The sequence below is a fragment of the Ruegeria denitrificans genome (assembly GCF_001458295.1).
Lineage (GTDB): Bacteria > Pseudomonadota > Alphaproteobacteria > Rhodobacterales > Rhodobacteraceae > Ruegeria > Ruegeria denitrificans.
In genome coordinates, this window is sequence record NZ_CYUD01000011.1 from 1 (window position 1) to 56,813 (window position 56,813).

General features: G+C 57.7%; 54 protein-coding genes, 1 other RNA gene and 1 riboswitch (1 of these 56 running past the window's edge). Of the genes, 20 read left to right on the plus strand and 35 right to left on the minus strand.

Going from position 1 to position 56,813, the window contains the following annotated elements; genetic code table 11:
- Positions 1 to 115: 115 nt before the first annotated feature.
- The 3 genes from fusA to rpsL are packed head-to-tail and all read right to left on the minus strand — an operon-like array spanning position 116 to position 3,109.
- Positions 116 to 2,233, minus strand: coding sequence for an elongation factor G (gene fusA, locus RUE5091_RS16335; protein ID WP_058283016.1), 2,118 nt, complete (start codon positions 2,231 to 2,233; stop codon positions 116 to 118).
- An 18-nt stretch (positions 2,234 to 2,251) separates the two neighbouring features.
- Positions 2,252 to 2,722 carry a 30S ribosomal protein S7 gene (gene rpsG / locus RUE5091_RS16340; RefSeq protein ID WP_058283017.1) on the minus strand — a complete coding sequence of 157 codons (471 nt, stop codon included), beginning with the start codon at positions 2,720 to 2,722 and terminating at the stop codon, positions 2,252 to 2,254.
- Positions 2,723 to 2,737: 15 nt separating this feature from the next.
- Positions 2,738 to 3,109, minus strand: coding sequence for a 30S ribosomal protein S12 (gene rpsL / locus RUE5091_RS16345; RefSeq protein ID WP_005621086.1), 372 nt, complete (start codon positions 3,107 to 3,109; stop codon positions 2,738 to 2,740).
- Positions 3,110 to 3,503: 394 nt separating this feature from the next.
- Between rpsL and RUE5091_RS16350 the strand changes: the two genes are divergently transcribed.
- The gene (locus RUE5091_RS16350) at positions 3,504 to 4,325 is read left to right on the plus strand and encodes a putative rhamnosyl transferase (protein WP_058283018.1); all 822 of its coding nucleotides are present in this window, start codon (positions 3,504 to 3,506) and stop codon (positions 4,323 to 4,325) included.
- Here the strand turns inward: RUE5091_RS16350 and RUE5091_RS16355 are convergent.
- From RUE5091_RS16355 to rplJ, 6 genes are all read right to left on the minus strand, one after another.
- Positions 4,304 to 5,173 carry a DMT family transporter gene (locus RUE5091_RS16355; protein ID WP_058283019.1) on the minus strand — a complete coding sequence of 290 codons (870 nt, stop codon included), beginning with the start codon at positions 5,171 to 5,173 and terminating at the stop codon, positions 4,304 to 4,306. The genes RUE5091_RS16350 and RUE5091_RS16355 overlap by 22 nt on opposite strands.
- 112 nt (positions 5,174 to 5,285) lie before the next feature.
- On the minus strand, positions 5,286 to 6,065 hold the full coding sequence (locus tag RUE5091_RS16360; protein ID WP_058283020.1) for a YncE family protein: 780 nt from the start codon (positions 6,063 to 6,065) through the stop codon (positions 5,286 to 5,288).
- A 242-nt stretch (positions 6,066 to 6,307) separates the two neighbouring features.
- Positions 6,308 to 10,549 carry a DNA-directed RNA polymerase subunit beta' gene (gene rpoC / locus RUE5091_RS16365; protein ID WP_058283021.1) on the minus strand — a complete coding sequence of 1,414 codons (4,242 nt, stop codon included), beginning with the start codon at positions 10,547 to 10,549 and terminating at the stop codon, positions 6,308 to 6,310.
- Between the two features lie 49 nt (positions 10,550 to 10,598).
- Positions 10,599 to 14,732, minus strand: coding sequence for a DNA-directed RNA polymerase subunit beta (gene rpoB, locus RUE5091_RS16370; RefSeq protein ID WP_058283022.1), 4,134 nt, complete (start codon positions 14,730 to 14,732; stop codon positions 10,599 to 10,601).
- A 250-nt stretch (positions 14,733 to 14,982) separates the two neighbouring features.
- A complete protein-coding gene (gene rplL, locus RUE5091_RS16375) occupies positions 14,983 to 15,357 on the minus strand; it encodes a 50S ribosomal protein L7/L12 (RefSeq protein WP_058283023.1) in 375 nt (124 codons plus the stop codon).
- A gap of 79 nt (positions 15,358 to 15,436) precedes the next feature.
- Positions 15,437 to 15,955, minus strand: coding sequence for a 50S ribosomal protein L10 (rplJ, locus tag RUE5091_RS16380; RefSeq protein ID WP_058283024.1), 519 nt, complete (start codon positions 15,953 to 15,955; stop codon positions 15,437 to 15,439).
- A 477-nt stretch (positions 15,956 to 16,432) separates the two neighbouring features.
- Between rplJ and RUE5091_RS16385 the strand changes: the two genes are divergently transcribed.
- The 3 genes from RUE5091_RS16385 to RUE5091_RS16395 all read left to right on the plus strand — a co-directional run bounded on the left by RUE5091_RS16385 (position 16,433) and on the right by RUE5091_RS16395 (position 18,544).
- Entirely contained in the window at positions 16,433 to 17,341 is a 909-nt protein-coding gene (locus tag RUE5091_RS16385; protein WP_207383743.1) for an aminoglycoside phosphotransferase family protein, read from the plus strand.
- Between the two features lie 162 nt (positions 17,342 to 17,503).
- Entirely contained in the window at positions 17,504 to 17,887 is a 384-nt protein-coding gene (locus RUE5091_RS16390) for a hypothetical protein (protein ID WP_131726330.1), read from the plus strand.
- Positions 17,888 to 17,911: 24 nt separating this feature from the next.
- Complete coding sequence (locus tag RUE5091_RS16395; RefSeq protein ID WP_058283027.1) at positions 17,912 to 18,544, plus strand: Hint domain-containing protein; 633 nt, start codon at positions 17,912 to 17,914, stop codon at positions 18,542 to 18,544.
- Between the two features lie 76 nt (positions 18,545 to 18,620).
- Here the strand turns inward: RUE5091_RS16395 and rplA are convergent, their stop codons facing one another.
- Together rplA and rplK are read right to left on the minus strand one after the other, a co-directional pair.
- On the minus strand, positions 18,621 to 19,319 hold the full coding sequence (gene rplA / locus RUE5091_RS16400; protein WP_058283028.1) for a 50S ribosomal protein L1: 699 nt from the start codon (positions 19,317 to 19,319) through the stop codon (positions 18,621 to 18,623).
- 1 nt (position 19,320) lies between these two features.
- Entirely contained in the window at positions 19,321 to 19,770 is a 450-nt protein-coding gene (gene rplK, locus RUE5091_RS16405) for a 50S ribosomal protein L11 (RefSeq protein ID WP_037314971.1), read from the minus strand.
- 312 nt (positions 19,771 to 20,082) lie between these two features.
- On the opposite strand from rplK, the gene RUE5091_RS16410 reads away from it, so the two are divergent.
- Positions 20,083 to 20,928: a hypothetical protein gene (locus tag RUE5091_RS16410; protein WP_058283029.1), complete on the plus strand. Its 846-nt coding sequence runs from the start codon at positions 20,083 to 20,085 to the stop codon at positions 20,926 to 20,928.
- Positions 20,925 to 21,689: a hypothetical protein gene (locus tag RUE5091_RS16415; protein WP_058283030.1), complete on the plus strand. Its 765-nt coding sequence runs from the start codon at positions 20,925 to 20,927 to the stop codon at positions 21,687 to 21,689. Before RUE5091_RS16410 ends, RUE5091_RS16415 begins: the two co-directional genes overlap by 4 nt.
- A gap of 132 nt (positions 21,690 to 21,821) precedes the next feature.
- Here RUE5091_RS16415 and nusG read toward each other — a convergent pair whose 3' ends face one another.
- From nusG to RUE5091_RS16450, 7 genes are all read right to left on the minus strand, one after another.
- Positions 21,822 to 22,355, minus strand: coding sequence for a transcription termination/antitermination protein NusG (gene nusG / locus RUE5091_RS16420; RefSeq protein ID WP_058283031.1), 534 nt, complete (start codon positions 22,353 to 22,355; stop codon positions 21,822 to 21,824).
- Positions 22,356 to 22,555: 200 nt separating this feature from the next.
- Positions 22,556 to 22,753 (minus strand): preprotein translocase subunit SecE, encoded by a 198-nt coding sequence (gene secE / locus RUE5091_RS16425; protein WP_058283032.1) that lies wholly within the window; start codon positions 22,751 to 22,753, stop codon positions 22,556 to 22,558.
- A gap of 82 nt (positions 22,754 to 22,835) precedes the next feature.
- Positions 22,836 to 22,994, minus strand: coding sequence for a cbb3-type cytochrome oxidase assembly protein CcoS (ccoS, locus tag RUE5091_RS16430; protein ID WP_058283033.1), 159 nt, complete (start codon positions 22,992 to 22,994; stop codon positions 22,836 to 22,838).
- A gap of 5 nt (positions 22,995 to 22,999) precedes the next feature.
- Positions 23,000 to 25,177 carry a heavy metal translocating P-type ATPase gene (locus RUE5091_RS16435; protein ID WP_058283034.1) on the minus strand — a complete coding sequence of 726 codons (2,178 nt, stop codon included), beginning with the start codon at positions 25,175 to 25,177 and terminating at the stop codon, positions 23,000 to 23,002.
- Between the two features lie 4 nt (positions 25,178 to 25,181).
- On the minus strand, positions 25,182 to 25,640 hold the full coding sequence (locus RUE5091_RS16440; protein ID WP_058283035.1) for a FixH family protein: 459 nt from the start codon (positions 25,638 to 25,640) through the stop codon (positions 25,182 to 25,184).
- Position 25,641: 1 nt separating this feature from the next.
- Entirely contained in the window at positions 25,642 to 27,069 is a 1,428-nt protein-coding gene (gene ccoG / locus RUE5091_RS16445; protein WP_058283036.1) for a cytochrome c oxidase accessory protein CcoG, read from the minus strand.
- Positions 27,070 to 27,170: 101 nt separating this feature from the next.
- Positions 27,171 to 28,046 carry a LysR family transcriptional regulator gene (locus RUE5091_RS16450; protein WP_058283037.1) on the minus strand — a complete coding sequence of 292 codons (876 nt, stop codon included), beginning with the start codon at positions 28,044 to 28,046 and terminating at the stop codon, positions 27,171 to 27,173.
- A 100-nt stretch (positions 28,047 to 28,146) separates the two neighbouring features.
- Here RUE5091_RS16450 and RUE5091_RS23310 point away from each other — a divergent pair, with 100 nt between their 5' ends.
- The gene (locus tag RUE5091_RS23310; RefSeq protein WP_165590793.1) at positions 28,147 to 28,284 is read left to right on the plus strand and encodes a hypothetical protein; all 138 of its coding nucleotides are present in this window, start codon (positions 28,147 to 28,149) and stop codon (positions 28,282 to 28,284) included.
- A 137-nt stretch (positions 28,285 to 28,421) separates the two neighbouring features.
- Here the strand turns inward: RUE5091_RS23310 and ccoP are convergent, their stop codons facing one another.
- From ccoP to ccoN, 4 genes are read right to left on the minus strand one after another with little or no spacing between them, the layout of a single operon-like run.
- Positions 28,422 to 29,285, minus strand: a complete 864-nt coding sequence (gene ccoP / locus RUE5091_RS16455) for a cytochrome-c oxidase, cbb3-type subunit III (protein ID WP_058283038.1) — start codon at positions 29,283 to 29,285, stop codon at positions 28,422 to 28,424.
- On the minus strand, positions 29,282 to 29,467 hold the full coding sequence (locus tag RUE5091_RS16460) for a CcoQ/FixQ family Cbb3-type cytochrome c oxidase assembly chaperone (RefSeq protein ID WP_058283039.1): 186 nt from the start codon (positions 29,465 to 29,467) through the stop codon (positions 29,282 to 29,284). The genes ccoP and RUE5091_RS16460 overlap by 4 nt, the downstream gene beginning before the upstream one ends.
- Before the next feature lie 12 nt (positions 29,468 to 29,479).
- Entirely contained in the window at positions 29,480 to 30,208 is a 729-nt protein-coding gene (ccoO, locus tag RUE5091_RS16465) for a cytochrome-c oxidase, cbb3-type subunit II (RefSeq protein WP_058283040.1), read from the minus strand.
- 14 nt (positions 30,209 to 30,222) lie between these two features.
- The gene (gene ccoN / locus RUE5091_RS16470; protein ID WP_058283145.1) at positions 30,223 to 31,830 is read right to left on the minus strand and encodes a cytochrome-c oxidase, cbb3-type subunit I; all 1,608 of its coding nucleotides are present in this window, start codon (positions 31,828 to 31,830) and stop codon (positions 30,223 to 30,225) included.
- Between the two features lie 197 nt (positions 31,831 to 32,027).
- Here ccoN and RUE5091_RS16475 point away from each other — a divergent pair, with 197 nt between their 5' ends.
- Positions 32,028 to 32,867 (plus strand): universal stress protein, encoded by an 840-nt coding sequence (locus RUE5091_RS16475; RefSeq protein ID WP_058283146.1) that lies wholly within the window; start codon positions 32,028 to 32,030, stop codon positions 32,865 to 32,867.
- 39 nt (positions 32,868 to 32,906) lie between these two features.
- Here the strand turns inward: RUE5091_RS16475 and RUE5091_RS16480 are convergent, their stop codons facing one another.
- Together RUE5091_RS16480 and fnrL are read right to left on the minus strand one after the other, a co-directional pair.
- Positions 32,907 to 33,158 carry a GlsB/YeaQ/YmgE family stress response membrane protein gene (locus tag RUE5091_RS16480; RefSeq protein ID WP_058283041.1) on the minus strand — a complete coding sequence of 84 codons (252 nt, stop codon included), beginning with the start codon at positions 33,156 to 33,158 and terminating at the stop codon, positions 32,907 to 32,909.
- A gap of 74 nt (positions 33,159 to 33,232) precedes the next feature.
- The gene (gene fnrL, locus RUE5091_RS16485; protein WP_058283042.1) at positions 33,233 to 33,976 is read right to left on the minus strand and encodes a transcriptional regulator FnrL; all 744 of its coding nucleotides are present in this window, start codon (positions 33,974 to 33,976) and stop codon (positions 33,233 to 33,235) included.
- A gap of 61 nt (positions 33,977 to 34,037) precedes the next feature.
- Here fnrL and hemN point away from each other — a divergent pair, with 61 nt between their 5' ends.
- The 3 genes from hemN (at position 34,038) to RUE5091_RS16500 (ending at position 38,076) form a co-directional block, all read left to right on the plus strand.
- Entirely contained in the window at positions 34,038 to 35,393 is a 1,356-nt protein-coding gene (gene hemN / locus RUE5091_RS16490) for an oxygen-independent coproporphyrinogen III oxidase (protein WP_058283043.1), read from the plus strand.
- Positions 35,394 to 35,568: 175 nt separating this feature from the next.
- Positions 35,569 to 37,500, plus strand: a complete 1,932-nt coding sequence (locus RUE5091_RS16495; RefSeq protein WP_058283044.1) for an elongation factor G — start codon at positions 35,569 to 35,571, stop codon at positions 37,498 to 37,500.
- A 96-nt stretch (positions 37,501 to 37,596) separates the two neighbouring features.
- On the plus strand, positions 37,597 to 38,076 hold the full coding sequence (locus RUE5091_RS16500) for a DUF995 domain-containing protein (RefSeq protein ID WP_058283045.1): 480 nt from the start codon (positions 37,597 to 37,599) through the stop codon (positions 38,074 to 38,076).
- Positions 38,077 to 38,104: 28 nt separating this feature from the next.
- On the opposite strand, the gene RUE5091_RS16505 is transcribed toward RUE5091_RS16500, so the two are convergent.
- The 5 genes from RUE5091_RS16505 to RUE5091_RS16525 form a co-directional block, all read right to left on the minus strand.
- The gene (locus tag RUE5091_RS16505) at positions 38,105 to 39,682 is read right to left on the minus strand and encodes an ABC transporter ATP-binding protein (protein ID WP_058283046.1); all 1,578 of its coding nucleotides are present in this window, start codon (positions 39,680 to 39,682) and stop codon (positions 38,105 to 38,107) included.
- The gene (locus tag RUE5091_RS16510; protein ID WP_058283047.1) at positions 39,679 to 40,785 is read right to left on the minus strand and encodes an ABC transporter permease; all 1,107 of its coding nucleotides are present in this window, start codon (positions 40,783 to 40,785) and stop codon (positions 39,679 to 39,681) included. Before RUE5091_RS16510 ends, RUE5091_RS16505 begins: the two co-directional genes overlap by 4 nt.
- On the minus strand, positions 40,786 to 41,871 hold the full coding sequence (locus RUE5091_RS16515; RefSeq protein ID WP_058283048.1) for a microcin C ABC transporter permease YejB: 1,086 nt from the start codon (positions 41,869 to 41,871) through the stop codon (positions 40,786 to 40,788).
- 9 nt (positions 41,872 to 41,880) lie between these two features.
- Positions 41,881 to 43,785 carry an extracellular solute-binding protein gene (locus RUE5091_RS16520; protein ID WP_243470806.1) on the minus strand — a complete coding sequence of 635 codons (1,905 nt, stop codon included), beginning with the start codon at positions 43,783 to 43,785 and terminating at the stop codon, positions 41,881 to 41,883.
- 172 nt (positions 43,786 to 43,957) lie between these two features.
- Entirely contained in the window at positions 43,958 to 44,467 is a 510-nt protein-coding gene (locus RUE5091_RS16525) for a c-type cytochrome (protein WP_058283147.1), read from the minus strand.
- A 119-nt stretch (positions 44,468 to 44,586) separates the two neighbouring features.
- On the opposite strand from RUE5091_RS16525, the gene RUE5091_RS16530 reads away from it, so the two are divergent.
- On the plus strand, positions 44,587 to 45,420 hold the full coding sequence (locus tag RUE5091_RS16530) for a prephenate dehydratase (protein ID WP_058283050.1): 834 nt from the start codon (positions 44,587 to 44,589) through the stop codon (positions 45,418 to 45,420).
- Between the two features lie 10 nt (positions 45,421 to 45,430).
- On the opposite strand, the gene RUE5091_RS16535 is transcribed toward RUE5091_RS16530, so the two are convergent.
- From RUE5091_RS16535 to nudC, 3 genes are read right to left on the minus strand one after another with little or no spacing between them, the layout of a single operon-like run.
- Entirely contained in the window at positions 45,431 to 45,898 is a 468-nt protein-coding gene (locus RUE5091_RS16535) for a GNAT family N-acetyltransferase (RefSeq protein ID WP_058283051.1), read from the minus strand.
- A gap of 12 nt (positions 45,899 to 45,910) precedes the next feature.
- Complete coding sequence (locus RUE5091_RS16540; RefSeq protein ID WP_058283052.1) at positions 45,911 to 46,378, minus strand: SRPBCC family protein; 468 nt, start codon at positions 46,376 to 46,378, stop codon at positions 45,911 to 45,913.
- Positions 46,379 to 46,419: 41 nt separating this feature from the next.
- Positions 46,420 to 47,400: an NAD(+) diphosphatase gene (nudC, locus tag RUE5091_RS16545; RefSeq protein WP_058283053.1), complete on the minus strand. Its 981-nt coding sequence runs from the start codon at positions 47,398 to 47,400 to the stop codon at positions 46,420 to 46,422.
- A gap of 175 nt (positions 47,401 to 47,575) precedes the next feature.
- Here nudC and RUE5091_RS16550 point away from each other — a divergent pair, with 175 nt between their 5' ends.
- A complete protein-coding gene (locus RUE5091_RS16550; RefSeq protein WP_243470807.1) occupies positions 47,576 to 49,456 on the plus strand; it encodes a bifunctional 2',3'-cyclic-nucleotide 2'-phosphodiesterase/3'-nucleotidase in 1,881 nt (626 codons plus the stop codon).
- Between the two features lie 39 nt (positions 49,457 to 49,495).
- Positions 49,496 to 49,594: signal recognition particle sRNA small type (ffs, locus tag RUE5091_RS22710), an RNA gene on the plus strand.
- A 41-nt stretch (positions 49,595 to 49,635) separates the two neighbouring features.
- On the opposite strand, the gene RUE5091_RS16555 is transcribed toward ffs, so the two are convergent.
- Positions 49,636 to 50,493, minus strand: a complete 858-nt coding sequence (locus RUE5091_RS16555) for an alpha/beta hydrolase family protein (protein ID WP_058283055.1) — start codon at positions 50,491 to 50,493, stop codon at positions 49,636 to 49,638.
- 133 nt (positions 50,494 to 50,626) lie between these two features.
- Positions 50,627 to 50,846, plus strand: a riboswitch (cobalamin riboswitch).
- A gap of 83 nt (positions 50,847 to 50,929) precedes the next feature.
- On the opposite strand from RUE5091_RS16555, the gene RUE5091_RS16560 reads away from it, so the two are divergent.
- Positions 50,930 to 51,337, plus strand: a complete 408-nt coding sequence (locus tag RUE5091_RS16560; protein WP_058283148.1) for a hypothetical protein — start codon at positions 50,930 to 50,932, stop codon at positions 51,335 to 51,337.
- 1 nt (position 51,338) lies between these two features.
- Here RUE5091_RS16560 and RUE5091_RS16565 read toward each other — a convergent pair whose 3' ends face one another.
- Positions 51,339 to 51,833 (minus strand): protein-tyrosine phosphatase family protein, encoded by a 495-nt coding sequence (locus RUE5091_RS16565; RefSeq protein WP_058283056.1) that lies wholly within the window; start codon positions 51,831 to 51,833, stop codon positions 51,339 to 51,341.
- Positions 51,834 to 51,966: 133 nt separating this feature from the next.
- On the opposite strand from RUE5091_RS16565, the gene RUE5091_RS16570 reads away from it, so the two are divergent.
- The 5 genes from RUE5091_RS16570 (at position 51,967) to RUE5091_RS16590 (ending at position 56,321) form a co-directional block, all read left to right on the plus strand.
- Positions 51,967 to 53,727: a DNA polymerase III subunit gamma/tau gene (locus RUE5091_RS16570; RefSeq protein WP_058283149.1), complete on the plus strand. Its 1,761-nt coding sequence runs from the start codon at positions 51,967 to 51,969 to the stop codon at positions 53,725 to 53,727.
- Positions 53,728 to 53,929: 202 nt separating this feature from the next.
- Positions 53,930 to 54,274, plus strand: coding sequence for a YbaB/EbfC family nucleoid-associated protein (locus tag RUE5091_RS16575; protein ID WP_058283057.1), 345 nt, complete (start codon positions 53,930 to 53,932; stop codon positions 54,272 to 54,274).
- A gap of 64 nt (positions 54,275 to 54,338) precedes the next feature.
- Complete coding sequence (gene recR, locus RUE5091_RS16580) at positions 54,339 to 54,932, plus strand: recombination mediator RecR (RefSeq protein ID WP_058283058.1); 594 nt, start codon at positions 54,339 to 54,341, stop codon at positions 54,930 to 54,932.
- Positions 54,933 to 55,003: 71 nt separating this feature from the next.
- On the plus strand, positions 55,004 to 55,741 hold the full coding sequence (locus RUE5091_RS16585; RefSeq protein WP_131726331.1) for a hypothetical protein: 738 nt from the start codon (positions 55,004 to 55,006) through the stop codon (positions 55,739 to 55,741).
- Between the two features lie 91 nt (positions 55,742 to 55,832).
- Positions 55,833 to 56,321, plus strand: a complete 489-nt coding sequence (locus RUE5091_RS16590) for a hypothetical protein (RefSeq protein ID WP_058283150.1) — start codon at positions 55,833 to 55,835, stop codon at positions 56,319 to 56,321.
- Here RUE5091_RS16590 and RUE5091_RS16595 read toward each other — a convergent pair.
- Positions 56,318 to 56,813: the 3' portion of a ribonuclease T2 family protein gene (locus tag RUE5091_RS16595; protein WP_058283060.1), read on the minus strand. The gene runs 134 nt beyond the window's last position; only the last 496 of its 630 coding nucleotides appear in the window; its start codon lies off the right edge, out of view; the stop codon is at positions 56,318 to 56,320. The genes RUE5091_RS16590 and RUE5091_RS16595 overlap by 4 nt on opposite strands.

Below are 56,813 nucleotides of genomic sequence, written 5' to 3' on the forward strand. Positions count from 1 at the left end.
CAATCGTGCCGATGTTGACGTGCGGCTTATTACGCTCAAACTTTTCCTTTGCCATGATGGCCTCCTTTTTCGGTAATGAAGGGAGCCCCTGGCCGGAGCTCCCTCAAATCTTCGCTTATGCGTATTTCGCCTGGATCTCGTCCGAGATGTTCTGCGGAACCGGATCGTAGTGGTCGAACTGCATGGTGAACTGGGCACGGCCCGACGACATCGAACGCAGAGTGTTGATGTAGCCGAACATGTTGGCCAGCGGAACGAACGCGTCGATCGCGATTGCGTTGCCGCGCGGCTCTTGTCCAGACACCTGGCCCCGACGCGAGGTCAGGTCGCCGATGATACCGCCGGTGTATTCTTCCGGGGTGATCACTTCGACCTTCATGATCGGTTCCAGCAGTTTCGCACCGGCTTTGCGCATGCCTTCACGCATACACATACGACCCGCGATTTCGAACGCCAGAACGCTCGAGTCAACGTCGTGGAACTTACCGTCCAGCAGGGCAACCTTGAAGTCGATCACGGGGAAGCCAGCCAGCGGGCCGCTATCCATGACCGAGTTGATGCCTTTTTCAACACCCGGGATGTATTCCTTCGGAACAGCACCACCAACGATGCGGCTTTCGAACGAATAGCCTTCGCCTGCTTCGGTCGGCTGGATCTCCAGCTTGACTTCCGCGAACTGACCCGAACCACCCGACTGTTTCTTGTGGGTGTAGGTGTGCTCAACCGGCATCGAGATAGTTTCACGGTATGCCACCTGCGGTGCACCGATGTTCGCCTCGACTTTGAATTCGCGCTTCAGACGGTCCACCAGGATGTCCAGGTGAAGTTCGCCCATGCCCTTCATGATGGTCTGACCCGATTCCAGGTCGGTTTCCACACGGAAGGACGGGTCTTCGGCGGCCAGACGGGCCAGACCCTGGGACATCTTCTCTTGGTCACCCTTGGTTTTGGGCTCAACCGCGATTTCGATCACCGGATCGGGGAAGGTCATGGTTTCCAGAACCACCGGATCCTTGGCGTCGCACAGAGTGTCACCGGTGGTGGTGTCTTTCAGACCCGCCAGCGCGATGATGTCTCCTGCAAACGCTTCTTCGATCTCTTCCCGGTTGTTCGAGTGCATCATCATCATACGACCGATGCGCTCTTTCTTACCTTTGGTCGAGTTCAGGATCGAGTCACCCTTGTTCATGGTGCCCGAGTAGATCCGGGTAAAGGTCAGCGAGCCAACGAAGGGGTCGTTCATGATTTTGAACGCCAGGCCCGAGAAGGCCATGTTGTCGTCTGCACGACGAGCGATGTCACGAACTTCTTCTTCGTCGCCGGGTTTGAAGCCCATGTAATCAACAACGTCCAGCGGGCTGGGCAGATAGTCGATCACAGCGTTGAGCAGCGGCTGAACGCCTTTGTTCTTGAACGCCGAACCACCCAGAACCGGAACGAACGCGATTTCCAGCGTACCTTTACGCAGCAGGGCGCGCAGGGTCGGAACGTCGGGCTCATTGCCTTCCAGATACTCCATCATTGCGTCGTCGTCCATTTCGACGGCCGCTTCGATCATCTTACCGCGCCATTCGTCGGCCATGTCTTTCAGGCTGTCACGGATCGGTGCTTTGACCCAGCTTGCGCCCAGGTCTTCGCCCTGCCACAGCCATTCTTCCATGGTGACCAGGTCAACAAGACCTTCCAGCTCGGTTTCTGCACCAATCGGAATACCAACCGGAACAGCACGTGCGCCGGTGCGATCTTCGATCATGCGAACGCAGTTGAAGAAGTCTGCGCCGATCTTGTCCATCTTGTTGACAAAAACCATACGCGGAACCTTGTAGCGGTCAGCCTGACGCCACACGGTTTCGGTCTGGGGCTCAACGCCGGCGTTTGCGTCTAGAACGCAGACGGCACCGTCGAGAACCGCCAGCGAACGTTCAACTTCGATGGTGAAGTCAACGTGGCCGGGGGTGTCGATGATGTTCAGGCGGTGCTTGGGCGAGTCAGCAGTTTCACCGTCTTCGGTGCGCTCCCAGAAGGTGGTGGTCGCAGCCGAAGTGATGGTGATGCCGCGTTCCTGCTCCTGCTCCATCCAGTCCATCGTGGCTGCACCATCGTGCACCTCACCGATGTTGTGGGATTTGCCGGTGTAATACAGGATACGTTCCGAGCAGGTGGTCTTACCTGCATCGATATGCGCCATGATACCGAAGTTACGGTAGTGGTTGAGTGTATATTCGCGTGCCATTTTGATAAGCCTCTGGAATTACCAACGGTAGTGGCTGAAGGCTTTGTTCGCCTCGGCCATCTTGTGGGTGTCTTCGCGCTTTTTAACGGCAGTACCGCGGGACTGTACGGCGTCCAGCAGTTCACCGGCAAGGCGTTCTTCCATGGTGTTTTCGTTGCGGGCGCGCGCAGCCGAAATCAGCCAGCGAATGGCCAGGGCTTCGCGGCGCTCGGGGCGCACTTCGACCGGAACCTGGTAGGTTGCACCACCAACCCGGCGCGAGCGAACCTCGACCGACGGTTTGATGTTGTCGAGCGCTTCGTGGAACACTTCGACAGGAGCGCGCTTGATCTTGCCTTCAACGCGGTCAAAGGCGTTGTAGACGATGCGCTCTGCGACCGACTTCTTACCGTCGATCATCAGGTTGTTCATGAATTTGGTCAGTACCTTGTCGCCAAATTTGGCGTCAGGCAGGACTTCGCGTTTTTCGGCGGCGTGACGACGTGACATATCAGCCTCTCCTTCTTACTTGGGACGCTTCGCGCCGTATTTCGAACGACGCTGCTTACGGTCTTTGACGCCCTGAGTATCCAGAACACCGCGCAGGATGTGGTAACGCACACCGGGAAGGTCTTTCACACGGCCGCCACGGATCAGAACAACCGAGTGTTCCTGCAGGTTGTGGCTTTCACCGGGGATGTACGAGATGACCTCGAACCCGTTGGTCAGGCGCACTTTGGCAACCTTACGCATAGCCGAGTTCGGCTTCTTCGGCGTGGTGGTATACACACGGGTGCAGACGCCGCGTTTCTGCGGGCACTGCTCCAGGTGCATGGACTTCGAGCGTTTTACTTTGGGCTGCCGCGGCTTGCGGATCAGCTGTTGAATAGTTGGCATTCCGGTTTCTTCCCCGTTTTGCAACACACATGACATGCACGCGCATTGCGTGCGGTTAAATTTGCTGCACTTATGCGTCCACAAGCGCAAAACCCGCGAGCGTTCCCATTCCGAGGTGAACGTCGCGGTTGATTATCAGAGGGCGCGAACTGCAAAATTGTCCGGGCCTTGACCAGTTCATTACTGGAATCGGATATGGGGCGGCCCCCGCACCGAGATGACGCGCGTATATGAGGAGTCGGCCCGAGTGTCAACAGTGCAAGCTCAGGTGTGCCAGACTGGCCTGTTCGCCTAGGATTATCAGGTGCTTTGCAAGACCGCCAGAACCGTCTGGCGTTGCGGGCGGCAGCAGACACCGGCATAGTGAATTCGGTATTCTGACAATGGACGCACCATGCAAGTGATTGGCCTTTGCCGCTTTTCTTTCCCGGCCCTTGGCAGTTTTCAGATCGAACATGAAACACTCGAAGAACGGCGCCGTTATCTGTACGACCCAAAACGATTGGAAGAGAGGTTTCGCCTCTTTGAATCTTCTACCCTGCCCTGTTTTCGAGAGCATACAGATGAGGACTTCGTGCTGTTAGTGGCGGTAGGAGAATGCCTGCCTAAATCCGCATTCGATCGGCTGCATGATCTGACGGCTGATATCAAACAGATTCAGATCGTACAGAAATCGGCAGAGACCGACAAAAAGCACCGCCACATTATGAAGGATATTCTGCACACGGCCCGCACCGATCCGGACCAGCCCTGTCTACAATTCCGACATGACGATGACGATGCTGTTTCCGTTGATTTTGTAGAGCGCCTCCGCGACGCAGCCGAGGACTGTAAGACGCTTATGAGCCGGAACCACACGGTCGGCATAGATTTCAACAAGGGATTTATCGCCCGCTTGAATTCGGAAGGGGTACATGTGGCCGAGACCTTCAAATCGCTGATAGGCGTGGGTCTGGGCATGTATGTTTCTGGCGGTTGCAAACATACGATTTTCAGTTTCGCCCACCACCGTATCGGTCGTTTCATGCCTGTCGTCAGTTATCCGGATGCGCCCATGTGGGTGCGCTCCATGCATACGTCCAACGATTCATGGGGTGCCCGCAACAGCAACGAAGAATTACAGCCCCTGACACCCAAACAAGAAGGCGAATTCATCGCTCGTTTTGCGATTGATCAAAATCGTGTCCGTCAGGTTCACTCGGCAGGTTGGACCTGACGTTCGCGGAACAATGTGAACAGACCCGCCCCAACGACCAGGGTCGCGCCTAACATTGTGATAGTGTCCGGCCAGTCTCCGAATACCAACCAACCCAGCGCCAGCGCCCAGATCAGGCTGGAATACCGGAAGGGTGCGACAAAGCCGACCTCGCCCACGCGCATGACCATGACGCTGAACAGATAGCCCCCCAGTACGAACACCGCTGCCGAAGCCATCATCAGGCCAGCCCCGACCGATACCGGTTCCCAGCCTGTCGCAATGGTGGCAACCCCAGCCGACACTGTAATCGTCACTGACGTGGCCAGAGTGACCGCCAGCGAGGGCACATGCACCGACATACGCCGCGTGATCAGATCCCGCGCTGTGACCGAGGCCATCGCAACCAAGGCATAGATCGCGTATATGCTGAACCCTTCGGGACCCGGCCGCACGATCAACAGCATTCCGGCAAAGCCCAGCACAATCGCCAGCACCCGCCGCCACCCGATATGTTCACCAAAAAACAGTACGGCCCCCAACGTGACCGTTAACGGCAAGGCCTGTAACACCGCAGTCACGTTGGCAAGCGGCATGTGCAGCAACGCGGTCAGGAAGAAGTACGTGGCCGACAGCTCGGCCAGACACCGGAAGGCCACCAGCCATTTGTCATGACGTGGAAAATTCAGATGCAACGCCCCTAAATGACGGGCCAGCAGGAAGACCAGAACCGTCGCCAGAAGCCCGCGCATTGCAACCATCTGAAACAGCGGTATCTCGGCACCTGCGGCCTTGATCAGAGCATCATTGATGGTAAAGGCCGCCATGCTGCCCATCATCAGCAGCGCGCCTTTCACGTTTGGGGTCATTTTGGCAGGTCCGGTTGCAAGTCAATAATCGCATTGGCCCAACCGACTGTCGCAATGTCAACGCATCCGAGCAAATTTAGACGGAAATCACAATTGTTTTGGTCTCGCGCTTTTAGAGACCGAAGACACGACCGCCTCCGATACCTTCCACAGCCACTCCTGCACTCAGGTTATGGGTCGCAATCAACCCTCCGGACATGTTCAGCACCCCAAGCCGGTTACCATTTTGAAGCGCGACATAAAGCTCTCGTCGATCTGAGTTGATACCGAGGCCAAACCGTTCAATCTGCAGCGCCGCACCGACAGCAGGGTTGGTGGCTCGGATAATCCTCTTGGTATTACCGTTCAGGTCTATCTCGGCGATCAGCCGATTTCGTATGAACAAGATGTACAAAGTTTTCGTATTTTCGTCGAAAGCTACTCCTCCGATGGGGCCTTGGGGTTGTCCAATTCTGATGTTGCGGACGAATTGCCCGTCACGCGTCAATTCCGAGATCATCAATCCATTCGGATGATCAAGGAATAGATGACCATCTGACTCACGGACAGCTAAACCACACTCTTTGATCGGGAATTCGTCGGGTGTGAAACCACCGCACCCGGCCGGAACCCGCTGGGCTGAAAAAGTGCGCAGGACCCGCCCATCGCGATCAAGTTCCTGTAGCTGAGTGCCGGGAAGATTGCGCAGGAATATCCGCTCGCGCGCGTCATCATATGCAAGACCGACGATGGAGGAGGAAATCGGGATCAAACGGGTGGACCCGTCTGGAATCTTAATTTCCCGAGAAGGCTGACCTGGCGGCATACCAACATAGGCATAATCAGTACAGCCAAGCAGAAGCCCAAACCCTGCAATGGTAAACGCACGACACAGATTCAACACGGACAGCATGATCCGATCTCCAGCCAAATATTGGTTAAAATAAGAATAAGCGTATCACAAAAAGTGTATTCACTGAATAAGATCGCACTTTATCACTTCTGAAATGCAATCTTCCTGCAGCCCTTGTCACGCGAGGTGAGTTCGAAATGCCGCTCTCCAAGCATTCTGTTCTAAGGGGGACCTATTCAGGTTAACCAACAAAAAAGGCCCCGCGAACTCGCGGGGCCTGATCTTTGGACTATCGTAGTCGCTTACTCGCGGCTTTCCGGGGTTTCGACCAGAACGTCCAGCTCGTCGCCAACCATATCGTCGTCGACCATCGGCGCCGCCAGTGCAGCGGCCGCTTCGGCCTCTTCCCGGCGGGCTTCGATCACGACGTTGTCGCGGCCCTGAGCAACCTGACGCACGGCCTGAGTCGCTCCACCGGTACCGGCAGGGATCAGACGACCAACGATGACGTTCTCTTTCAGGCCAACCAGTTTGTCCTTCTTGCCCTGAACCGAAGCTTCGGTCAGCACGCGGGTGGTTTCCTGGAACGACGCCGCCGAGATGAACGAACGTGTCTGCAGCGAGGCTTTGGTGATCCCCAAAAGGATCGGTTCGCCCTGAGCCGGACGGCCGCCACGCGAGAGTGTCTTCTCGTTGGCTGCGTCGAACTCCTGCTTGTCGACATGTTCGCCTTTCAGCAGGGTGGTGTCGCCTGAATCCAGGATCTCCCACTTCTGCAGCATCTGGCGCACGATGACCTCGATGTGCTTGTCGTTGATCTTCACGCCCTGCAGACGATAGACGTCCTGCACCTCGTCGATCATGTAATCCGCCAGCGCTTCGACCCCCATGATGGACAGGATGTCATGCGGAGCCGGGTTACCGTCCATCAGGTATTCACCCTTCTGGATGAAGTCCCCTTCGGCGACCGGGATGTGCTTGCCCTTGGGCACCATGTATTCGATGGTCTCCATGGACTCGTCAGCCGGTTCGATGCTGATGCGGCGCTTGTTCTTGTAGTCGCGGCCAAAGCGCACGTAACCATCGGCTTCTGCGATGATCGCGTGATCTTTCGGACGGCGGGCTTCGAACAGTTCGGCCACACGCGGCAGACCACCGGTGATGTCCTTGGTCTTGGCGCCTTCACGCGGGATACGCGCGACAACGTCACCGGCTTCGATCTGCTGGCCGTCTTCGACCGACAGGATCGCATCCACCGACATCGGATAGTGAACCGGGTTGCCCGCGTCGTTGCGGACCGGCTCGCCATCTTCACCAACCAGAATGATCTCGGGCTTCAGGTCGCTGCCTTTGGGGGCGGCGCGCCAGTCGATCACGATCTTCTGGGTCATACCGGTCGCTTCATCGGTCTCATCCCGGACAGCAAGGCCCGAAACCAGATCAACGTATTTCGCGGTACCGGCTTTCTCGGCGATGATTGGCAGGGTGTAGGGATCCCATTCGTACAGCTTGTCACCGCGAGCAACCTTGGAACCGTCCTTGACGAACAGCTTGGAACCATAGCCCAGCTTGTGGCTGGCACGTTCCTCGCCGTGTTCGTCTTTGATCACCAGCTTCATGTTCCGGCCCATGACCAGGATTTCACCTGCGGAATTGGCCAGAACCTGCGGGTTCTCGAACGAAACCACACCGTCTTGACTGGCTTCCTGGAACGACTGCTGTCCGCCCTGGGCAACACCACCGATGTGGAAAGTCCGCATCGTCAGCTGTGTACCGGGTTCACCGATGGACTGGGCGGCGATGATGCCAACCGCTTCGCCTGTATTGACCCGCGTACCACGTGCAAGGTCACGACCGTAGCAGGTGGCGCAAACGCCCTCTTCCGACTCACAAGTCAGAGGCGAACGGATGCGCATCGACGCAACAGCGGCCTCGTCGATCATGTCAGCCATACGTTCGTCGATCAGCTGGCCTGCAGCGACCAGAACCTCGTCCGTGCCCGGACGCAGAACGTCATCGGCAGAGACACGGCCCAGCACACGTTCGGCCAGAGACGCAACAACCTCACCGTCGTTGACAGCGGCTTCGGCAGTGATCGCACGCTCGGTGCCGCAGTCGATCTCACGAACGATACAATCCTGCGCCACGTCCACCAGACGACGGGTCAGGTAACCCGAGTTCGCCGTCTTCAGAGCGGTATCCGACAGACCCTTACGGGCACCGTGGGTCGAGTTGAAGTACTCGAGAACAGTCAGACCTTCTTTAAAGTTCGAGATGATCGGCGTCTCGATGATGTCACCGTTCGGCTTGGCCATCAGACCGCGCATACCGCCCAGCTGTTTCATCTGAGTAACCGAGCCACGCGCACCCGAGTGGGCCATCATGTAGACCGAATTCGGCTCTTGCTCAGAACCGTCTGCAGCCCGATCCGACGATGAGATTGTGCTCATCATTGCATCGGTGACGCGATCGTTACACTTCGACCAGGCATCAACAACTTTGTTGTACTTTTCACCCTGAGTGATCAGGCCGTCCATGTACTGCTGTTCAAAATCCTTCACCTGACCGCGGGTGTCATCAACGATGCCCCACTTGTCGTCCGGAATGACCATGTCGTCCTTACCGAACGAGATGCCCGCCTTGAACGCTTCTTTGAAGCCCATCGACATGATCTGGTCACAGAAGATAACCGACTCTTTCTGACCGCAATAACGGTAGACGGTGTCGATCACCTGCTGCACTTCTTTCTTCCGCAGCAGGCGGTTGACCAGCTCGAAAGGCGCCTTGTTGTTCATTGGCAGCAAGGCACCCAGACGCAGACGGCCCGGAGTTGTCTCGAAACGCTTCTGAACTTCGTTGCCTTCGTCGTCGATCTGCGTGATCCGCGCGGTGATCTTGGTGTGCAGGTGCACTTCGCCGGAATCCAGCGCATGCTGAACTTCGTCGATCGAACCAAACACTTTGCCTTCACCGGGCATGCCTTCACGTTCCAAGGTCACGTAGTACAGACCCAGGATCATATCCTGCGACGGAACGATGATCGGTGCGCCGTTTGCGGGCGACAGAACGTTGTTCGTCGACATCATCAGAACACGGGCTTCCAGCTGGGCCTCAAGGCTCAGCGGGACGTGCACGGCCATCTGGTCACCGTCGAAGTCGGCGTTAAAGGCCGAACAGACCAGCGGGTGCAGCTGGATGGCTTTACCTTCGATCAGAACCGGCTCGAACGCCTGAATGCCAAGACGGTGCAGCGTCGGCGCACGGTTCAGCATGACAGGGTGTTCGCGGATCACCTCGTCGAGGATATCCCACACTTCGGGACGCTCTTTTTCGACCAGCTTCTTCGCCTGTTTCACGGTCGAAGACAGACCCTTGGCTTCAAGGCGCGAGTAGATGAACGGCTTGAACAGCTCCAACGCCATCTTCTTGGGCAGACCACACTGGTGCAGCTTGAGTTCCGGCCCGGTCACGATGACCGAACGGCCCGAGAAGTCGACGCGCTTACCCAGAAGGTTCTGACGGAAGCGGCCCTGCTTACCTTTCAGCATGTCCGACAGCGATTTCAGCGGGCGCTTGTTGGCGCCGGTGATCACGCGGCCACGACGACCGTTGTCGAACAGAGCATCAACGGATTCCTGCAGCATCCGCTTTTCGTTGCGGACGATGATGTCAGGCGCGCGCAGTTCGATCAGACGCTTCAGGCGGTTGTTCCGGTTGATGACACGGCGATACAGATCGTTCAGATCCGAAGTCGCAAAACGGCCGCCATCCAGCGGAACCAGCGGACGCAGTTCCGGCGGAATGACCGGAATCACGGTCATCACCATCCATTCAGGCCGGTTGCCCGACTCAAGGAAGGATTCGACAACCTTCAGACGCTTGATGATCTTCTTTGGCTTCAGCTCACCGGTTGCTTCGGCCAGATCAGCACGCAGCTGCTCGGCTTCGGCTTCCAGATCGATCTGGGCCAGCATCTCACGGATGGCTTCAGCACCGATATTGGCGGTGAACGCGTCCATGCCATAGGCATCCTGCGCGTCCATATACTCTTCTTCGGTCAGCATCTGGCCATAGGACAGGTCGGTCAGACCGGGCTCGATGACGACATAGTTTTCAAAGTACAGAACGCGTTCCAGATCGCGCAGCGTCATGTCCAGCATCAGACCGATGCGGGACGGCAGCGACTTCAGGAACCAGATGTGCGCAACGGGTGCTGCCAGTTCGATGTGGCCCATACGCTCGCGGCGGACTTTCTGCAGGGTGACTTCCACACCGCATTTCTCGCAGACAACGCCGCGATACTTCATCCGCTTATATTTGCCGCACAGACATTCGTAATCTTTGATCGGGCCAAAGATACGCGCGCAGAACAGACCGTCACGCTCGGGCTTGAACGTCCGGTAGTTGATGGTTTCGGGTTTCTTGATCTCGCCATAGGACCAAGACAGAATCCGCTCGGGCGACGCCAATGAGACTTTGATTTCGTCAAAGACTTTCGGCGGCGTCAGCGGGTTGAACGGGTTATTGGTGATTTCCTGGTTCATTTTGCGTCCTTACAAATTGGGATGGGATGAGTGTGGGGCGTTGCCGCCCCTACTCTTCCTCCGCATCCAGGAGTTCCATATTCAGGCCGAGGCCACGGACTTCTTTAACCAGAACGTTGAACGATTCCGGTACGCCCGCTTCAAAGTTATCCTCGCCCTTGACGATCGACTCATAGACCTTGGTCCGGCCGGCGACGTCATCCGATTTCACGGTGAGCATCTCCTGCAGGGTGTAGGCGGCGCCATAAGCTTCCAGGGCCCAGACCTCCATCTCACCAAAGCGCTGACCACCGAATTGCGCCTTACCACCCAGCGGCTGCTGGGTAACCAGGCTGTAAGGCCCGGTCGAACGCGCGTGGATTTTGTCATCCACAAGGTGGTGCAGTTTCAGCAGATACTTGATGCCAACGGTCACAGGACGCGCAAATTGCTCACCCGTACGACCGTCGAACAGAACCGACTGACCGCTTTCCGAAAAGCCCGCACGCACCAGCGCGTCGTTGACGTCAGCCTCTTTGGCACCGTCAAAGACCGGGGTCGCGATCGGAACACCGCGGGTCACGTTGCCCGCAGCCTCGATTAGGTGATCCTCGTCCATGCCAACAATGCCTTCTTCATAGACATTCTCGCCGTAAGCCAGCTTCATCGCTTCGCGAACCGGGGTCAGGTCGCCGGAACGGCGGTATTCACCCAGTGCTTCGTCGATGTTCAGACCCAGACCGCGTGCGGCCCAACCCATGTGGGTTTCAAGGATCTGACCAACGTTCATACGCGAAGGCACGCCCAGCGGGTTCAGACAGAAGTCAACCGGCGTACCATCGGCCAGGAACGGCATGTCTTCCATCGGAACAACCTTAGAGATCACACCTTTGTTCCCGTGACGACCGGCCATCTTGTCGCCCGGCTGCAGCTTGCGCTTCACGGCGATGAAGACTTTGACCATCTTCATCACACCCGGCGGCAGATCGTCACCACGACGGACTTTTTCGACCTTGTCTTCGAAACGGGCGTCCAGAGCACGCTTGAGCACTTCGTATTGCTCGTTCAGAGCCTCTACGATCTGGGCGTCCTTCTCGTCTTCCAGCGCCAGCTGCCACCACTGACCACGGGTCAGAGTTTCCAGCAGGTCCTCGGTGATTGCCGAGCCCGGCTTGACGCCTTTCGGGCCTTTGACGGCGGTTTTACCCAGGATCAGGCCCTGCAGACGCGCATAGATGTTGCGGTCCAGGATCGCCAACTCGTCATCCCGGTCACGGGCCAGACGTTCGACTTCCTCACGCTCGATCTGCAGCGCACGCTCGTCTTTTTCCACACCGTGGCGGTTGAAGACGCGCACTTCGACCACAGTACCGTAATCACCCGGCTTCACGCGCAGCGAGGTGTCACGCACGTCAGATGCTTTTTCACCAAAGATGGCGCGCAGCAGCTTTTCTTCCGGAGTCATCGGGCTTTCGCCCTTCGGAGTGATCTTGCCGACCAGAATATCGCCCGGCTCAACATCCGCACCGATGTAAACGATGCCAGCCTCGTCGAGGTTGCGCAGCGCTTCTTCACCGACGTTCGGAATGTCGCGGGTGATCTCTTCCGGGCCCAGTTTAGTGTCACGAGCGGCGACTTCGAATTCCTCGATATGGACCGAGGTAAAGACGTCATCACGCGCAATACGTTCGCTGATCAGGATCGAGTCTTCGTAGTTGTAACCGTTCCACGGCATGAACGCGACAACCACGTTCTTACCCAGTGCCAGTTCACCGATATCGGTGGACGGACCATCGGCGACAACCTCGCCTTTCGTGACAGTGTCACCCACTTTCACCAGCGGACGCTGGTTGATGCAGGTGTTCTGGTTCGAACGCTGGAATTTGCGCAGACGGTAGATGTCCACACCCGCGTCGCCCAGTTCCAGATCCTCGGTGGCGCGGATAACGATACGCTGGGCATCGACCTGGTCGATGATACCGGCGCGTTTCGCCTGAATCGCAGCGCCCGAGTCGATCGCAACCTTTTCCTCGATACCGGTACCGACCAGCGGCGCCTCGGCCCGCAGCAGCGGAACCGCCTGACGTTGCATGTTCGAGCCCATCAGAGCGCGGTTGGCGTCGTCATTTTCAAGGAACGGGATCAGCGATGCAGCTACTGATACCAGCTGTTTCGGCGACACGTCGATCAGGTCCACATTCTCGCGCGGGGCAAGGGTGTAGTCACCAGCCTGACGGGTGGAAACCAGATCGTTGATGAACTTGCCGTTCTGATCCAGCGTCGCGTTCGCCTGCGCCACGGTGTGACGCATTTCCTCGGTCGCGGACATGTAGTGAACTTCATCGGTCACCTCGGCATCCTTGACGACGCGATACGGTGTTTCGATAAAGCCATACTTGTTCACGCGGGCAAAGGTAGCCAGCGAGTTGATCAGACCGATGTTCGGACCTTCCGGCGTTTCAATCGGGCACATCCGGCCATAGTGGGTCGGGTGTACGTCGCGCACCTCAAAGCCAGCACGTTCGCGCGTCAGACCACCGGGGCCAAGCGCCGAGAGACGGCGTTTGTGGGTAACTTCCGACAGCGGGTTGGTCTGGTCCATGAACTGCGACAGCTGCGATGAGCCGAAGAATTCGCGAACAGCGGCCGCAGCCGGTTTCGCGTTGATCAGATCCTGCGGCATGACGGTGTCAATCTCGACCGAGGACATACGCTCTTTGATCGCACGCTCCATGCGCAGCAAGCCAACGCGGTATTGGTTTTCCATCAGTTCGCCGACCGAACGCACACGGCGGTTGCCGAGATGGTCGATATCGTCCACGTCGCCTTTACCGTCGCGCAGTTCAACCAGCGCCTTGATACAGGCCACGATGTCTTCGCGGCGCAGTGTGCGCAGGGTATCCGGCGCGTCCAGAGCCAGACGCATGTTCATCTTCACGCGGCCAACGGCGGACAGGTCGTAGCGTTCGCTGTCGAAGAACAGCGTGTCGAACAGAGCCGATGCAGCCTCGACGGTGGGCGGCTCGCCCGGGCGCATGACGCGGTAAATGTCCATCAGCGCGGTGTCCCGGCCCATGTTCTTGTCCGCAGCCATGGTATTGCGCATGTAGGGGCCGACATTGACATTGTCGATGTCGAGAACCGGAATGTCGGTGATGCCCGCGTCGATCAGTTCCTTGACGGAACCGCCGATCAGGTCGCCATCCTTGTCGTATTCCAGGGTCAGCTCATCACCGGCTTCGACGTAGATCGCGCCGTTTTCTTCGTTGATGATATCCTTGGCGACAAACTTGCCGACGATATGATCGAACGGAACAAGCAGGTCGGTGACGACGCCTTCTTCGATCAGTTTCTTGACGGCGCGCGGGGTGACTTTTTTGCCTGCTTCGGCAATCACTTCACCAGATTTCGCATCAACCAGATCATAAGTCGGACGGGTGCCGCGTACACGCTCGGGGAAGAACGGCGCGATCCAGCCCTTCTTTTTGTCCAACTTATAGGACACGGTGTTGTAATAGGCGTCCATGATCGCTTCCTGATCCAGACCCAGCGCATACAGCAGGGTTGTCACAGGCAGTTTGCGGCGACGGTCGATACGGGCGAACACGATGTCCTTGGCGTCGAACTCAAAGTCCAGCCAGCTGCCGCGATACGGGATGATGCGGCAGGCAAACAACAGCTTGCCCGAGGAATGCGTTTTGCCCTTGTCGTGATCAAAGAACACACCGGGTGAGCGGTGCATCTGGGACACAATCACACGCTCGGTGCCGTTCACGATGAAAGTCCCGTTCGGTGTCATCAGGGGCATATCGCCCATGAACACGTCCTGTTCCTTAATGTCTTTGACCGACTTGGCGCCGGTGTCTTCATCGACATCAAACACGATCAGACGCAGAGTAACCTTCAGCGGAGCGCTGTAGGTCATGTCGCGCTGCATGCACTCTTCGACGTCGTATTTGGGCTTTTCCAAATCGTATTTCACGAACTCCAGAACGGAGGTTTCGTTGAAATCCTTGATCGGAAAAACCGACTGGAACACACCTTTGATGCCTTCGCCGTCAGCGGGCTGTTCTGCATCGCCGGAGCGCAGGAAAAGATCATAAGAAGATTTCTGGACCTCAATGAGGTTCGGCATTTCCAGCACTTCGCGGATTTTGCCGTAATATTTACGAAGACGTTTCTGGCCAAGGAACGTTTGAGCCATGTCAGATGTCACCTTTCGATGTTCTCATCGGGCAAAGACACCGTCGGGCCCCGGCGCCTTGCACATTCGAGACGACACGTTCGGATCAATTCATGGCCACCGTCCCGAAGGCAGCCTCCCGATCCAAGAACCGCGTCTTAGAAAACGCCCCACCCGATGAGGCACTTTCTAAGACAGGTTCGGCTGGACCCGGATTTCTCCGGGCCCAGCCAAAATTTGCGGCACATCAGCGATGCACCTGTCGATTGGCTTAGGCCAGCTCGACCTCGGCGCCAGCTGCTTCCAGCTTGCCTTTGACTTCTTCGGCTTCTTCTTTCGAAACGCCTTCTTTGATCTTGCCGCCGGCTTCGACCAGTTCCTTGGCTTCTTTCAGGCCCAGACCAGTGATGCCGCGAACTTCTTTGATCACGTTGATTTTCGAAGCGCCGGCGTTCTTCAGAACGACGTCGAATTCGGTTTTTTCTTCCTCGGCTGCGCCACCGGCGTCGCCACCAGCTGCGACCATTACGGCGCCGCCAGCTGCGGGCTCGATGCCGTATTCGTCTTTGAGGATGGTTTTCAGTTCTTGTGCTTCCAGCAGGGTCAGACCCACGATGCTTTCTGCGAGTGCTTTCAGATCAGCCATTTTATCAGCTCTTTCCGTTTACAGTGTGTGTTCCAACGTCAGGGTGTTTACCCTACGCAGATCATTCAGTGCCAACCGCTTACGCAGCTTCCGCCTTCTCTTCGATGGTGGAAAGGATGCTTGCGATGTTGCTTGCAGGTGCGCCAATCGCGCCAGCGATGTTCGAAGCAGGTGCGCCAATGCAGCCCACGATCGAAGCAATAAGCTCCTCGCGAGACGGCATTTTCGAAACTGTTTCGACGCCTTTGCGGTCCAGAGCGTTCTCACCCATTGCGCCACCAAGAATCTCAAAATTCTTGTTATCCTTGGCGAAGTCCTCGGCCACCTTGGCTGCTGCCACGGGGTCCTCGGAATAGGTCAGAACGGTCATCCCTGTCAGCAGGTCGGCCATGCTTGCACACGGCTTACCCTCAAGGGCGATTTTGGCGAGCCTGTTCTTGGCAACACGCACGGCGCCACCCGCGTCACGAGCACGTGCGCGAAGGTCCTGCATCTCGGCAACTGTCAGACCGGCGTAGTGCGAAACCACTACGACGCCAGAGCTTTCGAAGATTTGGCCGAGTTCCTCGACCACTTTCTCTTTCTGGGCTCTATCCACAGTTCTCTCCAAGTTTGGGGCGATCCCTCACCCCGGCTCATATTTGCCGAGGGGTAAACCCCGGCGTTCAGGTCCGTTATTACGGGATGGGCCAAAATTCGCCCGAGGATCGTGACCCTCAGAATTCTTTGGTCTTACCCGTCTCAGGCAGGGAATTAAGGGCCCGAATGGACCCACCCACCGTCTTGGACGAAACGAAATAAAGCGCACGACGAATCGCACGCTTTATTCCGCAGCTCTATTTAGGCCAGATGGCAGGGGTTTCCAAGGGGTAAATTGACCGTTCCCACCAGTCTACTCCGACACTGCCGCACCGGCCAGGTCAGCTGAGTAAAACCGAATGCTTGGAACCCTGGCATTGACATGGCACCGGCACTGCGATCCCTTCAAGCCGTATAACAAATAGAACGTCGCGCCTGCATGCTGAATCTTACCGAAACCGAGAAGAACATCACATCAGCGTGTGTGGCGGAGTTTATGCGCCACCAACCCGTTGGGCCCGTGGAAAACGTCGAATGCGTCTACCGTTCACACGGGTTTCCCGACACGCGCCTTGTTCTGAAAGTCACAACCAAGACCACGAGCTTTGCGCTAAAGATCGACAGGGATTCTCCCACAACCGGAAGGCTGCGTGACGAGTTCGGTCTGCTGGCTGATCTGCACCGCCATTTCGATAACAACCCGTCATCGCAGGTCATCCGCCCGATTTATCTGTCGCCGACCGAAGCCTTTTTCGTCACTGAATATATCGACCGCCCAACCGCGGTGGACCTGATCTATAACAGCCAGAACGAAGATCAGGTCGCTCAAGTCTTTCGCAGGGCCGGTTCATGGCTGCACGATCTGCATTCCAGTCAACCACCGCTGAGCTACGCGTTTCGGCCAAAATGGATGACAGACAGCATTCGCGAACTTATCGGAGCCGTGCCAAGGGACGTCGCGGATCAGAGCCGTAAAATGGTAAACGTCATGTTTGCCGAAGCGGCCCGTCTGAAAGGCACCGAGGATCTCCGTGTCTTTTCGCATGGCGACTTTCACGGGCAGAACCTGATCGTCGGACAGGGAAAGACGATCGGTTTGGATTTCACTGAATCCCGTGAAAAGCTGGCCGTGTATGATATTGTCGATTTTCTGAAAGCAGATATTTTTCGCCCCGGAACCGTATCCGACGTGGATCGCAGCGGCATTCTCAAAAGAAACAAAGATATGTTCTTTCGCCTTTATCGCCATCCAATCAACCACGACATTCTGGACTACTGCATCCGAGGCCGGTTGCTGAAAGATTGGCTGGCCTTGTGGCGGGTCGACCATGAATGCAGCCCGTTTGAGGAAGACAAACGTCAACGGTTAGGCAAGCGCCTGAAAATCGTCTTTCAGGGGCGGTAAAACTGTGGCGATTATCACCGCAGATGCCAATAAATTATGCGGCCTGTTTCGAAACCCGGTTGACGGAAACCTTGCAACCAACTTCTTATTCTGGGGAATAATTATCGTGACCTTTGGCAACTGAGGTCAATGTAACCGGCAGAGAGAAAGGTGATCGCGCAGATGGTTCTCCGCAGTTTTTTCGCTCAGGACAGCGCCAGCCTCATCGCGACATTCGTTCCCGCTGGAGGCGACGCCAACGATATTGTCGTCGGCGGCTCGATCATTAACAATTCGGATACGCCAAACGGCACGATTTTTGAATTTTCGGGTGGGTTTGGCACTACTGTCACGCTGGATGACACCAGCGGCAGCCCGGACGTGTTCAACGACGATCAGGAAACGGGCCACGTCATCACCGATGGCGGTGGAATCGTTGCAAACGGAACGCAGGTTGAGTCCGAGTCCATCATCACCGTGCAGGCTCTGGACATTAATGGAAACCCGACCGGGCCCGAGATTGAAATTTACGTGTTTTCTCAGAACGGGGTCACGCAAGACGTTTGAGGGTATGCCACCTCGGCCCCCCTGGTGCCGGGAACCTCCTATGTCAAAATTAGCGGCTCAAACGCGGGGTCATCGCCCTATACGGATTACATTACCTGCTTTGGACCCGGAACTCGGATCGACACCGATGATGGCGATGTCGATGTACAGAACCTCGCAAAAGGCCAGCGCGTCTGGACCCGGGATGGCGGGTTGCAACCGATCCTGTGGATCGGAACGACTGAGGTCCACGGCTTTGGCCCGTTTGCCCCGGTCGTGATCGAAGCCAGCGCTATCGGGAACACGCACGAGCTTGTAGTTTCGCAACAGCACCGGATTCTGATTCAATCTCCAGCAACCGACATGCTGTTTGGTTCCTCCGAAGTGTTCGTGGCTGCCAAGCACCTGTGCGGCCTGCCCGGTGTTTCGATCCGCGAGACAGACCGCATCACCTATACGCATTTCATGTTTGACCGGCACCACATTGTGCGATCAAACGGCGCGCTGACAGAAAGCTATTATTACGGTGATATTGCGAAAAACGCTCTGTCATCGCCGCAAAGGGCGGAAATCCTAGCGCTGTTCCCGTCGGTCGAGGACATCAACACTGCTTTCCAGCACACAGCAGTCGCAACGATTGGCGCACAGGAAGCCAGCGTGCTACGCGCGTACCTCTGACAAAACATGCCGCTAAAAATAAAAACCCGGGTCGTTAGCGCGACCCGGGTTCTTTTTCTAAGCGTTTAGCCGGGGCTTATTCGCCCGCAGCAGCTGCAACGTCCAGAGTCACACCTGGGCCCATGGTCGAGCTCAGAGCGATTTTCTTCATGTAGGTGCCTTTGGCACCCGACGGTTTGGCCTTGGCCACGGCCGAGATGAAGGCACGGACGTTTTCGACCAGCTTGGCTTCGTCGAACGACGCTTTGCCAACACCGGCGTGCACAACGCCGCCTTTTTCCGCCTTGAACTGAACTTCACCGCCCTTGGCTGCTTCCACGGCCGCTTTCACGTCCATGGTCACGGTGCCGACCTTGGGGTTCGGCATCAGGTTGCGGGGGCCCAGAACCTTACCCAGACGACCGACGATCGGCATCATGTCCGGGGTGGCAATGCAGCGATCGAATTCAATGGTGCCGCCCTGAATGGTTTCCATCAGGTCCTCTGCGCCAATGATATCCGCGCCTGCTTCTTTCGCTTCGTCAGCCTTGGGGCCACGTGCGAACACAGCAACACGCATGGTTTTACCGGTGCCGTTCGGCAGGCCGACAACGCCGCGTACCATCTGGTCTGCGTGACGGGTGTCTACGCCCAGGTTCAGAGCGATCTCGATGGTCTCGTCGAATTTCGAAGTTGCGTTGGCTTTGACCAGGGCAACTGCTTCGTCCACCGACAGGTTTTCCTTGCCAGCGACAGCTTCGCGCGCAGCGCGGGTACGTTTACCGAGTTTTGCCATCTTACTTCACCTCGATGCCCATAGAGCGGGCCGAGCCCAGGATGATCTGCATTGCGCCTTCGACGTCGTTGGCGTTCAGATCTTTCATTTTGGCTTCGGCGATTTCGCGAACCTGCTTCGAGGTCACGGTTGCCACGGTCTCACGACCGGGGTTTTCCGCGCCACGAGGGCGGTTACGCTTGCCAACCGGCTTCAGACCAGCCGCTTTTTTCAGGTAATAAGACGCGGGCGGCGTCTTGATGTCCATGGTGAAGGACTTGTCCTGATAATAGGTGATCACGGTTGGGCAAGGTGCGCCTTGCTCCATGTCTGCGGTCTTGGCGTTGAACGCCTTGCAGAATTCCATGATGTTGATGCCGCGCTGACCCAGCGCCGGACCAACTGGCGGCGACGGGTTCGCCTGACCTGCAGGAACCTGCAGCTTCATTGTACCAGCAAGCTTCTTGGCCATTTGGTTTTCCTTTCAACTAAGGTGAAACGCGTCTCACCCAGATTATGTTGCGTGGTCCGATCCGGGATCGCGATCCCAGCAACCTCCCACGAGAGAATCTCGCCAGAAGACGATAGAGCGGGCATTTATAGAGGATTGGTGGGGTTGGCAAGTGGGGCTCGCCTTATTCCAAAATGATCTTCTTGAAACAAATTCGAGCACCATTTTCAGCTCGAGTTGAACAGGGCGGAAAGATTTTTCAATAAGATAAGTTGCTTAAGAGACGCAGGCGGGTATCTTGGGGCAGCTTAGTCACAAAGGGGGTGGTCTAGGATGGCATCATCTCGACTTAACAAGGGACTGCTGATCTGCGTTCTTATTGCCATGTTGCCGGGATGCGGTAGCAAGGCCCAGGATCAGGGTGTTCTGGATGCCAACGTGACGAAACAGGCCTCTTCGCCCGCGTCGGCAGGGATTGATCCAGCTACCTATGCCGGCCGGTTCCAGATCAAACTGACTAAGGAAGTCCCGCTACGCGATATTCCTGTTCCTTTCACTGTTTACGGTGGTCTAGAAGAATCCAGCCCTACCCGTTTGCGGCTGAGGGCGTTCATGGATTTGCGTGGATTACAGGAAAAGGCGCCTCAGATTCTGACTGGCCCCTTGGAAGAAAACTGTAAACGCCAGATCTATCTCGAGATCCGAGACGTTACCGCCATAGGTGAAACCGTAAAGGTTGAGGGTTCAGCCCGTGCCCAATTTACGCGGTGCAAACGGAATGAAGAGCCCGGCTTTCAGTATTTTGGGGCTACCGTCGATGCGATTGCCGTCGCCAAGGCAGAGGTTAGGGGCCAATGCCTTACATTCAGCATCGAAAGCGCCGACCTCAGCCCGCGCGGGTTCATTGGGGCTGTCTCCAACCTCTTCGGCCTGACCAACCGCATTAACGAAGCAGTCCTGGAAAAGGGTGGCGAGTTTTTGGCAGCCCATCCGGTATGCCCACCGCTGCCAGAAGAATTCACTGTTCTCGATCCGATCTACGAGTCCGGCGGCACACGCGAAATCGCTCCAGGCGGGATGGGGGCCGCTGTTGTCGGATCGGCCGATGTCAGCGCCGAGACAATTGTCAAAGTCCTCGGAGGGCTTAAAGAACAGGGCGTATTGGAGTTTGCGGAATGAGGCTTTGGTTCTTGATTTTGGTCTTAGTGACGGTTTCGGTCGGTGCCCGTTCACCCAGCGCACAGCAAGTAGACTTTGTCATCGACGCGACATTACCGGTGCGAGATACGGAATTGCCATATACGCTTGATCTGAACCTCACCGCAGTTGCCCCTACTCGGATCGGAGTGGGTGCGCTGCTCGATCTGCGTGAAATACAAAAAGCTGTGCCTCAGCGACTGGCTGACAATGCGATAGTCGATAACTGCGGTCTGCAAGTCCGACTTGATGATCTGAGCTTTAAAGCCGAAGGCGATGCGATTGATCTGGATGGGGATGTAACCATTACGATCTTCGAATGCAGCCGAACCAGTGAGCGCGACTTTCAGCGGGGTGAACAAAAAAGGGCTATCTTGGCGAACATGTCGACCGAAGCGACAGTCGAGTTGCGTGACAATTGTGCCTATTTCAAACTCATTGATCTTACACTTTCGGCCCCCGAAGCACAGCGCGAGCAGCTCCTTGAGGACGATACTCTCGAGTCCGTTAAGGAGCTGATGTTAGCCGCAGTAGACCTTGTATTAAACGACACTCCATTGTGCCCTGAACTGCCTGCGGAACTTGCGTCGCTTGACCCGGTTTACGAGAACGGCGGCCCAAGAGAGATCGGAGAAGGTGGGCTGGGCGTGTTACTGAACGGCTCTGTGGATGTCAGCCCTTCGACAATCCTCGACATTCTGACGGTCCTTCAACGGCAAGAATTGATTCCCGGACCGCCATAGCTGCAAAGCGCGCTTGATCCTGATGGCATAGCCCGCCCTTCGACCGAGAACCCGTAAGATTGATTGCCGTAAATGCAAAAACGCCGCGTTGCTCGAAGCATCGCGGCGCTGCAAAATTCGCTGAAGTGGCTATTAACCCTGCTTCGTCACCTGCGTAAAGTCCAATTCGACCGGAGTTTCCCGGCCAAAGATCGACACAGAAACCTTCAGCTTCTGCGCGTCGTCGTCCACGCCTTCGACCATGCCGTCGAAATCCTCGAACGGGCCGTCGTTGACTTTGACCTTCTCGCCCACCTCGAAGCTGATCATCAGTTTCGGCGCATCTTCGCCTTCCTGAACGCGGTTCAGGATCTGGTTCACCTCGGCATCGCGCATCGGCATCGGGCGGCCTTGCGGACCCAAAAAGCCGGTGACGCGGTTGATCGAGTTTACCAGGTGATAGCCCTGATCGGACATCTCCATATGCACCAGCACATAGCCGGGCATGAAGCGGCGTTCGGTCGTGACCTTTTTGCCCCGGCGCACTTCGATCACCTCTTCGGTGGGCACCAGAACCTCGTCGATATCGTCTTCAAGGCCCTGTTCAGCCACCGACGTGCGGATCTGCTCTGCGATCTTCTTTTCGAAATTCGAAAGAACGCTGACCGAGTACCACCGTTTCGCCATGAACCTGTCGTCCTTGTTTGCCTTCGGCAGAATCCTGAGTACCGGACACGCCGTTATTGAAATCTATCACGTCACCCGGAATGAAAAGCGGCGCGCAGCCCGAATCGCCGCACGCCCATTCCGAATAGTACCGCGTCACCTACTAGGACATTGCACGCTGTGCAAGGGGGCAGTAGCGTTTCAACCCTGCCAGAACCGGTTTAACCGAACGCGCCCAGGATCAATTGCAACCCGCCGCGAATGCCCAGATCGACCAGCGCAAAGAACACAGCTGTCAGCGCCGCCATGATGAACACCATAACCGTGGTCAGCAGCACCTCACGCCGGGTCGGCCAGACGACCTTTGCAACTTCGGCACGGACTTGCTGAATGAACTGGATCGGATTCAAAGTTGCCATTTGGCTTGGTTCTCTCTGCTAGCGGATAGGCCGGACATAGCTGGGCATTGAGGTAATTTCAAGAGCGCTTGGGCGCAACATGTCAGGGCTTGGGCCTGTCGTCCCATTCGTCGCTCAGGATGCGCCGCGCGTCGCCCTCGGGGTCGTCATATTGGTTCGAGCGGACCGTATACACAAAGGCCACAAGACCAACCCCGCCCAGAAACAGGGAAATCGGTATCAGATAGGCCAGAACTTCCATAGCAGTTACCTCAGACGCAGGGCGTTCAGGGACACGGTGATCGACGAGGTCGACATCGCCAGCGCCGCAATCAGGGGCGTAGCCAGACCGGCCACGGCCAGCGGCACCGCGATGATATTGTATACGGTCGCGATACGGAAGTTCTCACGAATCCGTTTGGTCGCCTTCACTGCGGTATCGCAGGCATCGGCAATCGGGGCCAGATCATTGCCCAGCAGCACTATGTCTGATGCGACCCGCGCCGCGTCCAGCGCCGAGGCGGGCGAGATCGACACATGTGCCGCGGCCAGCGCGGCGGTATCGTTTAAACCATCGCCAACCATCAATACATGGCGGCCTTGATCGCTCAACTCCTGCACGCGGGCGGCCTTGTCTTGTGGCAATGCCCGCGCAACCCACTGTTCGATCCCCAGCTTCTCAGCCAGCGCCTGGACGGCACCCTGCGTGTCGCCTGAAATCAGCATGACCTCTTTGCCCGCATCTCGGAAAGCCTGAACCGCCTCGGCCGCGCCGGGGCGAAGGCTGTCCGTGTACTGAAAGCACACCGGCGCCTGCCCTGCGACAGACAGCCAAGCCCCGGTCTGGTCGCCCTCTTGCGCGCCGGTCCATGCTGCCCGGCCCAGACGCACGCGCTGGCCGCGCCAACTGCCCTCAGTGCCATAGCCGGGAACTTCGGTGACATCCTTGAGGGTTACCGGCTTGATCCCGGCCTCCCGCGCTGCCTTGGTCAGGGCAACGGATAGCGGATGCGAGGACGCCTCAGCCAGTGCTAGCGCCACTTCAAGGTCAGCGCGGGAATGGTCGCTCAAATTAGTCAGTTCGGGCGTGCCTGAGGTCAGCGTCCCAGTTTTGTCGAACACAACCGTATCGACTTCGGCCAGACGCTCCAGCGCGGTGGCGTGTTTGATCAGCATCCCCTTGCGGAACAACCGCCCCGAGGCTGCTGTTGTCACGGCTGGTACCGCCAGCCCCAACGCACAGGGGCAGGTGATGATCAGGACCGCTGCTGCGATGTTCAGCGCCGTGCGGATATCGCCGGAATAGATGTACCAGCCCAGAAAGCTGAGCGCCGACAGGATATGCACGCCCGGAGCATAAAGCTTGGCCGCCTTGTCCGCCAACGAGGTATATCGCGACCGACCCGATTCAGCGATGGCCACCAGATCGGCCATGCGGTGTAGCGAGGTATCCTCGCCCACTGCGGTCGCCCGAATGGTCAGGGGGCCGGTCAGGTTGACCTCACCGGCGCTGACGGCCAGCCCCGCCTGTGCGAAAACGGGTAGAGTTTCACCCGTCAACAGAGAGCGGTCAATCTCGGACCGCCCCAATACGATTTCACCATCCACCGGCATACGCCCACCGGGGCGGACAAGGATCAGATCGCCCACTGCAAGGGTGGCCACAGCCACCTCTTCCTCGGTGTCATCGACCAGTCGGATGGCGCGCGGCACTTCCAACGCCGTCAACTCCTCGGCCGCGGATCGGGCTGCGTCGCGGGTACGGTAATCCAGATACCGGCCAGCCAGAAGAAAGAAGGTCAGCGTCAGCGCGGCGTCGAAATAGGCATGCGCGCCGCTGAGCGCGGTTTCCCACAACGATGTCACCAGCGCCAGCAGGATGGCCAACACGATTGGAACGTCCATGTTCAGGCGTTTGACCCGCAGGGCGCTCCAGGCGTTGATAAAAAAGGGCCGCGCGGAAAAGGCGATGGCCGGCAGAGCAATTGCTGCCGAAATCCAATGAAACATGTCGCGCGTGGCATCTGATGCGCCCGACCAGACCGACACCGACAGCAGCATCACGTTCATCGAGGCGAAACCGGCCACCGCCAGCCGCATCAACAGATCGCGTCCGGCCCTATCCGCCTGCGTCGCGGACAGAGACCCCGGATCCAATTCGTGGGCTTCAAAGCCCGCGCTTTCCAACACCGGGATCAGATCGGCGGCGCGCAGGTCGCGCGATGCTTTGACCATCGCCCGTTTGAGCGTCAGGTTGACCCGCGCATCCTCGACCCCCGGATGGGCGTTCAGTTCCCGTTCGACTGTGGCGATACAGGCCGAGCAGTGAATACCTGGCAATGACAGCGCAATCTGAGCATCCTGAGGGATTGGCTGCACCGGCTCCGCCGGGCTGGCGATACAACCCGGGCAAGCCGCAGTGCCGGATGTAAGCTGCGTCGTCATTCCCTCACCCTTTTACATACAGCGGCACCCGCTGGGCAAACTCGGCTCCGGTGCTGTCCTTGGCGACCAGCCGTATATTCCAATTGCCTTTGCCCAGCACCGCAGGGGTTGCGTAGGCCTGACCGTCAAAGATGAAATCGGGTGAGAAATCATCCTCGACATGGGTGGCCCGGCCCACAACCGCCTGCAACTCGGCCACTTCTATCGGGGCACCGGTCTTGTCGATGATATGCAGAATCAGCAAACCACCCGACACCTCTGCGTGGATGGTCCAACCCAGTGCTTGATGTTCTTTCAAACGCTCGTTGAACTCCTGACTGGCAACGTATGAGTTTTTGACCTCGAGCCCCGGAAAGGTTTTGACCGCGTTGTAAGCCAGAGTGAGGTTGACGGCGATGATCACACCAAATGAAGCGACGAAAATTGCCAGAAAGTGCTTTCCGGTGAATTTACGCTCGGCCATCTTAGTTCCCTCGCCCATTGAAAGTGGTGTCCTTATATGCGCGCTCGCCGCTTTCCAGATCCTCGACCCAGATACGGACTGACGTTGCATCCGCGGCGGCAGGACCGGTGTCACCGGCAGTCACGATATAGACGCGGGTCAATTGTGCGGTATCTGCCGTGACATTTACAATCTCACCATCAAGGCCCTCAATCTGAATTTGCAAGGCCGGATCACCCGCCAGCGACAGTTGGAACGGCCGGTCCTCGCCATGTTTGTTGCGCAGGCGCACATCGTAGGTGTTGCGGATCGTGCCATCGGACAAGGTGACGAAGGTTGGGTTCCGCACGGGGGCCACAGTCAGGTCGATATCTGACCGGATGAAAAGGGCAAACAACAGGGCAAAGCCAACCACTGACCACAAGGTCGTATACAGGATCGTCCGCGGCCGCAGAATATGTTTCCAGACATTCTTTGGCGGCTCGCCTGCCCGCTCGTGCGTCTCATCGCTGAGCGCCATATAGTCGATCAGGCCGCGTGGTTTGCCGATCTTGGCCATCATGTCGTCGCAGGCGTCGATACACAGCGCGCAGGTAATGCACTCCATCTGCTGCCCGTCACGAATGTCGATACCCACCGGGCAGACATTCACACAGGCCATGCAGTCGATACAGTCGCCCAACTCGGAATCAGCGGTGCGTTTACCCTTGCCGCGCGGCTCCCCTCGCCATTCGCGGTATCCGACGACCAGCGTATCCTCGTCCATCATTGCGGCCTGAATACGGGGCCACGGGCAGGCATAGATGCAAATTTGCTCGCGCGCGAAGCCGCCGAACAGGAACGTGGTACCTGTCAGAATCAGAACGGTCGTATAAGCAACCGGATGGGCGTTGCCAGTGACCAGATCCCGCATCAATGTCGGCGCATCGGCGAAATAAAACACCCAGGCCCCGCCAGTTGCCAGACCGATCAGGATCCATGTCGTCCATTTCGTGACACGCAACCGAGCCTTGCGGAAATCCAGCTTTTCCTGCCTGTGCAGCCGCAAGCGGGCGTTGCGATCCCCTTCAATCCAGCGCTCGACCAGAATGAACAGGTCCGTCCACACCGTCTGCGGACAGGCATAGCCGCACCACACGCGCCCCAGCGCCGAGGTGAACAGGAACAGTCCCAGACCGGCCATGATCAAAAGACCGGCCACGAAATAGAACTCATGCGGCCAGATTTCGATCCAGAAAAAGTAAAACCGCCGGTTCGCCAGATCCAGCAACACCGCCTGATCCGGCAGGCTGGGGCCGCGATCCCACCTGATCCAAGGCGTCACATAGTAGATGCCCAACGTGACGGCGAGGATGATCCACTTCAGGTTTCGAAACGGCCCGGACACACGCCGGGGAAAGATCGGCTCCCTGGCAGCGTAAAGACTGGGGGCGGGGTCGGAATCGCTCACGGGCTGGCTCCAGATGTGGCTGTCTTTTCGGCGTCTTGTCCCAGATCACACAAGTAGTCTCTTTGACATGGGTCAAAAGCGCATCGCACAGACACCTTTTGTCACATGCGACCAGATTGCCGTCTGAGCCACGTCACAAATGTCTTGACGGCAGGACGCAGTGGGGCATCAGCCGTTACAATATGATACCCGCCCGAACCGGTTTCGCAAAATAATTCAGTCAAGCGGCCCGCACGGATATCTGCCTCTACAAAATGCCGCACCGTGACGGTTACACCCTGGCCCGCGCGCAGCCCTTCAAGCACCAGATTTCCCGGCAGCGCGATTCGTCCGGCGCGAGGTCCGTGCGTGACACCCTGCCTAACCAGCCAAGACGTAGCCTCGGTAGTTCCGAGTTCTTCCAGCCAGGGCAATTGGCTAAGCTCATCCGGTGTCATCGACGCCCTGCCGCCCAACAGCAAAGGCGCGGCGACAATCACGATCGGACTTTGCAACAGCAGTTCGTCGTTCACACCAGGCCAGTTGCCATCGCCGTACCGGATCGCAACATCTACACCGCCCGGACGCAGACTGACCGCATGAGGCGACGGGTCCAGCGCCAAGGGGATGTCAGGATACTCGGCCTGAAACGCAGGCAAGCGGGGCATCAGCCAGGATGCCGCGAAAGAAGGTGTCAGCGAGATATGAACCGGGCGATCCTCGGCAGTGTGGGCCAGATCGGCCACGGCATCACCAATTGCGCCAAATCCCAGATGCAAGGCGCGGGCCAGCTTTTCACCCTCGGCCGTCAGTGTCATCGACTTTCCGCTGCGGTCCAGCAAGGCCGTTCCCAGATGTTTCTCTAGCGCGCGTAGTTGCTGGCTGATGGCGGCGTGACTGACATTCAACAGCGCCCCGGCTTTCACCACGTTCCCCGTTTCCGCGAAAGCATGAAAAGCTTTCAGCGACGCGAGAGGTGGCATCTTCATCCAATCCATATGTAAGCCTGAGTTACATAATCAAACACCAATTGAGTCGCATTTTCATCTCGAAAGATCAATCTTTAAACCAGTCAGACACAATTTCAGGAGACATCAGATGCTGTCGATCCTTGCGAAATCATTCATGGTCGCCACTCAAACAGACGGGGGCACCACGCCGCAAAACCACAAGCCAAGCCCCGAGGATTATTGGTGGATGGAAAAAACGCGCGTCACACGTTCCCGTGCGAAATGACGGGCCCTCTGGACCCCATCATTACGGAGAACTAATCTGAGATTAGTAGCACCGGCTGTTCAGGAAACGCGCGAACAGATGGAACAGCCGGTGCCTAACCTTCGGGCGGCGAACCGTCCGAAGGTATTCTTTTGCCGTTACTGACCGCCACCCAACTGGTGGACGTAAGCCGTTACCGCGCGGATTTGCGCGTCGGTCAGACGGTTTTCCCAGGACGGCATTACGCCAAAACGGCTGTTGGTGACCGTTTCGGTCAAAGCCTCTTCGCTGCCGCCATAGAGCCAGATGGCATCTGTCAGGTTCGGAGCGCCCTGCGTGATATCGCCTTTGCCGTCCTCGCCATGACAGGCTGCGCAATTGTCTGCGAAGACAACCTTGCCTGCCTGCGCCGCCGCATCGTCAGTCTGAGCATTGGTCAGTGACATGACGTACTGAACCACCTGGGTGATCTCGTCATGTTCCAGAATCTCACCAAAGGCCGGCATCTCGGAATAGCGCGCATCGTCGCTTTCCTCGTTGCGAATGCCGTAGGCAACGGTGTGCTCGATGTCCTCAAGCGTCCCGCCCCACAGCCACGCATCATCCAGCAGGTTCGGGAAGCCAGGCGCACCCTGCGCACCCGAGCCGTGGCACTGCGCACACCAAGTCCGGAATACCGCACCGCCCGAATTCACCGCATATTGCTGCAGTTCAGGATCTGCCGAGATGTCTTGCAGCGGTGTTTCCACCAGCTTTGCGTTCCACGGCGCGTTGGCCTCTTGAAACGCGACCATCTCTTCCTGCACTTCGGCGCGCGACGACCAGCCGGTCACGCCAGCCGTGGCGGATTGCACCAGCGGCCATGCCGGGTACATGATCGTGTAGATCACACCCCAGAAAATCGTTGCGTAGAAGGTCCACAGCCACCAACGCGGCATTGGGTTGTCGAATTCCTCGATTCCATCCCAGCTGTGACCGGTTGTCTTCGGATCACCCGGCTGTTTTTCAGGTGTCTTGCTCATTTCCTCGCCTCCTCGGATTCGGCGGGTTTATCTTGATGCCGGAAGGGGATGTTGGCGGTGTCCTTGTATTCCTTGCTGGCGCCCGGGCGGAAAACCCAAACCACGATGCCAACAAAAAAGACGAACAGCGCAAGCAACATCCAGCTATCCGCGAATTGCCGTAAGAGTGTATATTCTTCCATCACACCCTCCTGTTAGCGGCTCGGATCCGGGGTGAAGGTCGAGAAGTCGACCAGCGTTCCCAGCATCTGAAGATAGGCGATCACCGCATCCATTTCGGTCAGGTCGGACTGGCCGTCAAAGTTGCGGACGTTGATCTTGTCGCCATAGCGTTCCAGCAAACCATCATAATCACTGTCAGGATCAGCCTGCGCCCGGAAATCTGCCCGGGCGTTTTCCAGCATCTCAGCGGTATAGGGCGTGCCCACAGCCGCGTTCGCCTTCATGACGTCGGCAATATATTTGCCGTCCAGTTTCCGATGTTCGAGGAACCCGTATTTCGGCATCACCGATTCCGGCACCACGGATTGCGGGTCACGCATGTGATCTACATGCCACTGGTCCGAATAGCGGCCACCAACACGGGCCAGATCAGGCCCCGTACGCTTGGAGCCCCACTGGTGCGGGTGGTCATACATCGACTCTGCTGCCAGCGAATAGTGGCCATAGCGTTCGACCTCGTCCCGCATGGGGCGGATCATCTGGCTGTGACAGGTGTAGCACCCTTCGCGGATATAGATATCCCGGCCCGCCATCTCGAGAGGGGTGTAAGGGCGCATGCCCTCCACCTTCTCGATGGTGTTTTCCAGCCAGAACAGCGGGGCGATCTGCACGATGCCACCAATGGTCACGACCAGAAAGCTGAAAATCAGCAGGAGGGTCGCGTTGGTCTCGAGGATTTTATGTTTGTCGAGAATAGCCATTGCTCCGGCCCTCCTTATTCAGCCGGGACCGCGACGGTCAGGCTGGCCTCTTTGGCCGGCGCTTTCCGCACAGTCATCCACAGGTTGTAGCACATGATCAGCGAGCCAGCGACGAACATCACGCCACCCAAAGCACGCACCACATACATCGGGAACTTAGCAGCCACGGTGTCGGCGAACGAGTTCACCAGGAAGCCGTTGGCATCCACTTCACGCCACATCAGACCTTCCATGATGCCGGTGACCCACATCGACGCGGCGTACAGAACGATGCCGATGGTGGCGAGCCAGAAGTGCCAGCTGACCATCTGCAGCGAATACAGGCGCTCACGCTTCCACAGGACAGGCACCAGGAAGTACAGCGCGCCAAAGGTGATCATACCGTTCCAGCCCAGCGCGCCTGAGTGCACGTGACCAATGGTCCAGTCGGTATAGTGGCTGAGGCTATTCACAGCGCGGATCGACATCATAGGACCCTCGAACGTGGACATGCCGTAGAAGCCGACCGAGATCACCATCATGCGGATCACAGGGTCGGTACGCAGCTTGTCCCACGCGCCGGACAGGGTCATCAGACCGTTGATCATGCCACCCCACGAAGGCATCCACAGGATGATCGAGAACACCATGCCCAGCGTCGAGGCCCAGTCAGGCAGCGCGGTATAGTGCAGGTGGTGCGGACCGGCCCAGATATACAGGAAGATCAGCGCCCAGAAGTGGATGATCGACAGTTTATAGCTAAACACCGGACGCTCGGCCTGTTTCGGGATGAAGTAATACATCATGCCCAGGAAACCCGCAGTCAGGAAGAAACCCACGGCGTTGTGCCCGTACCACCACTGGATCATGGCATCCTGCACACCCGACCAGACGATGACTGATTTCGAGCCCCAGATGCTGACGGGAAGGGTCATGTTGTTGACCAGGTGCAGCATCGCAACGGTGACGATAAAGGCCAGATAGAACCAGTTCGCAACGTAGATGTGCGGCTCTTTCCGCTTGACGATCGTGCCCAAAAAGACGGCCAGATAAGCCACCCAGACAATGGTCAGCCACAGATCTACATACCATTCAGGCTCGGCATATTCCTTGGATTGCGTGCCACCCAGAACATAGCCGGTCGCGGCCAGCACGATAAACAGCTGATAACCCCAGAACACGAACCACGCCAAGTTCCCGCCCCACAAACGCGCGGCGCTGGTGCGCTGCACCACGTAGAACGAGGTTGCAATCAGGGCGTTACCGCCGAAGGCAAAGATCACCGCCGATGTGTGCAGCGGGCGCAAACGGCCAAAGTTTAGATAACCCTGCGCCCAATCAAAGTTAAGCACCGGAAAGGCCAGCTGAAACGCGATGAATGTCCCCGCCAGGAACCCGACCACACCCCAAAAGGCGGTTGCGATCACGCCATAGCGGATCACCCCATCCATATACTCACCCGAGCGGTCCACGAGAATATCTGGCTCATCGGTGTTTCGAAGCGTCCAGATGAACAAACCGCCGGCGATCAGCATCACCAGAATCGAATGCACCTGATACGCCAAATCGCGTGCGTAATTGGACCCGATCGCGGTAAATACCACGACCAGACCAAGCACGATCAGCTTGATGTAATTTGACATATTGCGTCCCTTTGCCATGCCCTGCGCAGTTCTTAATTCATCGCAGGACCCTTTTGACTGGCTGCTGTTGTGTCGAACCACAGCCAGAATTACTTTGATCTGTGTCAAGACAATACACTGATTTCTGTGACAATCGTAAACTGACAAATGGGCCATTGGGCCGCAGGTTCATGAGCTCGGACGACAAGAGGTCAAAAATGGCTTACAAATCTCTTCTCACGGTGATGACAGAAACGGGGCAAAGCGGCACCGCGCTGGCCCAGATGGCCACGCTGGCCGAGGCGCAGGACTCACATGCCGAGGCCTTGTGTCTGGGCGTCGACCGCAGCCAGACCGGGTATTACTACGCTGGTGCAAATGCCCTGATCCTTCAGGAAACGCTGAACCGCGCCAATGCCGAAGCCGAAGAAGTGCTGGCCTATGCCAAAGGCTATCTGGGCAAGACCGGAATTCGCTGGTCGGCAGAAAGCGGTGTCGCCCAGATCGCCGATATCGGGCGCCACGTGGCGCATCGCGCGCGCTTCTCTGATCTTGTTATTTTGCCGCAACCGTATGGACCTGATCGCGACGCCGAGGCCGAACCCATTGTCGAAGCCGCTATGTTCGAAGGTCACGCGCCGGTTCTTGTCGTCCCTGATGATGCGACTCCATTCGGGCGACCCGGCACAATCCTGATCGGCTGGAACGAAAGCGTCGAGGCTATGCGGGCCATCCGCCGCGCCCTGCCGTTTCTGATGCAAGCCGATCTGGTGCGTATCGTCGTGATTGACCCGCCACGCCATGGCCCCGACCGGTCAGACCCGGGCGGTATGCTGTCACAAATGCTGGCCCGTCATGGCGTGAAATGCGAAATCGACGTGCTCAGCAAGACCATGACCCGAGTATCAGATATCCTGAACCGTCACGCGGCAGATACCGAGGCAGACATGATTGTGATGGGGGCCTATGGGCATTCGCGGTTCCGCGAGGCCATATTGGGCGGTGCAACTCGGAACATGCTGGAACAGTCCGAAGTTCCGGTGTTTCTGGCGCACTAAAATAGGCAGATATAGAAAACCGTCCCCCGGGGCGGTTTTTTACTTTTTCACCAGACCGATCAGGAACAGCAGGATGATCGCACCGATGGTGGCAAAGAAAATAGATGAAAAGACACCGCCTCCCACAGCAAAACCCAGCGCGGGAAAGATCAAGCCGGCCAGAAACGCGCCGACAATCCCGACAATGATATTGCCAATCAGACCAAAGCCACGGCCTTCCATAATCTTGCCCGACAGCCACCCGGCGATCGCGCCGATGAACAGCATCGCCAGAATGCTACTGAATCCCATGACTTGCTCCTGAGGTCTGGTTCACTCAATCCCAGATAAACACGGCACGCAGGTCCAGTCACGCCGCAAGCGTGTCAGACCAGAAATCCGCCATCCGTGTCGTCGCCCGCCTCTTCCATCAGACGGCCCATATCCGGAATGGTGACGTGGCGCTTGCCTTCCAGTGTAATGACCTGATCCCTTTTCAGGGCCGAGATCTGCCGGCTGACCGTTTCCAGCGTCAGCCCAAGATAATCCGCCATCGCCTCGCGGGTCAGCGGCAGGTCGAAGACAATCGGACCTGTGTTTCCCTTTTGATTAATCGACGCGTCGCGCCGGGCAATGATCGACAGCAGGCTGGCGATCTTTTCCCGCGCAGTCTTGCGCCCCAGTACCAGCATCCACTCGCGCGCCGCGTCCAGCTCATCCAGTGTCATCTGAAGCAGCCGGTGCGCGATATGCGGCGTGTCACTCATCAGTTGCTCGAACGGCTTCTTGCGAAAGCAACACATGACCAGATCAGTTGTGGCCTGCACATCATAAGGCGCAGAATCACGGCCCGGCCGACCGACGAAATCGCTGGGCAGCAAAAGACCGACCATCTGGGTGCGCCCATCTTCCATAGTCTGGGTCAGAGAGGCGATTCCCGACACGACAGAGCCGACAAAATTCATCTGATCCCCGGACCAGATTATCGTCTGACCCGCTTCAAAACTGCGATAATACTTAATCTCTTCAAGATCTTCCAACTCATCCGTATCACAGTGGGCGCACACCGCACGATGCCGGATGGGGCAATCTCCGCAATTTGTATGGTCGAATTTGGATATCGAAGTCATGCACGTTTCCACTTGATCTCGGTCAAAGCATCTAGGCGGCCCGTCCCTTAAAGCTATCGCTATGATAGTGAAACCACAATTGGCCAAGCTTGGACTATTTGACGCGAAAGTGCCGCGTTACACAAGCTATCCCACCGCCCCCCATTTCAGTAACGACGTGGGGTCAAGCCTTTATGCCGACTGGATTTCCGGCCTTAAGCCGGGCAGCGAAGTGTCGCTGTACATCCACGTCCCGTTCTGTCGCAGGCTTTGCTGGTTCTGCGCCTGCCGCACACAAGGCACCCAAACCGACAACCCGGTGATCGCCTATGTGGACGTGTTGAAGGCCGAGCTGGACCTACTGGCCGAACGCCTGCCCAAGGGCGTCACCCTATCGCGTCTGCATTGGGGCGGCGGCACACCGACCTTGCTGAACCCGGACCTGATGCGGGATCTGGCCGCGCGGATTCTGGACGTGGTGCCGTTGGGTCCGAACGCCGAGTTTTCGGTTGAGATCGACCCGAACGAGATTGATGAAGCCCGCCTGGACGCACTGGCCGAGGCCGGGATGAACCGAGCCTCGATCGGAGTGCAGGATTTCGATGACGAGATTCAGAAAACCATCGGGCGCATCCAAAGCTATGATATCACGCGAAAGGCCGTGGACATGATCCGCGCCCGTGGAATCAGCAGCCTGAACGCGGATATCCTGTATGGGTTGCCACATCAGACCAAATCGCGGATGACGGAAAGCGTACAGAAACTGCTGTCGCTCAGCCCGGACCGGGTGGCGCTTTACGGCTACGCGCATGTGCCATGGATGGCCAAAAGGCAGCAATTGATCCCCTCAGACGCGCTGCCGACCCCTGAAGAACGTCTCGACCTGTTCGACACCGCCCGCCGTCTGTTCATGTGGGACGACTACGCCGAGATTGGCATTGACCACTTTGCGACTCAGGATGACGGTCTGACCCACGCGCTGAAGGCGGGGCGGCTGAAGCGGAACTTCCAGGGCTATACCGACGATCAGGCCGAGGTTCTGATCGGTGTCGGTGCCAGCTCGATCTCGCGCTTTCCGCAGGGCTATGCCCAGAACGCCCCCGCAACATCCGCCCATACCAAAGCGATCCGCGAAGGACGGTTCTCGACCTCGCGTGGGCACCTGTTCAAAGGACAGGACGTTCTGCGGGCACGGCTGATCGAAGCCCTGATGTGCGATTTCCAGATCAACACCGCCGAGATTCTGCGCGACCACAACATCACCGGGCCTGAGCTCCAAGCCATGTACCAGACAACCAACGCGTCCTTTGACGGCCTGCTACGGATCACTGAGGACGGGCTCTTTATCCCGCCCGAGGCCCGCCCGCTGACCCGTATGATTGTCCGCAGCTTTGACGCCTATGACCTGAGCGTAGCCGGCCACAGTTCGGCCATCTGACGCCAATGCAGGTCAGGGCTTGACGCGACGGGTCGGTTTTTTCCACACTTGCAGGGCGGGCGGAACCCTCCCGCGCCTGAGGCAGGCCCAGTACCAGACAGATCGCGCCGACGCATTCGCGTAAGGCTTTCCCCTTCGTGCAGCCGATATGCAATTTGAAAGAGGGACAGCACCCATGCGCGTTTTCACCGTCCTCGGCCCCAGCCAATCGGGCAAAACCACTCTGGTCGAGGCCATCAGTCGCCTCGACGGCCGGTCCACCACATTCGACGTATCCGGAACCGTGCATTTGCACGGTTTTTCTTATTTAGACGAACCCTGGTGCGCCATTGACGTTGATGGCGGAGGCGACAATCTGGCCTATGTCGGCCCGGCCATGGCGATCTCGGACGCCGCCGTGGTGGTTGTACCGCCTGATCCGCTGGCCGCCGTCCTGTGCGCCCCATACCTGCGACTGGTCGAAGAGGCAGGCATCCCCTGCTTCTTGTTCATCAACCGTATGGACAACCCCAACGGCCGTATACGCGACATCATCGCGGCATTGCAGACCTATTGCACCAACCATATTGCCCTGCGTCAGGTCCCGATTCGCGAGGGTGAAACAATCGTTGGCGCGGTCGACCTGATCTCAGAACGGGCGTGGAAATATCAAGAGGGGCAGCCCTCGGCCCTGATCGAATTACCGCAATCGGTTGAGGACCGCGAACAGGAAGCCCGCACTGAATTGCTCGAGACCCTGTCGGATTTCGACGACAATCTGCTTGAGCAACTGATCGAGGACAAACAACCGCCCAGCGCCGAAGTGTACGACCTGGCTGCGCAAGTACTGCAAAACCACCAGCTGATCCCGGCCTGTCTGGGTGCAGCCAGCCACGGAAACGGGCTGACCCGTCTGATGAAAGCCCTTCGGCACGAAGCGCCGGAATTCGACATTGCTGCAGGGCGCGATGAAGCGGAAGAAAACGCCCGCGCCATCGCCGGGTTCGCGGATGTAAAGAAGCATATCGGCAAGATCGTCGTCCTGCGAGGGCTGGGTGCAGGGGTAAAAGCGCATGAGAATCTGGGCGGTGAAACCGTCGGCAACCTGACCACGCTGGATGCCAAAACGCAGATTTCCGAACTGCCCGCAGGGCAAATCGGGCTGGCCGTGAAATCGGACCACCTGAACCCCGGCAATCTCTATGACAGCGCTTCGGCGACCCCGCTGCCCGAATGGGCTGCCTCGCACCCGGCGGCGCACCGGCAGATCGTCTCGCCCACCCATGAACGGGACGACGTGCGCCTGTCCAACGCGCTAAGCCGCCTGGTCGAAATCGACCCCGGCCTGCATCTTCAGCAGGATGAGTTGAGTGGTCACGCCATACTCAGCTCGCAAGGTCCGCAGCACATGCGCCGTGTCACCACCAAGCTGGACGAGGATTTCGGCATTGAGATCACCGCCGACGCGGTCGAAACCGCCTATCGCGAAACCATCCGCACTCCCGTTGAACACCGTCACCGCCACCGCAAGCAATCCGGAGGGGCGGGACAGTTCGCCGATGTAGTAATCTCAGTCGCGCCGATGCCGCGCGGGTCGGGGTTTCAGTTCGAGGAGATCGTCAAGGGCGGGGCGGTGCCCAAGAACTATATCCCTTCGGTCGAACATGGTGCCAAAGATGCGCTGGCGCAGGGCCCTGAAGGGTTTCCCGTGGTCGATGTGAAAGTCACGCTCAGCGATGGCAAGCACCACAACGTGGATAGTTCGGACTATGCCTTCCGCACCGCAGGCAAAAACGCCGTGCGCGAGGCGCTGCCACAGGCCAAACCGGTGGTCCTGCAACCGGTTCTAAGTGCCGAAATTCACCTGCCTTCGGATTTCGTCGGCGATCTGGTCCCGACCATCAGTTCGCTGCAGGGGCAAGTTCTGGGCTTTGAAGGCAACCCAAATGCCTCGGGCTGGGAGATTTTCAACGCCCAGCTACCCGCCGTGGCCGAGGACGAGCTGCACCGAACTCTCGCCAGTGCCACGCGCGGTACCGGCTGGGTCAAGCTGAGCTTTGATCACTATGAGGAATTGCGCGGACCACTTCCGAAAAGTGCAGCGCGCGAGGCAGCCAACGCGCAGTGAAACTATATATAAACCTCTGACCGACATCCCAGTCAGAGGAAGCACAGGAGGTCCGCTCAACATTATAGGAAAGTTTTTTAAAGAGGCGCCTTAGTTATGGGCAATTCAACAACCGTCCTTACGACATTAATAGTTGCGGCCATCTTTCTGGCCGCCGGGGAAAGTCTTGCTAAAGGGAAACCCAAAGGAGCAAAACGCACTGATCCGCAAACCATTGTTCAACTCTATTCAGGCAAGACAACAAATTGGAGACTAGGAGGGTCGTTCTACTGGGCCCCAAACGGAACCTTACAAGGGATCGGACAAAAAGAAGGTACCGTTGGCATTGGGCGATGGTATGTCACAACCAGGGGCAAACTTTGCAACGAAACCGACTGGTACTGGCTCGAAAACGGGGCAAGACAATACAAACGTTTCGAAGAATGTTGGGAGTTTGTGACGGCGCCGAACGGTACAATCTGGGAGAGATTCATTCCTGAAAAGTCAAACTGGTATCGCCACAGCATCAGTTCGCAGGTGAGAGGCAACTCGCATCAGACAAAGTTCAACAAACTGAAGAATGATCTGGGCCTCTAAGGTCAATCTGGGCGCTTAAATACCGACCCTATCCCGCCGCCGCAATCAGTTCGCGGGTGTAATCTGTCTGGGCGTTCTCGAACAAATCCTCAGCCGCGCCCATCTCGATGACATCACCGTTGCGCATGACAATCACCTTGTGCGACATCGCGCGCACAACCTTCAGGTCGTGGCTGATAAACAGATAGGCCAGCCCATATTTCCGCTGCAGATCGCGCAGCAGATCGACGATCTGAACCTGCACAGTCATGTCCAGCGCGCTGGTCGGTTCGTCCAGCACCAACAGTTTGGGACGCAACACCATAGCCCGCGCAATAGCGATACGCTGACGCTGCCCGCCCGAGAATTCATGCGGATAGCGGTCCATTGCGGCGGGGTCCAGACCAACCTCGGTCATCACCTCGGCCACCAATTCGCGCGGCGCGCGGTGGGGGTCGACCTTATGGATCGCCAACCCCTCTGCAATAATCTGCATGCAGGTCATCCGCGGACTGAGGCTGCCGAATGGATCCTGAAACACTATCTGCATGTCTTTGCGCAATCGCCGCAACTCGCGCGTGGACCAGCGGCGTACATCCTTGTCGCGGAAGGTGATGCCACCCTCAGATGCAATCAGTCGCATGATCGCCAGCGCCAAGGTCGTCTTGCCTGACCCGCTTTCGCCGACAATACCCACTGTCTCACCCGCGCGCACGCTGAGTGTGGCGTCATTTACCGCTTTCACGTGACCCACGGTCCGTTTCAGAAATCCGCGCTGGATCGGGAACCAGACCTTGAGGTGATCGGTCCGCGCAACCTCTTCGGCCTCCGGCGCAACGGGATCGGGGTGGCCCGAGGGCTCGGCCCCCAGCAGTTTCCGCGTATAGGGGTGCTGTGGATTGTTGAAGATCTCTGCAGTAGCACCGGTCTCGACAATCTCACCATCCTTCATCACGCAGACCCGGTCGGCAATGCGCCGCACAATGCCCAGATCATGGGTGATAAATAGCATCCCCATGTTTTCGGATTTCTGTAGCTCGGCCAACAGCTCCAGAATCTGCGCCTGAATGGTTACGTCTAAGGCAGTCGTCGGTTCATCCGCGATCAGAATATCCGGCTTGTTGGCCAGCGCCATGGCGATCATGACCCGCTGCCGTTGCCCGCCCGAGAGCTGGTGCGGATAGCTGTCCAGTCGCTCTCGTGGATCACGAATACCCACCTTGGTCAGCAACTCGACAATACGCGTGCGCGCCGCGTCACCGCTCAGCCCCTGGTGCAGGGCTAGTGATTCCGCCATCTGCTTTTGGATCGTGTGCAGTGGGTTCAGCGAGGTCATCGGCTCCTGAAAGATAAAGCTGATATCGTTGCCACGCACATCCATAAGCTTGTCTTGCGAGGCGCCGATCATCTCATCCCCGTCATAAGTGACCGAGCCTTCGACGATCGCACTGTCCCCCAACAGAGACACGGTGGACAAAGCCGTCACCGATTTGCCAGACCCGGATTCCCCAACAAGCGCAACGGTTTCGCCCCGGTCCACGGTAAAGGACACCCCTTTGACCGCTGCGCTGATCTGTCCGTCTTGCCGGAACGAGACCTTAAGGTTTTTCACATCCAAAAGGCTCATGAGAACGTCTTTCTGGGATCAAACGCATCACGGACGCCTTCAAAGATGAAGACCAGCAGCGATAGCATGATGGCGAAGGTAAAGAACGCGGTGAAGGCCAACCATGGGGCCTGCAAGTTCTGTTTCGCTTGTAAGGTCAACTCCCCTAGCGATGGGGCCGAAGACGGCAAGCCGAAGCCCAGGAAATCCAGCGAGGCCAGACCGCCGATGGTGCCGGTCACGATGAAGGGCATGAAGGTCAACGTTGCGACCATTGCGTTGGGCAGCATGTGGCGGAACATGATCGTCATGTTTCCGACACCCAGCGCCCGCGCAGCACGAACGTATTCCAGATTGCGCGCCCTCAGGAATTCGGCCCGGACAACGCCCACCAATCCCGTCCAACTGAACAGGATCATCAGCGCCACCAGCAACCAGAAACTTCGTCCCAGAATAGCAAACATGATGATGATGACGTAGAGCGAAGGAGTTGCCGACCAGATCTCTATTATGCGTTGGAAGACCAGATCGAGCCAGCCACCGAAAAAGCCTTGAATAGCACCGGCGAAGATGCCGATCAGGCTGGCCACTCCGGTCACCATCAGCGTGAACAGGATAGACAGGCGGAAGCCGTATATAACCCGTGCCAGTACGTCGCGTTTTGTGTCATCCGTCCCCAGCAGGTTCTGCCCATTGGGCGGCAGCGGCGCTGCCCCCGGACGGTCCACACTGGTGTTGAAAGAATACGGAATCAGCGGCCAGAGCGCCCAGCCTTTTTCATAGCCTTCAGCCTGAAATGTACCGGCCTTGATTTCGTCAATAATACCTTCGGGATCGTCGAAACATTCCTCAAGCCCCCCGCTGTCGATCAGGCATTGCACCTCAGGGTCGCGATAGATCGCTTCGGTCTGAAAATCGCCGCCAAACTTGGTTTCGGCGTAAAAGTTGAAGATCGGCGTATAGAACTCGCCCCGGTATTTCACCAGGATCGGCTTGTCGTTGGCGATAAACTCGGCAAACAGCGACAGACCGAACAGCACCGAAAAGATGATCAGCGACCAGAAGGCCCGCCCATTGCGCCGGAAATTGCGCCAGCGGCGCTGGTTGAGTGGGGACAGCGCCATTTACCCCTCCCGCTTTTCGAAGTCGATGCGCGGGTCGACGAAGACATACATCAAATCGCTGACGATACCGACGACAAGGCCCATTAGGCCAAAGATGAACAGCGTGCCGAAGATCACTGGATAGTCACGCGCGACGGCTGCCTCGAACCCCAGACGGCCCAGACCGTCCAGAGAAAAAATCGTCTCGATGATGATTGAGCTACCGAAGAAGACGCCAATGAACACCGCCGGAAAGCCTGCGATTACGATCAGCATGGCATTGCGGAACACGTGGCCGTACAGAACCCGGCCCTCGCTTAGGCCCTTGGCCCGCGCAGTCATGACGTATTGCTTTTTGATCTCATCCAGAAACGAGTTCTTGGTCAGCAAGGTCAGCGTCGCAAAAGCCGAAATTGTTAAGGCAATGACTGGCAGGGCGATGTGCCAGAAATAATCCACGACCTTGCCAATCAGGCTAAGGCTGTCCCAATTGTCCGAGGTCAGCCCCCGCAGCGGGAAAATCTGCCAGTAAGAGCCACCGGCAAACAGTACCAGCAGCAGGATCGCAAACAGGAAACCGGGGATGGCATAGGCCACGATGATGGTTCCGCTGGTCCAGGTGTCGAACCGCGATCCATCCTTGACCGCCTTGCGAATGCCTAACGGGATCGACACCAAATAAGCGATCAGAGTCGACCACAGCCCCAGCGAGATCGAGACCGGCATTTTTTCGAGCACCAGATCTGTCACGTTGATCGAGCGGAAATAGCTCTCGCCAAAATCCAGCGTCAGGTAGTTGCCCATCATGTCGAAGAACCGCTCGACCGGAGGTTTGTCGAACCCGAACTCTTTCTCGAGTTCTTCGATAAACTCGGGGGGCAGGCCGCGTGCGCCGACATAACGGTCGTTGGCGCCGCCGGTCTGCTGCTCGATATCGCTGCCGCCGCCGGCAATACCTTCGAATACGTCACCGCCCCCTTCCATCTGGGCGATGATCTGCTCAATCGGGCCGCCGGGGACGAACTGAACCAGCGTGAAGTTGACGATCATGATCCCAAGCAGGGTTGGGATGATCAGCAACAGGCGTCTTAGAATATATGCTCCCATGGGGGCGGATTACCTCAACGCACCTGACGATTTCAACTCGGCTTCTTTCTCGGCGTTGATCCACCATAGGTCTTCGACGCCCAGTGAATAAGGCGGCAGGTTTTGCGGGTATTCATACATGTCCCAATAGGCAACCCAGTATTTGCCTAGATACCATGTCGGCACCATGATCCGCTTAGCCCGCAGAACACGGTCCAGCGCGCGGACGTTGGCGAAAAGCTCTTCGCTTTCGGTGGCGGCGACAATGTTGTCGATCAAAGGTTCTATATCGGGGCCATGCGCGCCCGACGGGTTGAACACCGAATACGAGGCCGCCTCGGTCCCGAATTGCTGATACAGGCCCGTCGACGGTTGCAGCGAGGTGGGATAGCCGCCCACGATCATGTCGAAATCCCGGTCCCGGCGGCGCAGAGTGAACTGGGCATTGTCGACACGGTTGTAGTTTGCGTTGATCCCCATGGCACGCAGATTGTCGACGAAGGGTTGAATAATTCGGTCCAGAGTGGGCTGATCCGACAGGAATTCGATCGACAGAACCTCACCCTTGTCATTACGGCGAATGCCATCATCACCAACCAGCCAACCGGCCTCATCCAGCAGCTTCATCGCAGCGCGCAGATTGCGGCGATCATTCTGGCGTGCGGGGCGGGATTCGTGGGCGCTTATGGGTTCTTCGGTCAGAACCGCCGGATCTACGGCGTCTCCAAGGGCTTGCAGCACCTCAAGCTCGCGCCCTTCAGGCAGACCTGTGGCCTCAAGATGCGTGCCTTCCCAGAACGAGCTGCGTTGCTGGAACAGTCCATATTGCAGGCTTTCATTGGTCCATTCGAAGTTATAGCCCAACTGCACGGCCTCACGGACACGGGGGTCCTGAAACTGCGGGCGATCCAGATTCATGATGAATCCCGAGGCCGAGGGCACGTCACCGTCCTTCAACTCGGCCCGGATCACGCTGCCATTGGCAATCGCCGGAAAATCATAGGCCGTGGCCCAGCTCTTCGAGTTGTTTTCCTGCCGCAAGGTGAAGGTGCCCGCCTTGAACCCCTCCATCGCGGCGATCGAGTCGCTGAAATATTCAATCCGGATGGTGTCATAGTTGTTGCGACCGACATTTACGTTGATGTCATCCCCCCAATAGTCAGGGTTGCGCTTGTAAACGATGCGCCGGTTGATGTCATAGTTGTCCAGTAGATAAGGCGCCGACCCAATCCCTGGCACCAGTCGGGATTTGTCCAGCCGCCTGTTTTCCGGATCGGCCTCAAACCAGGCTTTGGAAAATACCGGCGTGCCACCTACCTGAGAGATCAGGGCTCGGCGCGGGATATCCGGTGCGAAATAGAATTTGACCCTGTGCTCGTCCAGCGCCTCAGCCCGCGGGATTCGCTTGCGTACAGCCTCGGCGTAAGACTTAAGCCCCTGATCCAGCAGCAGGTTATGAGAAAACACCACATCTTCGGCTGTCACTGGGGTACCGTCCGAGAACCGCGCCTCGGGCCGCATGTTGAAAATCACCCAATCCTGGCTTTCCGGATATTCCAGACTTTCCGCCAGCAGGCCGTAATAGGATGCAGGCTCATCATAGGACGGAACCAACAGGGATTCGTATTGATCCGCAGATCGTGCCCCGGCACGGCCTTGCCGAGTGAACGGATTGAAACTGTCGAAGGTGCCCTGCGCGGCATAAGACAGCTCTCCACCCCGTGGCGCGTCCGGATTCACATAGTCGAAATGCGCAAAGCCTTCGGGGTATTTCAAATCACCGAATTCCGAGAATCCGTGGCTTTTGATGATCTTCTCTTCGGCAAACAGCTGGGTCGCCGCCAGAAGGGCCAAAAGCCCCCCCATCATCAAAGCATGTATCAAGCCCCTGAAATCCAATACGCGCGCCTGTACGGAAACTCTGTCGGATCTCATATTGCTCATCCCCTGCTTCGCCTCTGCCTTTAATCTTATACGCGCCAGCTAATTGACCAGCACTGTCAGGTTCAAGTTTAGAACGCGTGAACACTTTGTGAAGTTTTTCTTAGGCAAAAAAAAGCCGCTGCACGAGGCAGCGGCTTTAAAAATCTTGCGGTTGATCAAAGGATCAGTTGCCGATGGTCTGCAGATACGCGATCAGATCGGCGCGCTCCTGCGGTTTTTTCAGGCCAGCAAAGCTCATCGACGTGCCGGAGATATAAGCGCTGGGGCGAGTCAGGAAGGCATCTAGGGCCTCGGGCGTCCAGTTGCCGCCATGCGCCTGCATTGCCGCCGAATAACCGGTAAATCCCTTGGCCGCAGCGACCGGACGATCCACGACTGCGTACAGATAGGGGCCAGTGCCGTTTGCGCCATCTTCCAGCTTGTGGCAGGCGGTACATTTGCGGAATACCTTGGCACCCTTTTCGGGATCAGCAGCGGCCAGCATCTCTTCGAATACCACTTCTTCGCCGTCAGCACTTTCGCCCGAGCTTTCGGTTTCGATGATATAAGAGGCGGTCTCGCCATGGCCATCCGCATGGTAAAGCACCTCGGCGCCCCATTTGGCCAGAAGCAGCACCAGGAAGGTGCCAAACAGGCCTGCGGCGGCCTTGGTAACTGTCATCGTGTCGAACATTGATCGCGTGTCCATTTCAGCTGTCTGCGGGGTGTCTAAGGCTTCCCCTTGCAAGAGGCAAGGTATAGACACCGCGACTAAACGCCCAATTCACCAACTTGTTGCACGGAATCGTCCAAATGAGCAATCGTATCGCATTTCAGGGAGAACCAGGCGCCTATAGCCACGAGGCCTGCCGCAATGCACGCCCCGATATGGAGGCCCTGCCCTGCCGCACATTCGAAGATGTAATCGAATCGGTTCGGTCAGGCGAGGCTGATCTGGCGATGTTGCCGGTCGAAAACACCACCTATGGCCGGGTTGCCGATATTCACCGTCTTTTGCCCCATAGTGGGCTGCACATCATTGATGAGGCCTTCGTGCGCGTGCATATTAACCTGCTGGCCGTCCCAGGTGCTACGCTTGAGGACGTCACCGAGGCGCATTCGCATCTGGTTCTGCTGCCCCAATGCGCAGGCTTTCTGAAACAACACAACATTCGTGGCCGTGTCAGTCCCGACAATGCGCGTGCCGCGCGTGAGGTCTCGGAACAGGGTGATCCGCATTCGGCAGCGCTGGCCAGCGAGCTGGCAGGCGAAATCTATGGGCTGAACGTGCTGGCTCGTCACATCGAAGATCAGGATAACAACACCACACGATTCCTGGTGATGTCACGGCAGGCGGACATGTCCCGGCGTGGCCCGCACGGCATGATCACCAGCTTCGTGTTTCAGGTACGCAACATTCCGGCGGCGTTGTACAAAGCGATGGGCGGCTTTGCCACCAATGGCATCAACATGACCAAGCTGGAAAGCTATATGGTCGACGGTTCCTTCACCGCGACCCAGTTTTATGCCGATATCGTCGGACACCCCGATGATCGCAACGTGCAGCTGGCCATGGAAGAGCTGGAGCATTTCACCACCAATGTCGAAGTGCTGGGCGTTTACCCCGCGGCGCATCCGCGCGGGTAAAGCCTCGGCTTCACCCGACAGTATAGGCTTTGCATACAGCCCCCTCGTGGGATCTGTAATCGACAAACCCAATGGCGGTGTAGTAGGCCAATCCTTCTGCGTTACTTGCCGCAATGGTGGCGTCAATGGCGGGAAGTCCCTGCGCTTTCGCGACCTTCAATGTCGCCTGAAACAGGGCCCGCCCCACTCCGCAGCGCGCGGCAAAGGGTCGGATATGGGTTCCAATGATCCCCCAGCCAACCTGTACCCCATAAGGATTGTCTGCGACCGCCCGTTTCATGGATTGAAACCCCAAAATCCGCTTATCACGGATCGCCACAACACATGTCAGCTGATCCGGGTGCCCAACATAATGAGTGGCTACAAATTCCGGATCGCTCGGTCTGGTGCGTTTTCCGGCAGCCGGAATTTCCTGCAACACGTCAGAAATGCCCAGGACATCGTCCAGATCGACCGGTCGAATGGTCAGCTTGTCCATCGTCGCCTCAGGTCAGGAACCATGCCGATGACGCTCTTCCATCTCTCGGGCGAACTCACTGAGCCGCAGTTGAAATTGCCGGCGGAACCGCGACTGACCCAGCCTCAGTGACTGAAGCAACAGGCGCGCTGGCAGAGATTTCGCGGCCAGCGACATCTCAACGCTCAGGCGGGTACGGCGCTGCGAAAGGGCCAGAAATTCAACAGTTGTTATCCCGTTCATGCCCTTGCTTGCGGCCTGAAACCGCATCATGGCCGGTGGGTCACACTCTGCCATCTCAATCGCAACATGGCGGGGCTTGCCGCGCAGATTGAACTCAGTTTCCCACTGCGTGCCGGGCACAACGCCCATATGGCCCGACATGCGCCGCACTTCGATCCCACGGCGCATCGCCATGCGTTCGAACCGCTCAAAATCAGCGACCATTTCGAAAACCGCGTTGATCGGGGCTTCGATATCTTCGCGTGCTGTAAACTGCATCGTGGTTCGTGGGTCTCTTTGTCTGTCGGCTTATTATTTTGTCAGTCCAGCGTATCCGCAAGCCAGTTTTGCAACAGAAAATGCGCAATGGCCCCCTTGCGGGCAGGCAGCAGAACCGGGTGTTCACCGGCGAAGGCTTGCATCATCTCAGGCTTGCTGACCCACATCGCGTCTTCGATTTCCACCGGGTCAATGGTGATCTCGCGCGACAGCGCCTCACCCGCGCAACCAAACATCAGCGAGGCCGGGAACGGCCAGGGCTGACTGGACAGGTAACGGACCGGGCCAACGGGCACGCCCGCCTCTTCCATCACCTCGCGCCGAACCGCAGCCTCAAGCGTTTCTCCGGGCTCCACAAAACCGGCCAACAGCGAATACATCCCCTCGGGCCAGCCCGGAGACCGCCCCATCAGAACCGAATCCCCATGTGTGATCAGCATGATGACCACAGGATCGGTGCGCGGGAAATGTTGCCCGCTGCATTCAGGGCAACTGCGCTGCCACCCAGCCTGCGAGACTTGGCTGGGCGCCCCACAGCGAGCGCAGAATCGATGCGATTCGTGCCAGCCGATAACTGCTTTGGCCGCCGCCGCCAGCTCTGCGTCACGAGCAGACAGGCGGGTCATGATCCGGCGCAACTCGGCAAAGACATGGCCCTGGGGCAGGTCCGGGTGCTGTTGTTCTGACGGATCGACAAAGGCGCCAACCTGCGACAGGTCCAACCCGTCAGGGGACCAGTCCGAGATATCCAGCGCAAAGACCGGATCTCCATCCGAAAGGCCCAGAAACACCGGCTCTTCAATACTGCTGCCAGGGCCGTTTTCCACCAGTCGATGCGTCATGGGAATTAGTCCAAGCCGGTCCAACGCTTCCCCTTGAACCAGCGGCTTGCCGCGCCATAGCAGCAGGCAAGAGGCCAGTGGGTGGGCCCGCGCCTGCGTCAATTGGTTGGAATCACTTCGAATATGCGCCGCGCGATCCAACCCCGAGCTGCCAAAAGTCACAAGTTCCGCGTGTTTCATAGCAAATCCCCTGGGTCGTCGGCACAGGGCTGCCACGGCTGCCCCTTTGTTGCAATGGCAATTCCTACCGCCCGAAAACCTGAGGCCACCAATTGATCACAAGTACACCATACAAGTTGCATATATTATACTTTTTGGGGAAAATGATTAACATATAACCGCCAGAAGTAGAATTTTGACACACCCCTCACCTTCGTCCCGCGCGTCACTGAAGATACGGATTCTGGCAACATCCGATCTGCACATGAATCTTTGTGGCTTCGATTATTATTCAGACACCTCCGACCCCTCGATCGGCTTTACGCGGACTGCCAACCTGATCCGCGCGGCCCGATCCGAGGCTGACGCGCAGGGTGCTCTAGTGCTGCTGTGCGACAACGGAGATTCGCTGCAGGGCACGCCTCTGGGGGAATGGGCAGTCGAGCCGGAGAACGCACCGCATATCTTGATGCGGGCTTTTGCAGAGCTGGGCTATGACGCCATTGGGCTAGGCAACCACGATTTCGGCCTTGGTCTGGAGACGTTGGATCGCACAATTGCAGATGCAGCCTGCCCAGTGATCTGCAGCAATGCCCATCGTCAAGACGCCGAACCCTCCTGGCAAGATCATGCAGTCTTTACACGAGCAGCTTGTTACGGTGAACAGCAGGTTGCGCTGAAAATCGGCGTTTTTTCAGTCCTGCCGCCGCAGACGGCTAAATGGGAGGGTCACCGACTGCATGGCAAGGTTGTCATGGGTGATATCCTGACATGCGCCGCGCAAAAGGTGACGGATCTAAGAGCGCTTGGCTGCGACCTGGTGCTTGCGTTGGGACACACGGGACTAGGGCCAACCGAACCACAACCGGATTTGGAAAATGCGATTATCCCTTTGGCCGGGATCGAGGGCATTGATGCCTTGATTGCCGGGCATTCTCATCTAACACTGCCCGGCAACGCCCATGACGGCGTTGAACATGTCGATGCAAGCCGAGGGCTGGTTCATGGCAAACCAGTGGTCATGCCCGGTGCCTTTGGATCCTCTCTTGGGGTGATCGACCTAGCCATCAACAGAACGGAAAACGGTGGCTGGACGGTGCAGGATCATCGCACCAGCCTGCGGCCGGTATGCCCGTCAAAATCCGGAATGTCTTCAGAACCTGTCGCGGAAGATCCGGATTTGGTGAAGTTGTTCGCCAAAGGGCATTTGGAAATCCGGCGCCGTACGGCGCAGCCGGTCGGTCAAACCGATCAACATCTGCATAGCTATTTCAGCTTTTGCGCCCCTGATCGGGGGCTTGTTCTGACCGCAGCGGCCCAAGCTGCCGCGCTACGACCCTTTCTGCAGGACACGCCCTTCGCGGCTTTGCCAGTTCTATCCGCAACCGCGCCCTCAAAGTTCGGAGGGCGGGCCGGTCCAAGGTTTTTCACCGATGTCCTGCCCGGTCAGATATGCCTGCGCCATGTCAACGATGTGTATGCGTTTCCCAATGAGCTACGGGCAGTGGTCGTGGCCAGAGAGGAGATTAGCGACTGGCTGGAAATGTCTGCGGCCGTGTTTAATCAGATCATGCCGGGGCAAGAGACCACTTTGATTGATTCCAGTCGGGCAGGGCATAATTTCGATATTATTCAGGGGATTACTTATCAAATCGACCTCTCACAGCCATCGCGTTTCGATGCCAGCGGTCGCCTGATTGACCCCGCATATCGACGCATTTGGAACATCTGCTTTGACGGACACCCCATAGCTGCCGATCAACAATTCGTCGTTGCGTTGAACAATTACCGCGCCAATGGCGGGGGCCACTTTCCCTTTGTGGACCGGGTCAAACCCATCGCACTGCCTATTCTACCCTTCCAGCGTGTCCTGCGGGACTATCTGTCCGGCGTATTACCACAAGACCCTTTGCATCAAATGCCTTATCCCTTTGAATTTGCGCCGATACCGGGCGCGACAACACTCCTGCGGACCGGTCCCAAAGCGCGGACCTGCATTGCCGAGCTTAAGAAATATGATCCTTACGTGGTCGGAGAAGATGATGAGGGGTTTTTGCTGATCCGTTTGACGCTCTGACGGGTTGTGTTTCCTGCGCCTGTTGCCTATATCAAGCCCTGAGAGGTTGGCGCGGGCGAGCGCCTCGCCAACCTGGTCAGGTCCGGAAGGAAGCAGCCACAACGAGCCCCGCTTGGGTCGATGTCCAACCTCTCACTTTAACTTCCCCATATTGAAATGTTGCGCGCAGGCGAAAAGGTCTAAGCAATCAACCGCGGCCAGACCGCCGCGCTGCGCCGGGCGAAAGCACCGATATGGCCAACCTTGGACAGGCCGAACTCGCCCGGAGAGAGCAAATGACGGTGCGCGTTGGGCCCATACAGATCGGCCAGCCGCCAAACCGCATTCGACGGCACCAGATCGTCATCCTCAAAGCTGAACAGATCCACGGGTGTCTCTGACTGTGCCCAGCGGGCCTCGGGCAAGGTCACGCCGATTTCGGGCAGGTAGTTGCGCGGCGCGGTGCACCAGCGACGCCACTGCCAATAGACGCTGGCCGGCAGGTCCGCCCCGAATCCCAGCGCCTTGCCCGGCAGATAACCCAATGCCTTCACGGCCAGAGGCGCATGCCCGTACCAGAATAGCAAAGCCAGCGCCCGATAGGGCCAGGGATGGTCCGACACGGTCACCGGCCCGGCACAGACGCAGATCATGCGGTCGATCTGATCAATATCCGGTTGAATCGGCCCCAGCATACCGCCGACGGAATGGCCGATGCTCCACTGTTGCGCGTCGGGATATCGCCGCCGCATCTCGGCCCGGGCCGCAGGCATGTCGATCAAGGCCCAATCCGCCATCGTGGCCCGCGCCGCTTGCAATGGTCCCTTCAGAGAGTGACCAAAATCGCGGTAATCATAAGTCAGACAGGCCATGCCGCGCTCTGCAGCCAGCCAGCGCGCAAAATGCTGGTAATAGTCGCGCGGTACTCCGGTAGCGCTGTGGAGCACCACCGCGGCCTGAGGCTCGGTCACCGGCAGATACAGCCGGGCCGACAGTTGATGCGGACCGGAAGGAAACCGAATATCCTCGGTCAGAACGGCTTGTGCGGTGTCCAGCATGGCGCCCTCAATCTGAACTGATCAGTTCACCACTCAAACGGCCTTGTTTGCTGCCCTAAGTCAATCCCGTTTTAGCATGACCATGCGTCCACTTTCCCGGTCAAAAGGCCGCTTGACTCAGGTCACCTCGACCCGCTAGCGATTGGGTGATGGTTCTCGTCCCCGGTTCCGGGGCGGGATGAAAAGGGAACACGGTGCGGTCCTTCTCGGGAAACCGGAACGGACCAAGGCCGCGACTGCCCCCGCAACTGTAAGCGGTGAGCAATGCCGAAACGCCACTGGCCGCAAGGCTGGGAAGGTCGGCAAAGCAACGACCCGCAAGTCAGGAGACCTGCCATCAAACCAAAACCGAAACTCGGGCGGGGTGTCCGGGCAGGTCGTCAGCACGCTGTCACACCTGATCCATGCCCCTCGTCCCACGCGCGGAGGGCGCAAAATGATCTGGAAGACAAAGACGCACCAATTTACCGCAACTGTGTGTCAGAAAACCGGCAAAACCTGCCCCGCTCTGGCGCAGATGGCGCGCGCCATCGTACAGGCGATGGATGCCGCCGTTCCTGCGACAACGCCTGATTTTGAATTCGACGGGAACAGTGAGCTGGCCTATTGCGCGCAAGGCTGCAGAGCACGGTTTCGCGCGCAGAAAGACCTGATCCGGGTCTTTTGCGGCACCGGCGATGAAACGTCACTCGAGTCGCTGGACGATTATGCGGATATGATGTTTGGACCTGACGTGATCATTCGCCCGGCAGGCATACTAACCACTCTGCCCTGCGCGATGCTTGAGGTCACTAAGCTTCAACCCATCGCAGTGGCACAGCCACAGCAGCAAGTGGCGCTCTGATCTAGCTGCTCGACTGAGGGAAGGTGGCCCAATCCATCTGGCCCTCGGTTTCGACAGCACAGGGCCGTACCGCACGCAATCGGCTCAACGCCGTCTCTGGTAATTCGCCATTCTCGACCATTAGGCGCAAAACAATCATCCCGGACCGGCCACAGCCGCCCCTGCAATGCACCAGCACCCGCCCCGCACGAGACAAGATACGCGTGGCCGTTGCGCTGACCTTAATCCACGCGACGTCGGTCGCAGGGGACGGCGCTCCAAAATCCGCGACTGGTAAATGCGCCCATTCGATATTGTGCGCGCGCAGGTCATCGCCCAAACCGCCAGCGCCCTCTTGCAGAATTTCAACCCCGGTGGTCATCGAGATCACAAGATCCGGCTGCCAATCGCGAATGATACCCAAATCGCGCACGTACCCACCACTTCGTCCCGGCAGCGGCGACAGGGCAACAGTGCCGTTTCCTACGGGCAAAGCGTAAATTGCAAACTGAACCATGCCGCGTCCTCCTTGGGCATCGCTTGTAAAACGCGCAATCTGCCCTGCAAACCGAAATTCACTCAAGCCTGCTGTGGACGCGGGCGGCGGGGGTCTCTACGCTGCATCGGAACCCGAATCCGACAGAGCAGACATGAACGACACGCCCAGCCCCGCCTATCAGGTTCTCGCCCGAAAATATCGCCCGGAAACCTTTGCCGACCTTGTGGGTCAGGACGCGATGGTGCGCACGCTGAAAAACGCGTTCGAAGCCGACCGGATCGCGCAGGCTTTCATCATGACCGGCATCCGCGGCACCGGGAAAACCACCACGGCGCGGATCATCGCCAAGGGCATGAACTGCATCGGTCCGGATGGTGAAGGCAAGCCAACGACTGAGCCCTGCGGCCAGTGCGAACATTGCGTGGCCATTATGGAAGGCCGCCATGTCGACGTGATGGAGATGGATGCCGCCAGTCGGACCGGCGTCAACGATATCCGCGAGATCATCGACAGCGTCCGCTATCGTGCCGCCAGCGCGCGCTACAAGATCTACATCATCGACGAGGTCCACATGCTGTCGACCAGTGCGTTCAACGCGCTGCTCAAGACGCTTGAGGAACCGCCCGAGCATGTGAAGTTCATCTTTGCCACCACCGAGATTCGCAAAGTGCCGGTCACGGTGCTGTCGCGCTGTCAACGGTTCGACCTGCGTCGGATCGAACCCGAGGACATGATCGGCCTGCTCAACAAGATTGCGTTAGCCGAGAATGCTCAGATCGCCGATGACGCGCTGGCGCTGATCACCCGCGCGGCCGAAGGCTCGGCCCGGGACGCGACCTCGCTGCTGGATCAGGCGATCAGCCACGGAGCAGGCGAAACCAGCGCTGATCAGGTGCGAGCAATGCTGGGCCTGGCTGATCGCGGACGGGTGCTGGATCTGATGGACATGATCCTGCGCGGTGACGCAGCGGGCGCACTGACCGAGTTGGGCGGGCAATATGCCGAAGGCGCCGACCCATTGGCTGTGCTGCGCGACCTGGCCGAGATCACCCATTGGGTATCCGTTGTTAAAATCACGCCCGATGCAGCCGACGACCCCACCGTTTCACCGGACGAACGGTCGCGCGGTCAACAGTTGGCCGAGGCGTTGCCGATGCGTGTCCTGACGCGAATGTGGCAGATGCTGCTAAAGGCACTCGAAGAGGTCTCGGCGGCCCCGAATGCCATGATGGCAGCCGAGATGGCGGTGATCCGCCTGACCCACGTGGCCGACCTGCCCAGCCCGGAAGAGCTGATCAAACGATTGCAGGACACGCCTCCGGGTCCGCCAATTGGCGGACCCGGAGGCGGAATTCCGGCGCCCTCGCATGCCGCAGTTCAGACGCAGGCACCAGTGGCCACTTCTTACGCAGCGCCGGCCCATAGCGGAGGCGGTGGACCCAGCGCAGCTTTGGCACAAGACGTACAGGCTGCGCTGGCACGTTATCCGACCTTTGACCACGTGGTCGAACTGATCCGTGCAAACCGCGATGGCGTATTGCTGGACGAGGTCAAACGTTCCTTGCGGCTGGTGGCCTACCAGCCCGGACGCATCGAATTTCAGCCGACCGAGCGTGCCTCAGCGCAGTTGCCACAACGTCTGGGAACTGCGCTACAGCGATGGACCGGCAACCGCTGGGCCGTGACAGTCGTTAACGAAGGCGGTGGCGAAACGATCTATGAAAAGGAAAACGCGGTTGAGGAAGCGCTGAAGGCCGAAGCCAGGGAACATCCGCTGGTGCAGGCCGTTCTGGCCCAGTTCCCCAAGGCGCGGATCAAAAGTATCGAAACGCCAGAACAGCGTGCGGCCAAGATCGAAACCGAAGCCCTGCCCGAAGTCGAAGACGAATGGGACCCGTTCGAGGAGGGCTGAGCTACATCCGACTACAAACCGAAACACTCCCGCGCCTGCCACGGGGCCATCGGCTGACGCCGACACTCCTGAGCGGGCTTGGACCCAACGGAAGGAAAGGTCTTGTCAAGGATCTTGATGACGGGCGGAAGGACCCTCGCCACTTGTACCTCGCCTGTACCACCCGTATTTAGGCGACAAAGTGATACATAGGAGAATACCGATGCTCAAAGGACTCGGCGGTCTGGGCGACATGGCCAAGATGATGAAATCCGCGCAGGACTTGCAGGCCAAGATGACGGATATGCAAGAAGAGCTGAACAACATGATGGTTGTCGGCGAATCTGGTGCCGGGCTGGTTAAGGCCACCGCTACCGCGAAAGGTGAGCTGAAAGGTCTGGACATCGACCCGTCGATCTTCAACGGTGACGACAAGGAAGTGGTCGAGGACTTGATCCTGGCCGCCATCAAGGACGCTCAGACCAAAGCGACTGAACGCGCACAGGCCGAAATGGGAAAGCTGACCGAAAGCATGGGCCTGCCCGCAGACATCAAGCTGCCATTCTGATACACCCTCCTGACGGATCATCGGCCGGGCGCCCCTGCTCGGCCCATATGCAGGAACGCGCCCGGTGAGTTCGAACAGCGATATCGACAACCTAATCGACCTGATGGCCAAGCTGCCCGGCCTCGGCCCTCGCTCGGCCCGCCGCGCCGTGCTGCACCTGATCCGCAAACGCGCCCTGCTGCTGACGCCCCTATCGGACACCATGCAGCAGGTTGCCGTTACCGCCCGCGAATGCCTGAACTGCGGCAATGTGGGCACCACCGATATCTGTGACATCTGCGACAACGAGGACCGTGCGACCGGAGAGCTGTGCGTGGTCGAAGACGTCGCCGACCTGTGGGCAATGGAGCGCGCGGGCGTGTTCAAAGGCCGCTATCACGTTTTGGGCGGCACATTGTCGGCGCTGGACGGGGTCGGGCCGGATGAATTGCGCATCCCCCGCCTCAAAGACCGCGTGACAGCCGAAGGGATCACCGAGATCATCCTCGCCCTGAACGCCACCGTCGACGGCCAGACCACCGCCCATTACATCGCCGATCAGTTGGAGGGGCACGTCCGCCTGACCTCACTGGCGCAGGGCGTGCCGATTGGTGGAGAGCTGGATTATCTGGACGACGGGACGATTACGGCAGCGTTGCGGGCGCGGAAGGAATTGTAAACCTTTACTCTTTCATTCCATTCAATTAACCCCGATCCGACTTAAAACCACCGAAAACCAAGGCACTATTATTGTACAAACTCGCATTTCACGTATTTCGTATTTATTGGCTGCCGGTATTGTTTGCATCAGCGCTCTTGTTTTTACTGGATATCTGGGGACAAGGAAGTATTGGTCGATCTCTTGTGCCAACACTAATGGTATATGGCTACTTAGCGTTCGCATTTCATTACACACTGCTCACCGGAGCCACCACTTCGGTGTTCAAAATTTCGAGCCAAACCCCTTCTCCGAATTGGAGCTTCTGGGTCGCATTTATTCTTCCGATTTTCATCTTGCTTTTGGCGATGGTTAGCACCTTTTTCATTATCAAAGCCAAACTGCCAGCTGAGGCGCTTTCTGGAGACGCTGCACTGGGGTTCGCCATGCTCGTTTCACTTCCGTTGTTTGGCCTGTTACTCGCCGCAATCGGAACAATGATACCGGCTGCAGCGATCCAGGCTTCAACGGGTGTTCGCCCTGCTTTGAAGCGAGCGCGGAGAAGCTTCTGGTTTATTCTTTGGAGGCTTATAACTGGCCCCACGGTTTTTACTTTGGTTTTTGTGGGCGTTGCCTTTACGATGACTCAAAATGGCCTTGACTCAACTGTTCCAGAAACGTTCGCAGGGATCACATTTTCAAATGCCACGTACCACACGGTGGCTGGGTTTCTAGGAATATTCAACACTGCCCTTACTGCCTCCATCTTTTCTATGGCGTATACGAGGGTCGAAGAAGGTAGAAAACTGCAGCCATCATCCAGAACCTAAGTTACAGTCTGCGAAAGTGTTTTTTTACAAACTTTGGAAGCTCGGTAAAGCTTGCCGGATGAACAAACTGCTATTTTCAGGAAACGACACAATGACCCGCCTTCTCGCCCTCACCTTCGCCGCCTTCACCGCTGCCGCCGCTTGGTCGCAGGAACTGATCGACAAGGGCTTTGTTGAGGGCTGGAACATCATGATGGACCCCGCGCTTGGCAATGGGTGCCTGATCCAGACGATCTATCAGGACCTCTCGGTGGTGCGTATCGGCTATGACGCGCTCGACAATCGCGGGTATTTCGCCGTCTACAACAAGGCCTGGGGCGATATCGAGCAGGGTAAAAGCTATCCGATCCGGTTCGAGCTGGACGGCGAGAGCTTTGACGCCAACGCCATTGGCTTCAATCAGCGTGACGTACCAGGCGCGACGGTGTTCTTCACCGACCGCAGTTTCGTCAACGCCATCGCGCAGAACAAAACTATGACCGTCTATAACCCGGCCGGTGAGGTGGTGATGGCGATTGATCTCAAAGGCACCGCCAAAGCGCTGGACTATGCCCGCGATTGCCAGAACCGGAAACTTTAACGAATCGGATCGAACTGCGCGTTTTTGGCCGTGCAATCGCGGATCACGTCGCGGCCACAAGGCACCGGGTCAAGGGCGCGGGACAGGCACAGGCGCACCTCTTCGATGTAACCCTGCTTGCAGGTGATGGTGATCATGTCTGGCTGCAACGCAGGGTTCGCTTTCAGGAACGCCTCTTCTACCACCGACGCAGGCAGTTTGACAGGAGTGTCCAACTGACGGAACACCTCGGGGCGTTGAACGCCATCATAGGACTGCCGTGACAGCGCGAAATAGTCCGGGGCGCTCAGGCCCGAGCAGGTGCCGTGCTTTTTCCACTGATGCCAAGCCAGCCCCGAACTGCCCTGAATATCCGTCATTTCCCGAGTCATGCGACGCGTCGGCGGCGCCTCGGACGTACGGCAATATGCAGGCCAGCCCTGATGGAACTGAGGCCACAGCCCGTGCAATATCCAACCGTGATCATGGCGCGTATCGCATTGATCTGACCCA

Excerpts from the sequence above, each read along its gene's own strand:
- fusA (WP_058283016.1), bottom strand. The coding sequence starts at position 2,233 with ATGGCACGCGAATATACACTCAACCACTACCGTAACTTCGGTATCATG.
- rpsG (WP_058283017.1), bottom strand. The coding sequence starts at position 2,722 with ATGTCACGTCGTCACGCCGCCGAAAAACGCGAAGTCCTGCCTGACGCC.
- rpsL (WP_005621086.1), bottom strand. The coding sequence starts at position 3,109 with ATGCCAACTATTCAACAGCTGATCCGCAAGCCGCGGCAGCCCAAAGTA.
- RUE5091_RS16350 (WP_058283018.1), top strand. The coding sequence starts at position 3,504 with ATGCAAGTGATTGGCCTTTGCCGCTTTTCTTTCCCGGCCCTTGGCAGT.
- RUE5091_RS16355 (WP_058283019.1), bottom strand. The coding sequence starts at position 5,173 with ATGACCCCAAACGTGAAAGGCGCGCTGCTGATGATGGGCAGCATGGCG.
- RUE5091_RS16360 (WP_058283020.1), bottom strand. The coding sequence starts at position 6,065 with ATGCTGTCCGTGTTGAATCTGTGTCGTGCGTTTACCATTGCAGGGTTT.
- rpoC (WP_058283021.1), bottom strand. The coding sequence starts at position 10,549 with ATGAACCAGGAAATCACCAATAACCCGTTCAACCCGCTGACGCCGCCG.
- rpoB (WP_058283022.1), bottom strand. The coding sequence starts at position 14,732 with ATGGCTCAAACGTTCCTTGGCCAGAAACGTCTTCGTAAATATTACGGC.
- rplL (WP_058283023.1), bottom strand. The coding sequence starts at position 15,357 with ATGGCTGATCTGAAAGCACTCGCAGAAAGCATCGTGGGTCTGACCCTG.
- RUE5091_RS16385 (WP_207383743.1), top strand. The coding sequence starts at position 16,433 with ATGCGCCACCAACCCGTTGGGCCCGTGGAAAACGTCGAATGCGTCTAC.
- RUE5091_RS16390 (WP_131726330.1), top strand. The coding sequence starts at position 17,504 with ATGGTTCTCCGCAGTTTTTTCGCTCAGGACAGCGCCAGCCTCATCGCG.
- rplA (WP_058283028.1), bottom strand. The coding sequence starts at position 19,319 with ATGGCAAAACTCGGTAAACGTACCCGCGCTGCGCGCGAAGCTGTCGCT.
- rplK (WP_037314971.1), bottom strand. The coding sequence starts at position 19,770 with ATGGCCAAGAAGCTTGCTGGTACAATGAAGCTGCAGGTTCCTGCAGGT.
- RUE5091_RS16410 (WP_058283029.1), top strand. The coding sequence starts at position 20,083 with ATGGCATCATCTCGACTTAACAAGGGACTGCTGATCTGCGTTCTTATT.
- RUE5091_RS16415 (WP_058283030.1), top strand. The coding sequence starts at position 20,925 with ATGAGGCTTTGGTTCTTGATTTTGGTCTTAGTGACGGTTTCGGTCGGT.
- nusG (WP_058283031.1), bottom strand. The coding sequence starts at position 22,355 with ATGGCGAAACGGTGGTACTCGGTCAGCGTTCTTTCGAATTTCGAAAAG.
- secE (WP_058283032.1), bottom strand. The coding sequence starts at position 22,753 with ATGGCAACTTTGAATCCGATCCAGTTCATTCAGCAAGTCCGTGCCGAA.
- ccoS (WP_058283033.1), bottom strand. The coding sequence starts at position 22,994 with ATGGAAGTTCTGGCCTATCTGATACCGATTTCCCTGTTTCTGGGCGGG.
- RUE5091_RS16435 (WP_058283034.1), bottom strand. The coding sequence starts at position 25,177 with ATGACGACGCAGCTTACATCCGGCACTGCGGCTTGCCCGGGTTGTATC.
- RUE5091_RS16440 (WP_058283035.1), bottom strand. The coding sequence starts at position 25,640 with ATGGCCGAGCGTAAATTCACCGGAAAGCACTTTCTGGCAATTTTCGTC.
- RUE5091_RS16450 (WP_058283037.1), bottom strand. The coding sequence starts at position 28,046 with ATGGATTGGATGAAGATGCCACCTCTCGCGTCGCTGAAAGCTTTTCAT.
- RUE5091_RS23310 (WP_165590793.1), top strand. The coding sequence starts at position 28,147 with ATGCTGTCGATCCTTGCGAAATCATTCATGGTCGCCACTCAAACAGAC.
- ccoP (WP_058283038.1), bottom strand. The coding sequence starts at position 29,285 with ATGAGCAAGACACCTGAAAAACAGCCGGGTGATCCGAAGACAACCGGT.
- RUE5091_RS16460 (WP_058283039.1), bottom strand. The coding sequence starts at position 29,467 with ATGGAAGAATATACACTCTTACGGCAATTCGCGGATAGCTGGATGTTG.
- ccoO (WP_058283040.1), bottom strand. The coding sequence starts at position 30,208 with ATGGCTATTCTCGACAAACATAAAATCCTCGAGACCAACGCGACCCTC.
- ccoN (WP_058283145.1), bottom strand. The coding sequence starts at position 31,830 with ATGTCAAATTACATCAAGCTGATCGTGCTTGGTCTGGTCGTGGTATTT.
- RUE5091_RS16475 (WP_058283146.1), top strand. The coding sequence starts at position 32,028 with ATGGCTTACAAATCTCTTCTCACGGTGATGACAGAAACGGGGCAAAGC.
- RUE5091_RS16480 (WP_058283041.1), bottom strand. The coding sequence starts at position 33,158 with ATGGGATTCAGTAGCATTCTGGCGATGCTGTTCATCGGCGCGATCGCC.
- fnrL (WP_058283042.1), bottom strand. The coding sequence starts at position 33,976 with ATGACTTCGATATCCAAATTCGACCATACAAATTGCGGAGATTGCCCC.
- hemN (WP_058283043.1), top strand. The coding sequence starts at position 34,038 with ATGATAGTGAAACCACAATTGGCCAAGCTTGGACTATTTGACGCGAAA.
- RUE5091_RS16495 (WP_058283044.1), top strand. The coding sequence starts at position 35,569 with ATGCGCGTTTTCACCGTCCTCGGCCCCAGCCAATCGGGCAAAACCACT.
- RUE5091_RS16500 (WP_058283045.1), top strand. The coding sequence starts at position 37,597 with ATGGGCAATTCAACAACCGTCCTTACGACATTAATAGTTGCGGCCATC.
- RUE5091_RS16505 (WP_058283046.1), bottom strand. The coding sequence starts at position 39,682 with ATGAGCCTTTTGGATGTGAAAAACCTTAAGGTCTCGTTCCGGCAAGAC.
- RUE5091_RS16510 (WP_058283047.1), bottom strand. The coding sequence starts at position 40,785 with ATGGCGCTGTCCCCACTCAACCAGCGCCGCTGGCGCAATTTCCGGCGC.
- RUE5091_RS16515 (WP_058283048.1), bottom strand. The coding sequence starts at position 41,871 with ATGGGAGCATATATTCTAAGACGCCTGTTGCTGATCATCCCAACCCTG.
- RUE5091_RS16520 (WP_243470806.1), bottom strand. The coding sequence starts at position 43,785 with ATGAGATCCGACAGAGTTTCCGTACAGGCGCGCGTATTGGATTTCAGG.
- RUE5091_RS16525 (WP_058283147.1), bottom strand. The coding sequence starts at position 44,467 with ATGTTCGACACGATGACAGTTACCAAGGCCGCCGCAGGCCTGTTTGGC.
- RUE5091_RS16530 (WP_058283050.1), top strand. The coding sequence starts at position 44,587 with ATGAGCAATCGTATCGCATTTCAGGGAGAACCAGGCGCCTATAGCCAC.
- RUE5091_RS16535 (WP_058283051.1), bottom strand. The coding sequence starts at position 45,898 with ATGGACAAGCTGACCATTCGACCGGTCGATCTGGACGATGTCCTGGGC.
- RUE5091_RS16540 (WP_058283052.1), bottom strand. The coding sequence starts at position 46,378 with ATGCAGTTTACAGCACGCGAAGATATCGAAGCCCCGATCAACGCGGTT.
- nudC (WP_058283053.1), bottom strand. The coding sequence starts at position 47,400 with ATGAAACACGCGGAACTTGTGACTTTTGGCAGCTCGGGGTTGGATCGC.
- RUE5091_RS16555 (WP_058283055.1), bottom strand. The coding sequence starts at position 50,493 with ATGCTGGACACCGCACAAGCCGTTCTGACCGAGGATATTCGGTTTCCT.
- RUE5091_RS16560 (WP_058283148.1), top strand. The coding sequence starts at position 50,930 with ATGATCTGGAAGACAAAGACGCACCAATTTACCGCAACTGTGTGTCAG.
- RUE5091_RS16565 (WP_058283056.1), bottom strand. The coding sequence starts at position 51,833 with ATGGTTCAGTTTGCAATTTACGCTTTGCCCGTAGGAAACGGCACTGTT.
- RUE5091_RS16570 (WP_058283149.1), top strand. The coding sequence starts at position 51,967 with ATGAACGACACGCCCAGCCCCGCCTATCAGGTTCTCGCCCGAAAATAT.
- RUE5091_RS16575 (WP_058283057.1), top strand. The coding sequence starts at position 53,930 with ATGCTCAAAGGACTCGGCGGTCTGGGCGACATGGCCAAGATGATGAAA.
- RUE5091_RS16590 (WP_058283150.1), top strand. The coding sequence starts at position 55,833 with ATGACCCGCCTTCTCGCCCTCACCTTCGCCGCCTTCACCGCTGCCGCC.